At 72.0% G+C, this 50,506-nt stretch carries 47 protein-coding genes and 1 pseudogene; 26 read left to right on the top strand and 22 right to left on the bottom strand.

The window, feature by feature from the left end; all coding sequences use genetic code 11:
- The first annotated feature begins 278 nt into the window (after positions 1-278).
- From ACILSK_RS17920 to ACILSK_RS17910, 3 genes are all read left to right on the top strand, one after another.
- Entirely contained in the window at positions 279-1,853 is a 1,575-nt protein-coding gene (locus ACILSK_RS17920; protein WP_395728539.1) for a hypothetical protein, read from the top strand.
- Between the two features lie 324 nt (positions 1,854-2,177).
- Positions 2,178-3,071: a transporter substrate-binding domain-containing protein gene (locus tag ACILSK_RS17915; RefSeq protein ID WP_395728538.1), complete on the top strand. Its 894-nt coding sequence runs from the start codon at positions 2,178-2,180 to the stop codon at positions 3,069-3,071.
- 125 nt (positions 3,072-3,196) lie between these two features.
- Positions 3,197-3,940, top strand: coding sequence for a phosphatase PAP2 family protein (locus tag ACILSK_RS17910; RefSeq protein WP_395728537.1), 744 nt, complete (start codon positions 3,197-3,199; stop codon positions 3,938-3,940).
- Between the two features lie 111 nt (positions 3,941-4,051).
- Here the strand turns inward: ACILSK_RS17910 and ACILSK_RS17905 are convergent, their stop codons facing one another.
- Positions 4,052-4,675: a response regulator gene (locus ACILSK_RS17905; protein WP_395728536.1), complete on the bottom strand. Its 624-nt coding sequence runs from the start codon at positions 4,673-4,675 to the stop codon at positions 4,052-4,054.
- Positions 4,672-5,844, bottom strand: coding sequence for a sensor histidine kinase (locus ACILSK_RS17900; RefSeq protein WP_395728535.1), 1,173 nt, complete (start codon positions 5,842-5,844; stop codon positions 4,672-4,674). Before ACILSK_RS17900 ends, ACILSK_RS17905 begins: the two co-directional genes overlap by 4 nt.
- 162 nt (positions 5,845-6,006) lie before the next feature.
- On the opposite strand from ACILSK_RS17900, the gene ACILSK_RS17895 reads away from it, so the two are divergent.
- Together ACILSK_RS17895 and ACILSK_RS17890 are read left to right on the top strand one after the other, a co-directional pair.
- Positions 6,007-7,053 carry an FtsX-like permease family protein gene (locus tag ACILSK_RS17895; RefSeq protein ID WP_395728534.1) on the top strand — a complete coding sequence of 349 codons (1,047 nt, stop codon included), beginning with the start codon at positions 6,007-6,009 and terminating at the stop codon, positions 7,051-7,053.
- Complete coding sequence (locus tag ACILSK_RS17890; RefSeq protein ID WP_395728533.1) at positions 7,050-7,739, top strand: ABC transporter ATP-binding protein; 690 nt, start codon at positions 7,050-7,052, stop codon at positions 7,737-7,739. Before ACILSK_RS17895 ends, ACILSK_RS17890 begins: the two co-directional genes overlap by 4 nt.
- Before the next feature lie 6 nt (positions 7,740-7,745).
- On the opposite strand, the pseudogene ACILSK_RS17885 reads toward ACILSK_RS17890, so the two are convergent.
- A pseudogene (locus ACILSK_RS17885) lies at positions 7,746-8,953 on the bottom strand (amidohydrolase family protein).
- Positions 8,954-9,087: 134 nt separating this feature from the next.
- Here ACILSK_RS17885 and ACILSK_RS17880 point away from each other — a divergent pair.
- Together ACILSK_RS17880 and ACILSK_RS17875 are read left to right on the top strand one after the other, a co-directional pair.
- Positions 9,088-9,342 (top strand): type II toxin-antitoxin system Phd/YefM family antitoxin, encoded by a 255-nt coding sequence (locus tag ACILSK_RS17880; RefSeq protein WP_395728532.1) that lies wholly within the window; start codon positions 9,088-9,090, stop codon positions 9,340-9,342.
- Complete coding sequence (locus ACILSK_RS17875; protein ID WP_395728531.1) at positions 9,339-9,713, top strand: type II toxin-antitoxin system VapC family toxin; 375 nt, start codon at positions 9,339-9,341, stop codon at positions 9,711-9,713. The genes ACILSK_RS17880 and ACILSK_RS17875 overlap by 4 nt, the downstream gene beginning before the upstream one ends.
- Here ACILSK_RS17875 and ACILSK_RS17870 read toward each other — a convergent pair.
- Positions 9,686-10,765, bottom strand: a complete 1,080-nt coding sequence (locus ACILSK_RS17870) for a TDT family transporter (protein ID WP_395728530.1) — start codon at positions 10,763-10,765, stop codon at positions 9,686-9,688. The genes ACILSK_RS17875 and ACILSK_RS17870 overlap by 28 nt on opposite strands.
- Before the next feature lie 72 nt (positions 10,766-10,837).
- Between ACILSK_RS17870 and ACILSK_RS17865 the strand changes: the two genes are divergently transcribed.
- From ACILSK_RS17865 to ACILSK_RS17845, 5 genes are read left to right on the top strand one after another with little or no spacing between them, the layout of a single operon-like run.
- Positions 10,838-11,749 (top strand): LysR family transcriptional regulator, encoded by a 912-nt coding sequence (locus ACILSK_RS17865; protein WP_395728529.1) that lies wholly within the window; start codon positions 10,838-10,840, stop codon positions 11,747-11,749.
- Positions 11,750-11,789: 40 nt separating this feature from the next.
- Positions 11,790-14,849, top strand: coding sequence for an SNF2-related protein (locus ACILSK_RS17860; RefSeq protein WP_395728528.1), 3,060 nt, complete (start codon positions 11,790-11,792; stop codon positions 14,847-14,849).
- Entirely contained in the window at positions 14,846-15,742 is an 897-nt protein-coding gene (locus tag ACILSK_RS17855; RefSeq protein WP_395728527.1) for an SWIM zinc finger family protein, read from the top strand. Before ACILSK_RS17860 ends, ACILSK_RS17855 begins: the two co-directional genes overlap by 4 nt.
- Positions 15,743-15,747: 5 nt before the next feature.
- The gene (locus ACILSK_RS17850) at positions 15,748-16,446 is read left to right on the top strand and encodes a DUF2293 domain-containing protein (protein WP_395728526.1); all 699 of its coding nucleotides are present in this window, start codon (positions 15,748-15,750) and stop codon (positions 16,444-16,446) included.
- On the top strand, positions 16,443-16,817 hold the full coding sequence (locus tag ACILSK_RS17845) for a hypothetical protein (RefSeq protein ID WP_395728525.1): 375 nt from the start codon (positions 16,443-16,445) through the stop codon (positions 16,815-16,817). The genes ACILSK_RS17850 and ACILSK_RS17845 overlap by 4 nt, the downstream gene beginning before the upstream one ends.
- Before the next feature lie 47 nt (positions 16,818-16,864).
- Here ACILSK_RS17845 and ACILSK_RS17840 read toward each other — a convergent pair whose 3' ends face one another.
- A complete protein-coding gene (locus ACILSK_RS17840; protein WP_395728524.1) occupies positions 16,865-17,794 on the bottom strand; it encodes an aldo/keto reductase family oxidoreductase in 930 nt (309 codons plus the stop codon).
- Between the two features lie 67 nt (positions 17,795-17,861).
- On the opposite strand from ACILSK_RS17840, the gene ACILSK_RS17835 reads away from it, so the two are divergent.
- Positions 17,862-18,068, top strand: a complete 207-nt coding sequence (locus ACILSK_RS17835; protein WP_395728523.1) for a hypothetical protein — start codon at positions 17,862-17,864, stop codon at positions 18,066-18,068.
- A gap of 244 nt (positions 18,069-18,312) precedes the next feature.
- A complete protein-coding gene (locus ACILSK_RS17830; protein ID WP_395728522.1) occupies positions 18,313-19,104 on the top strand; it encodes an alpha/beta fold hydrolase in 792 nt (263 codons plus the stop codon).
- A 238-nt stretch (positions 19,105-19,342) separates the two neighbouring features.
- Here the strand turns inward: ACILSK_RS17830 and ACILSK_RS17825 are convergent, their stop codons facing one another.
- Positions 19,343-20,116 (bottom strand): hypothetical protein, encoded by a 774-nt coding sequence (locus tag ACILSK_RS17825; RefSeq protein WP_395728521.1) that lies wholly within the window; start codon positions 20,114-20,116, stop codon positions 19,343-19,345.
- An 85-nt stretch (positions 20,117-20,201) separates the two neighbouring features.
- Between ACILSK_RS17825 and ACILSK_RS17820 the strand changes: the two genes are divergently transcribed.
- The gene (locus ACILSK_RS17820; protein ID WP_395728520.1) at positions 20,202-20,609 is read left to right on the top strand and encodes a DUF3224 domain-containing protein; all 408 of its coding nucleotides are present in this window, start codon (positions 20,202-20,204) and stop codon (positions 20,607-20,609) included.
- Positions 20,610-20,720: 111 nt separating this feature from the next.
- Positions 20,721-21,989 carry a threonine/serine exporter ThrE family protein gene (locus ACILSK_RS17815; protein WP_395728519.1) on the top strand — a complete coding sequence of 423 codons (1,269 nt, stop codon included), beginning with the start codon at positions 20,721-20,723 and terminating at the stop codon, positions 21,987-21,989.
- A gap of 12 nt (positions 21,990-22,001) precedes the next feature.
- On the opposite strand, the gene ACILSK_RS17810 is transcribed toward ACILSK_RS17815, so the two are convergent.
- The 5 genes from ACILSK_RS17810 to ACILSK_RS17790 all read right to left on the bottom strand — a co-directional run bounded on the left by ACILSK_RS17810 (position 22,002) and on the right by ACILSK_RS17790 (position 27,315).
- On the bottom strand, positions 22,002-22,274 hold the full coding sequence (locus tag ACILSK_RS17810) for a hypothetical protein (protein WP_395728518.1): 273 nt from the start codon (positions 22,272-22,274) through the stop codon (positions 22,002-22,004).
- A gap of 156 nt (positions 22,275-22,430) precedes the next feature.
- Complete coding sequence (locus ACILSK_RS17805; protein WP_395728517.1) at positions 22,431-22,778, bottom strand: UBP-type zinc finger domain-containing protein; 348 nt, start codon at positions 22,776-22,778, stop codon at positions 22,431-22,433.
- A 138-nt stretch (positions 22,779-22,916) separates the two neighbouring features.
- Entirely contained in the window at positions 22,917-24,113 is a 1,197-nt protein-coding gene (lhgO, locus tag ACILSK_RS17800; protein WP_395728516.1) for an L-2-hydroxyglutarate oxidase, read from the bottom strand.
- On the bottom strand, positions 24,110-25,624 hold the full coding sequence (locus ACILSK_RS17795; RefSeq protein ID WP_395728515.1) for an ATP-binding protein: 1,515 nt from the start codon (positions 25,622-25,624) through the stop codon (positions 24,110-24,112). Before ACILSK_RS17795 ends, lhgO begins: the two co-directional genes overlap by 4 nt.
- Positions 25,624-27,315 (bottom strand): FAD-dependent oxidoreductase, encoded by a 1,692-nt coding sequence (locus ACILSK_RS17790; RefSeq protein WP_395728514.1) that lies wholly within the window; start codon positions 27,313-27,315, stop codon positions 25,624-25,626. Before ACILSK_RS17790 ends, ACILSK_RS17795 begins: the two co-directional genes overlap by 1 nt.
- 133 nt (positions 27,316-27,448) lie before the next feature.
- Between ACILSK_RS17790 and ACILSK_RS17785 the strand changes: the two genes are divergently transcribed.
- On the top strand, positions 27,449-27,832 hold the full coding sequence (locus ACILSK_RS17785; protein WP_395728513.1) for an MmcQ/YjbR family DNA-binding protein: 384 nt from the start codon (positions 27,449-27,451) through the stop codon (positions 27,830-27,832).
- Between the two features lie 40 nt (positions 27,833-27,872).
- On the opposite strand, the gene ACILSK_RS17780 is transcribed toward ACILSK_RS17785, so the two are convergent.
- Positions 27,873-29,420, bottom strand: coding sequence for an ATP-dependent DNA ligase (locus tag ACILSK_RS17780; protein ID WP_395728512.1), 1,548 nt, complete (start codon positions 29,418-29,420; stop codon positions 27,873-27,875).
- Positions 29,421-29,477: 57 nt separating this feature from the next.
- The gene (locus tag ACILSK_RS17775) at positions 29,478-30,854 is read right to left on the bottom strand and encodes an MFS transporter (protein WP_395728511.1); all 1,377 of its coding nucleotides are present in this window, start codon (positions 30,852-30,854) and stop codon (positions 29,478-29,480) included.
- An 8-nt stretch (positions 30,855-30,862) separates the two neighbouring features.
- On the opposite strand from ACILSK_RS17775, the gene ACILSK_RS17770 reads away from it, so the two are divergent.
- Entirely contained in the window at positions 30,863-31,726 is an 864-nt protein-coding gene (locus ACILSK_RS17770) for a septum formation family protein (RefSeq protein ID WP_395728510.1), read from the top strand.
- 39 nt (positions 31,727-31,765) lie between these two features.
- On the opposite strand, the gene ACILSK_RS17765 is transcribed toward ACILSK_RS17770, so the two are convergent.
- Positions 31,766-32,572 (bottom strand): serine hydrolase domain-containing protein, encoded by an 807-nt coding sequence (locus ACILSK_RS17765; RefSeq protein WP_395728509.1) that lies wholly within the window; start codon positions 32,570-32,572, stop codon positions 31,766-31,768.
- A gap of 66 nt (positions 32,573-32,638) precedes the next feature.
- On the opposite strand from ACILSK_RS17765, the gene ACILSK_RS17760 reads away from it, so the two are divergent.
- From ACILSK_RS17760 to ACILSK_RS17750, 3 genes are all read left to right on the top strand, one after another.
- Positions 32,639-33,457: a biotin/lipoate A/B protein ligase family protein gene (locus ACILSK_RS17760; protein ID WP_395728508.1), complete on the top strand. Its 819-nt coding sequence runs from the start codon at positions 32,639-32,641 to the stop codon at positions 33,455-33,457.
- Positions 33,458-33,545: 88 nt separating this feature from the next.
- Positions 33,546-34,658: an LLM class flavin-dependent oxidoreductase gene (locus ACILSK_RS17755; protein ID WP_395728507.1), complete on the top strand. Its 1,113-nt coding sequence runs from the start codon at positions 33,546-33,548 to the stop codon at positions 34,656-34,658.
- A complete protein-coding gene (locus tag ACILSK_RS17750; RefSeq protein WP_395728506.1) occupies positions 34,655-35,407 on the top strand; it encodes a CE1759 family FMN reductase in 753 nt (250 codons plus the stop codon). The genes ACILSK_RS17755 and ACILSK_RS17750 overlap by 4 nt, the downstream gene beginning before the upstream one ends.
- A gap of 225 nt (positions 35,408-35,632) precedes the next feature.
- Here the strand turns inward: ACILSK_RS17750 and ACILSK_RS17745 are convergent, their stop codons facing one another.
- Both ACILSK_RS17745 and ACILSK_RS17740 read right to left on the bottom strand, forming a co-directional pair.
- The gene (locus ACILSK_RS17745; RefSeq protein WP_395728505.1) at positions 35,633-36,871 is read right to left on the bottom strand and encodes an aspartate aminotransferase family protein; all 1,239 of its coding nucleotides are present in this window, start codon (positions 36,869-36,871) and stop codon (positions 35,633-35,635) included.
- Between the two features lie 96 nt (positions 36,872-36,967).
- Complete coding sequence (locus ACILSK_RS17740) at positions 36,968-37,837, bottom strand: SDR family oxidoreductase (protein ID WP_395728504.1); 870 nt, start codon at positions 37,835-37,837, stop codon at positions 36,968-36,970.
- Between the two features lie 123 nt (positions 37,838-37,960).
- Here ACILSK_RS17740 and mmuM point away from each other — a divergent pair, with 123 nt between their 5' ends.
- Positions 37,961-38,932: a homocysteine S-methyltransferase gene (gene mmuM, locus ACILSK_RS17735; RefSeq protein ID WP_395728503.1), complete on the top strand. Its 972-nt coding sequence runs from the start codon at positions 37,961-37,963 to the stop codon at positions 38,930-38,932.
- On the opposite strand, the gene ACILSK_RS17730 is transcribed toward mmuM, so the two are convergent.
- Positions 38,865-39,578, bottom strand: coding sequence for a DUF998 domain-containing protein (locus tag ACILSK_RS17730; RefSeq protein WP_395728502.1), 714 nt, complete (start codon positions 39,576-39,578; stop codon positions 38,865-38,867). The two genes, mmuM and ACILSK_RS17730, sit on opposite strands and share 68 nt — an antisense overlap.
- A gap of 310 nt (positions 39,579-39,888) precedes the next feature.
- On the opposite strand from ACILSK_RS17730, the gene ACILSK_RS17725 reads away from it, so the two are divergent.
- Entirely contained in the window at positions 39,889-41,163 is a 1,275-nt protein-coding gene (locus tag ACILSK_RS17725; RefSeq protein WP_395728501.1) for an Ig-like domain-containing protein, read from the top strand.
- A gap of 72 nt (positions 41,164-41,235) precedes the next feature.
- Here ACILSK_RS17725 and ACILSK_RS17720 read toward each other — a convergent pair whose 3' ends face one another.
- The 4 genes from ACILSK_RS17720 to ACILSK_RS17705 form a co-directional block, all read right to left on the bottom strand.
- Positions 41,236-43,047 carry an AMP-dependent synthetase/ligase gene (locus tag ACILSK_RS17720; protein WP_395728500.1) on the bottom strand — a complete coding sequence of 604 codons (1,812 nt, stop codon included), beginning with the start codon at positions 43,045-43,047 and terminating at the stop codon, positions 41,236-41,238.
- 259 nt (positions 43,048-43,306) lie between these two features.
- Positions 43,307-44,251 carry a transglutaminase N-terminal domain-containing protein gene (locus tag ACILSK_RS17715; protein ID WP_395728499.1) on the bottom strand — a complete coding sequence of 315 codons (945 nt, stop codon included), beginning with the start codon at positions 44,249-44,251 and terminating at the stop codon, positions 43,307-43,309.
- 178 nt (positions 44,252-44,429) lie between these two features.
- Positions 44,430-45,404 (bottom strand): alpha-E domain-containing protein, encoded by a 975-nt coding sequence (locus ACILSK_RS17710; RefSeq protein ID WP_395728498.1) that lies wholly within the window; start codon positions 45,402-45,404, stop codon positions 44,430-44,432.
- A complete protein-coding gene (locus ACILSK_RS17705) occupies positions 45,398-47,053 on the bottom strand; it encodes a circularly permuted type 2 ATP-grasp protein (RefSeq protein WP_395728497.1) in 1,656 nt (551 codons plus the stop codon). Before ACILSK_RS17705 ends, ACILSK_RS17710 begins: the two co-directional genes overlap by 7 nt.
- A 263-nt stretch (positions 47,054-47,316) precedes the next feature.
- Here ACILSK_RS17705 and ACILSK_RS17700 point away from each other — a divergent pair, with 263 nt between their 5' ends.
- The 3 genes from ACILSK_RS17700 to ACILSK_RS17690 all read left to right on the top strand — a co-directional run bounded on the left by ACILSK_RS17700 (position 47,317) and on the right by ACILSK_RS17690 (position 49,577).
- A complete protein-coding gene (locus ACILSK_RS17700; RefSeq protein WP_395728496.1) occupies positions 47,317-48,147 on the top strand; it encodes a hypothetical protein in 831 nt (276 codons plus the stop codon).
- Positions 48,148-48,393: 246 nt separating this feature from the next.
- On the top strand, positions 48,394-48,714 hold the full coding sequence (locus ACILSK_RS17695) for an MTH1187 family thiamine-binding protein (protein WP_395728495.1): 321 nt from the start codon (positions 48,394-48,396) through the stop codon (positions 48,712-48,714).
- On the top strand, positions 48,711-49,577 hold the full coding sequence (locus ACILSK_RS17690; RefSeq protein ID WP_395728494.1) for a DUF72 domain-containing protein: 867 nt from the start codon (positions 48,711-48,713) through the stop codon (positions 49,575-49,577). Before ACILSK_RS17695 ends, ACILSK_RS17690 begins: the two co-directional genes overlap by 4 nt.
- A 248-nt stretch (positions 49,578-49,825) precedes the next feature.
- Here the strand turns inward: ACILSK_RS17690 and ACILSK_RS17685 are convergent, their stop codons facing one another.
- Positions 49,826-50,455 carry a superoxide dismutase gene (locus tag ACILSK_RS17685; RefSeq protein ID WP_395728493.1) on the bottom strand — a complete coding sequence of 210 codons (630 nt, stop codon included), beginning with the start codon at positions 50,453-50,455 and terminating at the stop codon, positions 49,826-49,828.
- Positions 50,456-50,506: the final 51 nt, after the last annotated feature.

The raw sequence follows: 50,506 nt of genomic DNA, 5'->3' as shown, positions 1-50,506 counted from the left end.
CCCGAGCAATCGGGTCACCGGCCGGCCAGGCCGGTCTCGGCGAACGGAGCCAGGGCGACGCCGACGAGCGCTTCCCGCTGTTCGCTGCTCGGACCCGGTCGCGTCGACCAGCGTTTTCCCAGGCGCGCAGGCGCCGCTGGCCAGTGCGGTCTCATGGCGGGTTCCCTGATCCACCGTTGGCTACGATCACGCCAGCGGGTTCGCCTCGGGGTGACCGGCCGGGTCGAGGGGGTCGCATGGTTCGGTTCACACGGCTGGTGCTGGTCACGATCTTGGTCATGGCCACCAGCCTGATTTCGGCGAACTCGGCGTCGGCGGCGACGCCGGCCGAGGCGGTCAACCAAGCGGCCACCTATGCCTCTGCTCGTTCGGTGACGTCGTTCATCAGTGTGGTTGACCGGAGTACCGGTCAAACGCTGGCCCAGACCGGCAACGCGGACAGCCAGGTTGCCTCCGAATCGATCATGAAGCTGTTCCTGGCCAGCTACTACATCGTTTCCTACGGCGGGTACTCGCAGACGCCGTCGTCAACCTTGGACAGGCTGAGCTACATGCTGCGCCTGTCGGACGACGACACGGCGTCCGCGCTGTTCACGCCGAGCGCGGTGCCGACGATCGCCGGGCGCTACGGCCTCGCGCACACCACCAACGCCACCGACCGAGTCGGGCACTGGGGAGCCGTTCGAATCACGGCCGCGGACATGACACGGTTCCTTTTCGCGGCGTCCCAGGATCCCGCGGTCGGTCCCTGGCTCCTCCCGGTGATGAGCCAGACGGCGCAGTTCGGATCCGATGGCTTCAACCAGGGGTTCGGTTTGAACGCCCTGAGTGGCGACCACGGCTCGAAGCAGGGATGGGGGTGCGACAGCTTCTGGACGTATACGCCGTGTGCGATCCATTCGGTGGGCTATACCGACCAGTATTTCGTCGCGGTGCTGCAGTTGAGCACAAATTATCCGGATCCAATGCGGGCAACCGCAACGAACAGTGCCAGTTTGATCCAGCAGGCAGCGGTGCCGCTGAATTGCCCCACTGACCAGGCGACCAACTCCATCCCGAGTGCGGGCGTGGCCGCGACTCGCACGGATTCCGGGACGATCGTCTTCGTGCGCGGCAGCGACGGCGCGGTCTGGTCCCAATCACCCGACGCAGGCCCAGATTTCTCGAGTTTGGGTGGTCAAATCCTGTACGGACCGGCGGTGACGTCGTGGGGCGGGAATCGGCTGGATGTATTCGCGGTGGGCACCGACCGGCACCTGTATCACAACGGAGGGTCCTTTTACGGTCCATGGAACGGGTGGGAGGACCTGGGCGGACGGCTGACGGCGTCCCCGGCCGTGGTGTCCTTCTCCCCGGGAACCCTCGACATCTACGGCCGGGGCGACGACGGGCAGCTGTGGTCCATGGCGTGGACAGGGTCCGGATGGTCCTCGTGGACTCCACGAGGCGGTGGGTTGACGTCGGCCCCGGGTGCCACCGTGGACCCGGACAGCGGTCAGGCAACGGTGGGGGTTCGCGGCTCGGACGGGGCGCTGTGGGAACTCCGTTTCGGCTCGGAGGGGCCGGGTGGCTACAGCGCGGCCGGGTTTTTCGTGGCCTCGGCCCCCGCGTATGCCGCACGTGCACGGGACGGGAACCGACGGGTGGTGGCCTACCGATCGAGCGACGGCGGCCTGGTGGCCGGCTGCGCACCGGTCGGGGGCATCGTCACGTCCGCGCCGGCTCTCGTGCTGGATCCCTCGGGTGCCGGCATCTCGGCCTTCGCTCGCGGGGCGGACGGCGCATTGTGGCTCTTCCGCGGAGTGCCCGGCGTCTCCGGGTCATGGTCGACCCGCGGCGGCCAGATCACATGACCGGTGACGCAGGCGGGTGCTCGTCGTGATGGATGTGCCGCCGACCGAGCCGGTCCCCCGTGGGTGCTCGTCGAATTCCGTACCCGGCGGCGGACCCAGTGTTGCGTGCCGGGCCGGATGTCGGGGCGGTGCCGGCGGTCTCGGAGTCGATACGAGTCGCCTGCTGCCGGCGCCGGGTGCCTGCCGGATTCGGATGTTCCGAGGGCACCCGCGGCGCGAACGTCCCGCATTCAGACGCATTGTGGCAATGGCCGCACCGCCGCGTACCGGGCCGACGAGGAATATAGGCTTGGTGACGGCGTGATCGGTGACCAAGGGGGTTCGGTGGCTCATCGGTGGGGACGGCTGATCGCGGCGGTGGGGGCCGCCGCGCTGCTCGTCGGTTGCGCGACGCCCGGCTCGTCGACATCGTTGACGACGTCGGCGGCCACTCCGGCGGCGCCTCCGACGGCAGCCGGAACGGTGGTCCCGGCGCTGCCGGATTGTGCCAGCGGGGCGCTGCCGACCGTGACCTCCGGCACCCTCACCATCGCCGCGGAGATCCCCGGCGCGAGTCCCTGGTATCTGGGCCAGTCACCCGAATCCGGCCAGGGGTTGGATTCATCGGTGGCGTATGCCCTGGCCGAGACCCTGGGGTACGGCCCCGAACGGGTCGCCTGGGTCGACGTCGACCGCGCACAGGCGGCTGCTGGTGTCGCCGGCGGCTTCGACCTCGCTCTTGACCAGTTCACCGCCCCCGATAGGGGCACCCCGACCGCCGACTACTCGACCGGGTACTTCTCGGTGACCGACGCGCTCGTCATGCGCCAGGGCGGCGCAGCGGCACCCACCTCCGTGGCGGGCGTGGCCGCACTGCGACTGGGTGCGGTGTCCCAGACGCCCGCATTCGCTACGGCGACCCGGGTGACCGGGTCGGATCCGGTTGCGTTCGGTGATCAGCAGCAGGCGTTGGCCGGCCTGGCCGCCGGAGCGGTGGACGGCATGGTGCTCTCGATTCCGTCGGCGCTGGCGGCCGCCCAGGCGGACCCCGGCCTGCGAGTGATCGGTCAGCTGCCGTCCGATCCCATGGAGCAGCCCACGCAGTTCAAGGTTCTGTTGAAGAAGGGTTCCGCGCTGACCGGTTGCGTGTCAGCGGCGGTCGACCGGATGCGCGTCGAGGGCACCCTGGAAAAGTTGGCGCAGACGTGGGTCGATCCGGAGGCACCAGTCCTGCGGTGAACGCGGCGCGGGGGCGCGTGATGAAGCGTCGCCGTAGTCGGCCGGGGGTCTTGACCCGGTCGCTGCCGACGAGCGCGTGAGTCGCCGAGGTCCGAGCGGGGAACTGTGCGGCTGAAGGAGGCGCCGTGGCCATCGACAGCCGCTCGTCGACCGGGGAACGGCCGACCGGGCACGACGTTCGCACGATCGCGCTTCGTGCCGGACTTCCCCTGTTCGCCGCGGCACTCGCGATCATCGGCCTGATGTGGCTGGTCGGCACCCTGCTGGTCACCGGGTCGTTCCCGGGATTGACCCGGCTCGACGCAGCGACCACGCAGCGGGTCGTCGCGCGGCGGACGCCGCTGCTCGACACGCTCACCCACGTCGGGACAACAATGGCCGACACGCTCGCCGCCCTCGTGGTGACGGCGGTCGCCGTGGTGCTGCTGCGCTGGTGGCTGGGCCGGTGGCGGGAGTCGGTGATCGTCGTGGTGGCCGTCATCGGTGAATTGCTGATCTTCCTGGCCATCACCGCGCTGGTGCGCCGCGATCGGCCGCCGGTCGTCCGGCTCGACGAGGCGCCGCCCACCTCGAGTTTCCCGTCGGGGCATACGGGTGCGGCGGTCGCCCTGTACGTGTGCCTGGCCGTGCTCGCCCTGCGGACCGTGCCCCACCGGCCCCTGGCCCGGGTGCTGGCCGCCGTGGGCCTGGCCATCCCGGTGATCGTGGCCGCGTCCCGGGTCTACCGCGGCATGCACTACCTCAGCGACGTCGTTGCCGGGGCTTTCGCCAGCGGCATCTGGCTCGCGGTGGTTTTGGTCGTGTTGCTCCGTCCGGCCCCCGACGAGCGGCCATCAGCGGACGGAGCGTCGTGGCGAGCCGCACCCTGACGGCGGGTACTCGGCCCGGACGGCCGGCTCGACGTGCCGGTTGTCGCCCTCGACCGGCGCCGGCAAGGGCCGAAGGTGGCGACTCGATCGCAGGCCTCCGCGCCCCGCCGGTCAGGATCGGAGGATGCCCCGGTCCCGGGCCAGCGACACCGCCGCCGTGCGGGAGGAGACGCCGAGCTTGGTGTAGATGTGCACCAGGTGCGACTTGACGGTCTGCTCGGTGATGACCAGCTCGCGGGCGATCTCGCCGTTGCTGCGGCCGGCGGCCACCCGGTCCAGGACCTCGATCTCCCGGGTGCTCAGGCTGGTCTGCGGGGTGCGCATCCGTTCCAGCAGGCGGGTGGCGATCGGTGGGGCGAGGGCGCTCTCACCGGCCGCAGCCGACCGGACGGCGAGCAGTAGCTCGTCCGGCGGCGCGCCCTTGAGCAGGTAACCGCTGGCCCCGGCCTCGATGCTGCGGATGATGTCGCCGTCGGTGTCGTAGTTCGTCAGGATCAGCACCGGTGGGGGATCGGGCAGTGAGCGGATGATCTGCGTGACGTCGGCGCCGTTGCCGGCCCGGCCGAGCTGCAGGTCCATCAGCACCAGGTCGGGCCGGAGCCGGCCGACCGCGGCGACCGCCTCGTCCGGGGTGGCCGCCTCACCGACCACCGTCAGGTCGTCCTCCAGGTCGAACAGCGCGCGCAGGCCGAGCCGGACGACGGGATGGTCGTCGACGAGCAGGATGCGGATCATGCCGGTACCCCGGCGATCTCGACGGTGACGGCGGTGCCCCGGCCGGGCGCGGAGTCGAGCCGCAGCGACCCGCCCAGCTGCTCCACCCGGGCCTGCGCGGCGGCCAGCCCGAACGAGTCCGGCCGCCCCGAGCCGGTCAACACCTCGTCCGGGTCGAAACCGGCCCCGTTGTCGACGACCGACAGCCGCACGCACCCGCCGCTGCGCGAGACGCTCACCGTGGCCCGGGTCGCCCCGGAATGCTGCAGCACGTTGGCCATCGTCCCCTGGGCGATCCGCAGCAGCGCGGTCTGCGTCGCCATCGGCAGGTCGACCGTGTCGTCACCGACCACGTCGATAGTGAGATCCGTTCGGCTCCACTGCGTCTGCGCCAGCCGGCGCAACGCCGGGACCAGACCGGTGCCGGCCAGCGGAGGTGGGCTCAGCTCGCGCACCAGCGCCCGCGCCTCGGCCAGATTGTCCGCCGTGGTCTCCCGGGCCAGCCGGACCTGGGCCGCACCCGGACCGGACGGGTCGGCCCGCTCGGCCGCTTGCAGGAGCATCTGAATGCTGGACAGGCCCTGCGCGAGGGTGTCGTGGATCTCGCGGGCCAGCCGCTCCCGCTCCTGCGCGGCGCCGGCCTCCCGTTCCCGGTCGGCCAGCTCCTGCCGGGTCGCGACGAGTTCGGCCATCAGCCGCTCCCGTTCGGCGGACTCGCGCAGCAGCGACCGGTACCCGGCGCCGATCAGCAGGGCCATCGCCGCGCCGACCAGCGGGCCGACCACGCCGCCCACGCTCCAGCCGCCGTGCATGCCACCGCCGACGACCGCGAACACGGTGGCCAGCGCGACGGTGAACGGTCCCCGCCAGCCGGGCATCACCGCCAGATAGAGGAAGAACAGCGGAAACGCCAGGTACGCCGCCGCCGGGGTGAACCAGAGCAGGCCGATCCACAGCACCGACAGCGTGGCAATCCAGATCCGGCTCCAGAACCGGCTCCGGTTTCGATCCGCGCCGGCCGCGAACCCCGCCCCGTACACGGCGAGAAAGCCGGTGGCCACGGCGATCACCGGGCCGCGTGAGTCCCCGGACCAGGCCTGGGCAACGACGAAGACGGTCAGCCCGACGACCACGATGTGCAGCCCGGTGCGCAACCCCACGAAGACCGGGGTGAGCGAGGACGCAGGCATTTCGCCCACGGTATCGGAGCGGCCGGGACCGGCGAATCCATCGAAAGGCGGAGCCCCGGCTCCACCCACCGGCCCGGGGAAGCCGGTCGCCCGGGCGATGCCCCGACGATGCCGGGACGACAGCATGGAGGACATCAACCAGATCACCAAGGAGTCACTCACGTGTTCGTCGCCTGGCGGGACCTGCGTGCCGCGCGCGGCCGGTTCGCCCTCATCGCGGGGGTCGTCGCCCTCATCACCGTCCTGGTCGGTTTCCTGTCCGGCCTCACCGGCGGCCTGGCCGCCCAGAACGTCTCGGCCGTCCTGAATCTCGATGCCACCCGGATCGTCAGCAGCGCCGGGGCGCAATCCTTCGCCGACTCGTCCCTGTCCGCCGACCAGGTCGCGCAGTGGCAGACCGACGCCGATGCCGATCCGCTGGGCATCAGCCAGCTACGGGCCGCGCACGGCGACACGACCGCCGGCGTCGCCCTGTTCGGCGCCCCGGCCACCCTCGACCCCGCCGCGCCCACGGCCTCCGGGACCGTCTCGCTGTCCGCCGACGCGGCCACCGCGCTCGGCGCCGGGGTCGGCGACCCGGTGCAGCTGGCCGGTCGGACCTACGACGTCACCGCGGTGACGCCCAGCGCCTGGTACTCACACACGCCGGTCGTCTGGCTGACTCTGCCGGACTGGCAGCAGATGAACCGCACCACCGGCGCCGGCGACGCGACCGCCACCGTGATGGTGGCCCGCGGGGACGCCGACTGGTCGGCGATCGACGCGGCCGCCGGCACCCAGTCGTCCAGCCCCTTGATGGCGCTGCCCCTGATCGGCGCGTTCAAGTCCGAGATCGGGTCCCTCGGCCTGATCATCGGCCTGCTGTTCGCCATCTCGGCCGTCGTCGTCGGCGCGTTCTTCGTGGTCTGGGGCATGCAGCGGCGCGGCGACGTTGCCATCCTCAAGGCCCTGGGCGCGGCCAACGGTGCGCTGCGGAAGGACAGCCTGGGCCAGGCCGCTGTCGTCCTCGCGGTCGGCGTCGGCCTCGGCACGCTCGTGGTGGTCGCCGCCGGCCTCGCCCTGCCGGGCGCCGTGCCGTTCCTGCTCTCTCCGCTGACCACGCTGCTGCCGGCGGCGCTGCTGATCGCCCTCGGGCTGATCGGCGCCGTGCTGGCCCTGCGCCCGGTCACCTCCGCCGACCCCCTCACCGCCCTCGGGAGCAACCGATGATCACCCTCGACGACGTCACCCTGACCTACCCCGACGGCGACGGCCGGGTCACCGCGCTCGACCACGTCACCGTCACCGGACGGCCGGGCACGGTCACCGGCATCACCGGGCCCAGCGGATCGGGCAAGTCCAGCCTGCTCGCCGTCGCCGCCACCCTGGTCCGGCCGGACTCCGGCCGGGTGAGCATCGACGGCACCGAGGCGGCCGGCCTGTCCCTGGCCGATGCCGCCCACCTGCGGCGCACCCGCATCGGCATCATGTTCCAGCAGGCGAACCTGCTGCCCTCGCTGAACGCGTTGGAGCAGATCCAGGTGATGAACGAGCTGGGCGAGCCCGGGTCGCGCCGGCGCCGGGCGGAGGTCCGGGAGCGGGGCCGCGAACTGCTGGCCGCCGTCGGCCTGGACGGGTTCGCCGCCCGCCGCCCGCACCAGCTCTCCGGCGGCCAGCGGCAGCGGGTCAACCTGGCCCGCGCGCTGGTCAACCGGCCGGCGGTGCTGCTGGTCGACGAGCCGACCAGCGCCCTGGACTCGGCCGCCGGGGCCGCCGTCGTCGAGCTGATCCTGCGGTTGACCGCCGAGCAGGGCACCGCGACCCTGCTGGTCACCCACGATCTGGCGCAGCTGCCCCGGCTGGACGAGGTCGTCGAGCTGGTCGACGGGCGGGTCACCGCGGCCGCCGCGGTGTAGGACCGTCTAGCGGTCAGGCCTGAGGACGCCGTGCACGACGACGCCGTCCTGAAGCACTGCCCGCAGGTGCTCCCCGATGTCGGCGAGCACCGCGACGTCGGCCAACGGGTCGGCGTCGAGCACCAGCACGTCGGCCACCGCGCCGGGCGCCAGGACGCCGAGCGTGCCGGACCGGCCCAGCAGCGCGGCCGCGGTGGTCGTGGCCGACCGGATGACGTCGATGACCGGCTGCACCTGGGCCCGCAGCCGGAACTCCTCGTTCTGGTAAAGACGATCCGCACGCCCGCCCCGTGGGCCCGCTCGACCGCCGCCAGCCCGCGGCCGAGGACGGCCTCGACCTTGGCCCAGCTGGTTGCCGAGAGTCCGTGCTCGCGACCCTCCCGCTGCAGCGCCCAGTAGGTGACCAGGGTCGGCACGAGGAAGGCGTCGCGGGTACGCAGCAGCGTCAGGCTTTCGGCGTCGAGCAGGTTGCCATGCTCGATGCTGCGCACCCCGGCCCGCAGCGCCCGGTTGATCGCCCGCGCGGTGTAGGCGTGCGCGCCGACGTACCGGTTGGCCGCCGCCGCCTCCTCGACCGCCGCAGTGATCTCCGCGATCGAATACTGCGTCGAGTCGACGCGGTCGGTGGGGGAGGCGACGCCGCCGGAGGCCATGATCTTGAGGTGGTCCGCGCCCCGCCGCAGCTCCTCCCGGGCGGCCCGCCGGACGGCGTCCACCCCGTCGGCCACCGTGCTGATCCCCGACCCGAGGCCGCCTCCGGCCGGCGGCCGTCGGTCGCCGGGCGGCCGCATGTCGCCGTGACCGCCGGTCTGGCTCAGCGCGTGCCCGCAGAAGAACAGCCGCGGCCCGGTCAGCAGGCCCTCGGCCTGGGCGCGGGCCAGGCCGTGATCGGCGCCGCCCATGTCGCGCACGGTGGTGAACCCGCGGCCCAGCATCGCCCGCATGGTCCGGGCGGCGTGCGCGGTGACGTAGGAGCCCGCAGTGTCCTCCAGGTCCCGCAGCTCGGCCGAGAAGGCGGTGACGTGCACGTGCCCGTCGATCAAACCCGGCATGAGGTACCGGCCGGTGACGTCCAGCTCGTCGGCGTCAGGCGCGGTCAGATCGGCGCCGACCGCCGTGATCGTTGCGTCGTCCATCCGGACGTCGGCGGTGCGCCACGTCCCGTCGGTCAGATCGAGGACGTGGCCGCCGCGCAGGACCGTCGTGGTGGGCACGGCTTCATCATCGACCCCGGCATCGAGGACGCGAGACCGGGCCTGCGTCGGATGCGGCGGAAGGTATCGGGATCAGGCCTGAGATCGGAAGCCTGCGGGTAGACTAAGGACTTGACTAAGTGAGGATGGTGAGGATGTCGGCGGATCCTGTGCACTTCAACGTGCATGAGGCCAAGACCCACCTGTCGCGCATCATCGAGCGGGTGGAGCGAGGCGAGGAAGTGATCATCGATCGCGCCGGGACGCCCGTCGTCAAGATCGTCCCCCTGGAACGCCGGGTCAACCGCTCGGGAATCGGCTCGCTGGCCGGGCGCCTTCAGCTGGACGACGACTGGGACTCGCCGGGCACCAACGCCGAGATTGCCGAGGATTTCGGCATCCGCGCGTGAGTCTGCTGCTCGACACCCATGTCGCACTCTGGGGGATCACCGCCGATCCGACGCTGGATCCCGTCCTGCTCGACCGGCTCCGGCACGATCCGGACATCTTCCTCAGCCCGGTCTCCCTCTGGGAGATCACGATCAAGCAGGCCGCCGGCAAGCTCACGGGCCCGGCCGACCTGGCCGAGCGGATCCTGGGGCTCGGATTCCGGGAGCTGCCGGTGACGCATCGGCACGCGATCGCCGCCGGCCGGTTGCCTCCCCTTCACCGAGATCCGTTCGATCGGATGCTGATCGCTCAGGCCACACTGGACGGCCTGACCCTGGTGACCCGGGACGCCGATATCCGGCGTTACGAGGTCGACCTGCTCGTCGTCTGAGTCCGACCGAGCACCGCCCGGATGCTGGCCGCGGCACACAGCGTCCAGGTGCCGCAGAGCGTCAGCCAGCAGGCCACCCCGGCGACCAGGAACACCGTCATCCCGGTGCCGACGCCCAACAGGTGGCTGCCCAGGGCCAGGGTGCCGATGGGGAAGGTCAGCGACCACCAGCCGGGGACGAACGGCATGCGGTGGCGGAAGCCGCGGATCGTCATGACGACGGCCCAGCCGGCCAGCGGCACCCCGAGGCTGAGCATCAGCACGCCGTAGTCGTTGGCGACGCTCTGCAGGACGCCGGCCACCGGTGCCGGGGGCAGGGCAGCGGCGGCGACCGCCATGGCCTGCGCGGCGGCAGTGGACTGGCCGACGACGCCCAACGGGATCCAGGCCGTCGTGCTGGCCGCGATCGGCAGCCCGGCGACGCGCCAGTGGTGGTGGTAGGCGATGGCGAAGATGACGCCGCCCAGCGTCAGCGACAGGGCGAAACAGGTCAGACAGGTCAGCAGCATCGCCACCTGGAGGGTCGGCGGCAGGTGGGGCACCAGACCGGCGCCGACGGTCGCCGACACCATCGGCGGCACGACGGCGAGTCCCCAGACCGTGCTCGGGGCGCCTCCCTGCCCGCGCACCAGCACCGTGGTGAAGCCGATCGCGGTGGCCAGCCCGAGCAGGGTCCCGAGGATCCACAGCCCCCCGTCGACCAGCATCCCGGTGGCGGCCAGGTTCGGCATCCAGCCGGGCAGCACGGTCGCGGTCGCGGCGCCGACCGACAGCAACCCCATGGCGACCATGCCCCACAACGGCAGCGGTCCCGGCCGCACACTGGCGGTCAGGGTTCCCGGAGAGCGCACCGAACGGACGAGGAAGGCGCCGGTCAGGCCGAGCAGCAGGGTGCATCCGATGACCAGCAGCACCGGCGCCACCCAGGACCCGGGCGCGAGAGTCTGGGTGAGCGTGGCCAGGATTCCCGTGCCCATCACCGCGCCGTACCAGGCCGGTCCGGCCGGGGGCAGCGCGACGGGCGTGGTCGGGGGGCGCAACGCGGTGGTCATGCACTTCAGGGTGCTGCGTCGGGGCGATCGCCGGTAGCCGTCGATTCGCTACCGGGGAGATATCCTGTGGATATGGCTACCTGGCCCGACCTCGCCGCGATCGAGGCGTTGGTCGCGGTCGCCGACCACGGCAGTCTGGCCGCCGCGGCCCGGGCGACCGGAATGGCGCAGCCGAACGTCAGCCGGTCGATCGCCCGGCTGGAACGACGCTTCGGGCTGTCGCTGATCCACCGGTCGACGACCGGGGCCACCCTCACCCCGCAGGGCCTGGTCGTCGTCGAATGGTCGCGTCAGCTGCTGGACGCGGCCCGCCGGTTGGCCGACGGCGTGACCGCGCTCGGTACGGGACCCGGGTCGCTGGCGGTCGCCGCCAGCCACACCGTGGCCGAGAATCTGGTGCCCGGTTGGATCGGGGCCCTGCGCCGGGAGCACCCCGACCTGCGGATTCGCACGGAGGTCTGCAATTCGACCGAGGTGATCGGCGCGCTGCAGGCGGGCCGGTGCGACGTCGGCTTCATCGAAGGCCCGGACGCGCCGGGCGGGCTCAACCATCGGGTCGTCGGCCACGACGAGTTGGTGCTCGTCGCGCCGCCCGGTCATCCGCTGACCCACCGCACCGAGCCCCTGCCGATCGATGAATTGGCGCACTGGCCGCTGGTCACCCGGGAGGCCGGATCCGGCACCCGGGTCGCGCTGGATCATGCGCTGGAGCAGCGCGGACTGCCGCCGGTCCGACCGGTTCAGGAGGCCGGGAGCAACGCGACGGTCCGCGTCGCCGTGGCCAGCGGCGCCGGCCTGGCGGTGCTGTCGGCCCTCGCCGTCGCGTCGATGATCGACACCGACACGCTGGCCGTGGTGCCGATGAACGTCACACTGCGCCGGGAGTTGCGGGCGGTCTGGCCAGGTCCGGCCCAGCCGCTCGGGTCGGTCGCCGACCTGCTCGCGATCGCCGGCCGCCGGGCCGCGGGCCGGTCGGGGGCGTGACCGGGCGGCTGGCATGCTGGTCGGCGGACTGCCGGCAAGGATGAACGAGGTCGCCGTGTTCGTGGTGCACGCGTTGTGGCGGCCCGACCCTGAGGGTGGACCGGGACGGCTCGCCTTGTGGGCCGAGGATGCCACCATCGAGGTGCCCCGGCGACGACCCGGTCGCGCGCCGAAGGTCCGGCCGCATCCGTTCGCGGCGCCGCACGATCGGCTCATCGACGCGCTGGGACCGGCCAGGGGAAAGTCCACGACGCTGGCCGTGCGGTTGCCCACTCGCGGCGGCCGGCCGGTGGACTCGCCCCAGCTGGTCCGGGACCGGGTGGACGAGTCGTCGGGACCGCTGTCGGCCGGACAGTGGCAGGTGCCGGTCGTTGAGGTCGACGCCGGCGCCGTCGTCGACACCCTGGCCGCCCTGGACCCCGAACGGGCGGTGCTGGCCACCAGCGTCACCCATCTCATCGAGCTCGGCCGGTTCGCCGCCGACCTCGTCGGCCGCGGCCGGCTGCTGCCCGGCGTAGACCTCGACCCGCCCCGCGCGACCTGGCGGCCGGTGCTCACCGGGCCCGACGCGGCGTGGAGCCGGGCGCTGGCCCAGTCGCGGCCGGCGTCGTTGGCGGCGGCCGATCCGGACCGGCCGCTGACGGTGTGGGCCGACGCCCTGGACAGCCTGGTCGATGCCGCCGCCCGCACGGCGGCCGGCCGGATGCGGCTCGGTACGGGACGCGACGGCGACCCGGTGACCCGGGCCTGGCTGGCTGCGCTGACCGGCCACGAGCGTCGCTTCACCGCGACCGCGGCCGACGCGGCCGCTCTGGCCGAGGGACTGGCCGGCTGGCAGGCGGACGTCCTGACCGGCCCGGTCCGGGCCTGCTTCCGGCTCGTCGAGCCGGCCGAAACCGACCGCGATCAGGTCTTTCAGGTGCGGCTGGCCCTGCAGGCGGCCGACGAGCCCAGCCTGGTCGTCGACGCCGCCCAGGTGTGGAAGGCCCGCGGCCCGCTGCCCGCGCTGGCCCGCCACCTGGATTCGCCGCAGGAGACGCTGCTGGCCGAACTGGGCAAGGCCCGCCGCGTCTACCCGGGGCTGGACGCCGCCCTGCGCACCGCCCGGCCGGCCGTGCTGCCGCTGGACACCGCCGCCGCGCACTCGTTCCTGCAGGTTGCGGCGCCCGCGCTGGCCACCGCCGGGTTCGGCGTGCAGCTACCCGGCTGGTGGACGAAACCGGCGTCCCGGCTGGGCGTTCGGATCACCGCCAGCACGCCGGCCCAGCCGGGCGCGGTCGCCGGATCCGGCGTGGCCGTCGGGTTCGCCGCGATCACCGAGTTCCGCCACGACCTGGCCGTCGGCGGGGAGGTGCTCACTGCGGACGAGCTCGCCGAGCTGTCGGCCGCCAAGGCGCCGCTGGTCCGGTTACGCGGCCAGTGGATCGAGTTGGACGCACGGCGATTGGCCGCCGGCCTCCGGGTCGTCGGCCGGACCGGCACGGCCAGTGTGGGTGAACTGCTGCGGCTCGGCCTGGGTGCGGGCCCGGACCGGTCCGGCAGTGGCTTGATCGAGGGCCTGATCGAGGGCCTCCCGGTCGAGAGTGTCGTGGCCGACGGGTGGCTCGGCGACCTGCTGTCCGGGGACACCGAGCTGCGGCTGGCGCCGGTGGACGTGCCCGACTCGTTCGCCGGCCGGTTGCGGCCCTACCAGGCGCGCGGGTTGGCGTGGCTCGACTTCCTGCACCGGGCCGGCCTCGGCGCGTTGCTGGCCGACGACATGGGGCTGGGCAAGACGGTCCAGTTGCTTGCGCTGCTCGCCCGGGACGCGGCCGCCGGCGAATCCGGCCCCAGCCTGCTGATCTGCCCGATGTCGCTGGTCGGCAACTGGCAGCGGGAGGCCGCCCGGTTCACCCCGACCCTGCGGGTGCACGTCCATCACGGCGCGGAACGGGCGCGGGGCAAACAATTCTCGGACGTCGTCGCGGCCGCCGACCTGATCGTCACCACCTATTCGCTGGCCGCCCGGGACGCGGCCGACCTGCGCCGGATCGCCTGGCGCCGGGTCGTCGTCGACGAGGCGCAGGCCATCAAGAACGCCGCGACCAGGCAGGCCACGGCGATCCGGTCGCTGCCGGCCGGCACCCGGATCGCCGTCACCGGCACCCCGGTGGAGAACCGGCTCGCCGACCTCTGGTCCATCTTCGAATTCGTCAACCCCGGGATGCTGGGCACCGCAACGACGTTCAAGCAGCGGTACGCCGAGCCGATCGAGAAGCGCGGTGACGACGACGCCGCGGCCCGCCTGCGCACCTTCACCCAGCCGTTCATCCTGCGCCGGGTCAAGACCGACCGGTCGATCATCTCGGACCTGCCGGACAAGCTGGAGATGGACGTGCTGTGCAACCTGACCGCCGAACAGGCCGGGCTCTACCGGGCGGTGGTCGACGACATGCTGCAGCGCATCGAGTCGTCCGAGGGGATCGAACGGCGCGGCCTGGTGCTGGCGACCATGACCAAGCTCAAGCAGGTCTGCAACCACCCGGCACAGTTCCTGCGCGACGGCGGCGCCGTGGCCGGCCGTTCCGGCAAGCTGCAGCGGCTCGACGAGATCCTCGACGAGGTGCTGGCTCTCGGCGAGAAGGCGTTGCTGTTCACCCAGTACGCCGAGTTCGGGGCCATGCTGCGCGGCCACCTGACCGGCCGGTTCGGGCGGGAGGTGCTGTTCCTGCACGGCGGCGTCGCCAAACCGGCGCGCGACGAGATGGTCGCCCGCTTCCAGCACGAGGACCCCGCCCTGTTCGTCCTGTCCCTCAAGGCGGGCGGCACCGGGCTGACCCTCACCGCGGCCAACCACGTCGTGCACGTCGATCGCTGGTGGAACCCCGCGGTCGAGGACCAGGCGACCGACCGGGCCTACCGGATCGGTCAACGTCGCGCGGTGCAGGTCCGGAAGTTCGTCTGCGCCGGCACGATCGAGGAGAAGATCGCCGGGATGATCCGGGACAAGCGGGGTCTGGCCGCCCGCATCGTCGGCAGCGGTGAGGACTGGTTGACCGAACTGTCCACCGGTCAGCTGCGCGAGCTGTTCGCGCTCGAGGCCGGGGCGGTGGTCGAATGAGTTCCTGGGACCGGTACCCCACGTCGAAGCCCCGCGCGGTCGAGGGCGGGCTCAAGGCCCGCAGCGCCCGCGGCGACATCGGATCGTCATGGTGGTCCAAACGTTTCCTCGCCGTGCTCGAGTCCTTTGCGCTCGGCACCCGGCTGACCCGCGGTCGGGCGTATGCCCGCAAGGGGCAGGTGATCTCGCTGGACGTCGAGCCCGGCGTGGTGCACGCCGCCGTGCAGGGCTCCCGGGTGCGGCCCTACCAGGTGACCATCTCCTTCGCACCGCTGCCCGCTTTGGCGTGGGCGAAGGCCGAGATCGCGCTGTCCGAGCAGGCTCTGCCCAGCGCCCGGCTGCTCGCCGGGGAGGTGCCGCCGGAGCTGGAGCAGATCTTCGCCGACGCCGGCGCGGCCCTGTTCCCGACGACCGTTCGCGATCTGGGTCAGCGGTGCAGCTGTCCGGATCAGCAGGTGCCCTGCAAGCACCTCGCCGCGACCTTCTACCTGCTGGCCGAGGCGTTCGACGCCGACCCTTTCCTCATCCTGCGCTGGCGAGGCCGGGAGCGGGCCGACCTGCTGGCCCGACTGCGTGAGCTCCGGTCCGACGCGGGCGCGACCGACACGGGCGAGACCGGCGCAGGCGCGACCGACACGGGCGTCCCGGCCGGGCGTTCCGACATCCGGGTCACCGCCGGGGCCGCCCTGGCGCTAACCGGAGTGGCTGACCCCCCGGCCGACGTCGATCGGTTCTGGTCGGCGGTGCCGCTGCCGCCGCGGCCGGCCGTGCTGCCCGTCGACGCCGGCCTGCTGCTGCGGCAGTTGCCGCCGCCCGGCGCCCCGCTGGGCGGTGCTGCCCTGGTGCGCCGGCTGCAGGCGGTGTACGAGCGGTTCGCCGCCGAGGCAGAGTAGAGGTCATGCCCACCGAGGACGGGGCGGACAAGCCCAAGGACCTGCTGGTCATCGAATCCACGCGCGATTTCACCTGCGCCGACTGCGGCACCGCGTACGACCGAGGCCGTCTGCTGACCATGGACGACGCCGGCCCGCTGTGCCTGGCCTGCGCGGACCTGGCCCATCTGGAGTTCCTGGCCCGGGGCGACACCGCCCTCACCCGGCGGGCCCGCAAGCACAGCACGCTGTCCGCCGTCGTCGTCCGGTGGAGCAGTCGCCGCCGGCGCTACGAACGACAGGGCATCCTCGCCGAGCCCGACGCCATTGAGAAGGCCGAACAGGAGTGCCTGGCCGACGCGGACGCCCGCGAGCGGCGGCGGATCCGGGAGGCGGTCCGGCGGGACGAGCAGGACACCGCATTCGTCGACGAGCTGGCCGCCGCCATCCGGGCGCAGTTCCCCGCCTGCCCGGCGGACCGGGCCACCCGGATCGCCCGGCACGCGGGGGAACGCAGCAGCGGCCGGATCGGCCGGACCGCGGCCGGCCGCGCGCTCGACCCGGACGCCGTCCGGCTGGCCGTCGTCGCGTCGGTCCGGCACGAGGACACCGACTACGACGAGCTGTTGATGGGCGGCGTTGCGCGGTTCGACGCCCGGGACCGGGTCCGGCCGGCGATCGACGCGGTCCTCGATCGCTGGGAGTCGGGCATCATCGGGCCATGACCTCCGACCCCGACCGGCTGCGGGCGCGGCTGCGCGCCGACCTGACCACCGCGATGAAGGCCCGCGACAAGGAAGCCGTCGCGGCGTTGCGGTCCGTGCTCGCGTCGTTCGACAACGCCGAGGCGGTTCCCGTGCCGGCGCCGGCCACCGGGCCGCCGGCCAGCAGCGAGTACGTCGCCGGCACCAGCGTGGGGCTCGGTTCGGCCGAGGTGGCCCGACGCGAGTTGACCCTCGACGACCTGCGCACCGTGCTGCGCGCGCAGATCGACGAGGGGCTGGCCGAGGCCGACACCTACGCCGCGCACGGCCGGCCCGACGACGCCGACCGGCTCCGCCGGCAGGTCGACGTGCTCCGGACGTACCTGGGCTGAGCCGGCCCGGACCGGGAGCCCGGCGCGGTCCGGGTGGTCGATTCCGGTCAGGGCACCTGGTACCCGGCGGCCCGGAACAGCTCGTACCACTCCGGCCGGGTCAGCGGGAGGTCCGAGCCGAGCGCGGCCCCGGCGACCCGCTCGGCGTTCGTCGTGCCCAGCACGACCTGCATGTTCGCCGGGTGCCGGGTGATCCAGGCGGTGGCAATGGCGATCGGCGGGACGTCGTAGGCGGCGGCCAGCCGGTCGATCACCGCATTCAGCTCCGGGTAGTCCGGTGAGCCGAGGAACACACCGGTGAAGAAGCCGGCCTGGAACGGCGACCAGGCCTGGACGGTGATCCGGTTGATCCGGCAGTAGTCCAGGACGCCGCCGCCGTCGAGGGTGACCGACTGGTCCGACCCGGCCATGTTGGAAGCGACGCCCTGCGCGACGATCGGCGAGTGGGTGATCGACAGCTGCAGCTGGTTGGCCACCAGCGGCTGGCGCACCGCGGTCCGGAGCAGGTCGATCTGGCGCGGCGTGTGGTTGGACACCCCGAACGCCCGCACCTTGCCGGCGGATTCGAGCTCGTCGAACGCCCGGGCCACCTCGTCCGGCTCGACCAGGGCGTCGGGCCGGTGCAGCAGGAACACGTCCAGATAGTCGGTGCGCAACGCCCGCAGCGACCGTTCGGCCGAGGCGAGAAGATGCTCGTAGGAGAAGTCGAAATACGGTCCGTCGGGCACGATCCCGGCCTTGGTCTGCAGGGTGATCGCGGCCCGCTCGGACGGGGTGAGCTGCATCGCCTCGGCGAAGCGCCGCTCGCAGCCGTGCAACTCGGCTCCGTAGACGGCGGCGTGGTCGAAGAAGTCGATTCCTGCGTCGCGCGCGGCGCCGATCAGCGTGCGGACCTCGTCGTCGGTCAGGTCGCCGATCCGCATGAGCCCGAGGACGACGTTCGGGGCCTCGACGTCGCCGAGGGTGATGGTCTTCATGGTCCTAGCCAACCAGGCCGACGGTCGGCCCGCCCGGGACACCGGCGGCCGGTCGTACGCTCGCGGGATGGACGACCTCGCCGTGTCCGTCGACCTCGCCCGGCTGCGCCGCTGGGAGGATGCGGGCGGCACCTGGCAGGTGCTGGCTCGCCGGCCCGAGGAGGTTATCGTCTCGCTCTGCCGGTGCGACGGCGGCGAGGAGGCCGACCGGTTCGGCACCGCCGACCCGCAGGTGCTCGACTACCTCGCCGGTCGGGACCGCAGCGACGGCTGACGTCTCCCGCCCCGGGTTCGGCGTAGGTGTGACACAGCGCAAACCCACCGTGACGATGACCACCGAGTCCACCGGGCACCGGACCGTCTGTGCAGGTCAGGTCACTCTTTCGGCGGATGCCGGCCAGCTGGTCCGATCGGCATCGGAGCTGCAGGCGCGACGGAGTGTGACAATGCGCTGGTCACTCGAACACGACGTGGCTCGCCCGGCCCACCGGCCCGCGCGCCGGACTGGAGCAGCCGCCTTGAAGATCGGCGACTTGGAGCTGAACGTGCACGTCCGACCCGGGAACGGGTCGGGGCGGCCGCTGCTCATGTGCAACGGGATCGGTGCGAGCCTGCACATCCTGGATCCGTTGGTCGACGCGCTGGACCCGACCATCGAGGTGATCCGGTTCGATCCGCCCGGCGTCGGTGATTCGCCGGCGGTGGCGCTTCCTTACGGCCTGCCGCAGATGGCGGCGGTGCTGGACGAGCTGCTGGACGAACTCGGCTACGACGAGGTCGACCTCATGGGCTACTCGTGGGGTGGCGCGCTGGCTCAGCAGTTCGCCCTGCAACGCGGCTCCCGCTGTCGCAACCTGATCCTGGTCAGCACCAGCACCGGGGCCTGGTCGGTGCCGGGCACGCCGCACGCCTTCCGCGAGATGCTCATCCCGCGCGAGCTGGCCGACGCGGCCGACGCCGCCGTCATCGCCGAATTCATCTCGGCCAATCCGGGCGCGGACCGCAAACGATCCGCCTTCACCGCCGCGCATCAGCCCACCGACCTGCGGGGCTGGCTGTACCAGCTGTCCGCGGTCATGTGGTGGACCAGTCTGCCGTTCCTGCCGCTGATCAAGCAGCGCACCCTGGTGGTCGGTGGGACGGACGACCCGATCGTGCCGCCGGCGAACGCGATGATCCTGGCCGGGCTGATTCCGCATTCGACCCTGGCCCTGGTGCCGGGCGGGCACCTGGAGATCGTGACCTCGGCCAGCGACCTGGGGTCCCGGATCACGACCTTCCTGTCGGCCGGCCGGCCGGCGGCCGCCTGACCCGGGAACGCCGTCAGTCGAACGGAACGGGGCAACGGTCGTCGCCGGCGCACGCCGCCAGGTCTGCGCAACCTGCGTCGAGGCAACGGCCCAGGAGTACCGCAGGGTTGGCACGGTCACCCGGCCGCCTGCGCGACCTGGCCCGACCGCAGTCCGCGCGGGTGCTCATCCGGTTCCACGATCCGACGGTCAGCCCGTGCCGGGGTACCGATGTCACGACCGGCGCACTGTCCATCGCTCAACAGACCGTCGACGTCGGGGCGCCGCCGGTGACCAGTTCGAAGATGTAGCTCGCGTAGGCATCTGGTTCAGCGACCAGATCCTCAGCCGGTTCCTTCGCGAAACCGCTGGCATCGCAGTACGTCTCGAAGATCTGGTTGACCGACGGCCCGTGCTTGTGGGCCCATTCGTGCAGCAGCACGAACGCGCGGTCGTCGATCGACGTCAGCGACCACCACTTCGGGCACAGGTGGATGTTCAGGATCGTGACCGCGAACGAGCCGGGCGTGCACAGGCCGTCCTTCCAGGTCTGCCGCGGCTCGCATTCGTAGGTGGTGGAGTCCTGCCCCGTCGACATGCCGGACAGCACCTGGCGGACCCGGCCGAACCACAGGATCTTCTCCCGGTTGGTCACCGGCGGGACGGTCAGCTTGAAGTACTTGCGGGCCAGGGCCTGCACCGTCGGATTGCTCGAATCGGCGCTCTCCATCGCCGCGATGGACAGCATCGTGCGGGCCCGGCCGTGCGCGGCGTCCACCTGGCTGCGCGGGTGCGCTCCGCCGGATCCGCAGTCCTGCACCTCGTACCGCTGCGCCACGGACCGCTGCTCCTCGTACCGCTGCGCCACCGGGGCCCGAGCGGCCAGCAGGCCGGCGACCGCCCGGTTGCCGGCGGTGCGCTGCAGACCGAGCACGGCCTGAGCCGGTGAACCGGGCATCGTCGGCCGCTCCCGGCGGGTGGTCGGATCGAGCCGGTCGTCCGCGTCCGCCCGGTGCCGCGCCAGTGTGGGCATGAGCACCGCTCCCCTCACCCGCGGGTTTCCTCCAGGGTAGGACGACGCAGTCGCGGTGTCAGGAGGGTGCGGCAGACTCGGCGGCATGAAAATTGCGCTCGCCCTCCCGTTCACCATCACCACCTGGGACGGCGAGGCCGATCCGGCCCCGTCGGAGGCGGGCGCCCCCGACCTGGCGGCGGTCCGGCTGGCCAAGACCTACGCAGGACCGGACGTGGCGGCGACGGCCACCGGGCATGCGGTGACCACCCGCGGCGATCGGGGCGCGTCCTACGTCGCGCAGGAGCGGATCGTCGGCACCCTGCACGGGCGGACCGGCAGCTTCGTGCTCGAACACGGTGCCTCCATGGGCGAGGGCATCCCGACCGAATTGTGGGCCCGGGTCGTCGTCGGGTCGGGGACGGGTGACTTCGTCGGGCTGACCGGGAGCGGGCTGGTGGAACACGAACTGGTCACCCTGCAGGTCGAGTTGCCGGACGATTCGGCGGGCTGACGCGGTCCGGCGGGCTGACGCGGTCCGGCGGGCGAAGCGGCGCCGGGGGAGCGGCGCACGTCACGCCGCTTCGTGCGGTCCACCCGTCGGTGCCTCCGCGAGGATCGAAGAGTGCCTGCGCAACCGGACGACGACGAACTTCTCCTGATCCAGCAGTCGGGGGTGGTGCTGCGGGCCGGCCTGCTCTCGCTGTCGGCCGGCACCGGCAGCTACCGGGTGAAGGAGACGATGCGCAAGATCGCGGGGGCGTTGGGCATCGACCGGCATCATGCCCAGGTCACGCTGACCGAGATCACCTCGACGTCGCATCGGGGTCGCAGTTTTAGGACCGAGGTCGCCGAGGTGCATGGCGTGGGGGTCAACGCGGCCCGGATCGCCGCGCTGGAGGAACTGGCCACCTGGGTCCGGTCGACGGACCGGCCGGTCGGCGTGCCGGAGCTGACCGCGGCCCTGGACATGATCGAGCGGGAGCCGCCGCGATTCGGCACGGTCCTGAACGGGTGGTGGGCGGGCGTGGCCTGCGCGGCGTTCGCCTTCCTGATCGGCGGCGGACCGTTCGAGGTCGTCGGGGCCTTGGCCGGCGGCTGGACCGGGCAGATCGCCCGGCGCCTGCTGGTGAGCCGGCACGGCAATCAGTTCGGCGCGACCACGGTGGCCGCGGCGACGGCCTGCGCGACCTACCTGCTGGCCGTCGAGGCCGGCCGGCTGATCGGCGAGCCGGTGGCCGCTCATCAGGCCGGGTACGTCGCCGCCGTGCTGTTCCTGATTCCCGGCTTCCCGCTGGTGACCGCGGGGCTGGACCTGGCCAAGCTGGACCTGTCGGCGGGCGTGGCCCGGCTGGTCTATGCGGCCCTGATCGCCGTGTCCGCCGGCCTGGCGGTGTGGGCGGTCGCACTGGTGCTCGGCCTGTCACCCGACCCGTTGCCCAGCCGGGACCTTCCACTGGCCGCGCTCGTGGCGCTGCAGGCCGTGGCCAGCTTCGTCGGGGTGGCCGGCTTTGCGTTGATGTTCAACGGAACCGGTCGGATGGCCGCCGCGGCCGGCACGATCGGCATGATCGCGAACCTGCTGCGCCTGGAGCTGATCCGGGTGGACCTGCCGCCCCAGGCGGCCGCCGCCATCAGCGCCCTGCTGGTCGGGCTGCTGGCCGCGATCGCCGGCCCCTGGTTGCGGGTACCGCGGATCACCCTGACCGTGCCCGCGGTGCTGGTGATGGTGCCCGGCGTCCTGCTCTACCGGGCCATCTTTGCCGTCTCGGAGGGCGATGCCGGGGCCGCCGTGGGCACGATCGCCCAGGCGGCCCTGGTCACCATGGCCCTGCCGATCGGCCTGGCGGTCTCCCGAATGCTCACCGATCGACGGTGGACCTTCGACCGCTGACGGGCGGCCGGCTCAGTCGTTGAACTGCTTCGCCTTCTCCGCCACCTGGTCGACGACCGTGTCGATGTTCTCGGGCGTCCGGTCCTTGATCGCCCCGGCGACCTGGTCGATGCGTTCGTCGGTGAGCAGCTCCTTGGCCTTGTCGATCAGGCCGGCCGCGGTGCCGGCATCCGCGGCGGCGGCCGCGTTGTCGCCCGCGGCGGCCTCGCCGGCCGCGTCCTGGGCCTTCTTCTCGCCCTGCCCGAGCAGGTCTTTCGCCTGATTGACCAGATCGTCCAGCCCCATGATTTGGCTCCCTCTGTCGGTTCCGCCGGTGCGCGTGCGCTGACCGGCGGGCGGACCCGCAGGCTATGTCGGGGTTGCGGCACCGGGCAACCGGCCCATCGGTCACCGGCGAGCGCCACCGGTGAGCGCCACCGATCACCGCCGCCGGCGGCGCGGTCAGTGCAGCCGGCGGCGCCAGTCGGCGGGCACGTGCCCGGCCGGGCCCGGCACCGGCTGGTCGGCCGGGTGGCTGCGCGGCGGGGACAGGTTGGGGCCGTTGTAGAACTGCCCGTCCGGGTAACTCCAGAACCAGTCCTCGCCCGGTTCGAAGCTCTGGATCAGCGGATGGCCGGACTGTCGCGAATGGGCGCTGGCGTGCTGCTCGGGCGAGCTGTCGCAGCAGCCGATGTGCCCGCACTGGGCGCAGCGGCGCAGGTGGAACCACCACCCGCCGGCGTCCAGGCATTCGGCGCAGCCCGTCCCGCTGGGCGCCACGGTCGGGTCGATGCCAGGGGTCTCGGTCATGGTTCTCGGCTTCCTCCGTCGGTCGGGGTGGCGGCGTTGATCATGGCCTGCCGGCCGTTCCGGGTCATTCAGACCGGCCGGCAGGCCATGATCAACACACGAGGGGGGTGGGTTCGCCGGGTCCGGTGGGTGGGTTCGTCACAGCGGCGCCTGCACCTCGTCGGCGATGCGCCGGCCGATCTCCAGCGACGCCGTCGCCGCCGGCGACGGCGCGTTGAGCACATGCACCTGACGGATGCCGCGCTCGTAGTAGAAGTCGTCGACCAACCGGCCGTCCCGGTGCAACGCCTGCGCCCGGACCCCGGCGTGCGAGGGTCGCAAGCACCCGTCGGGCAGCTCGGGCACCAGTTCGCGCAGCGAGGCCAGGAACCGCTTCTGCGACACCGACCGGGCGACCTCGCTGACCCCGGTGCGCCAGTAGCGCTTGCCCAGCTGCCACAGGCCCGGCCAGGCCAGGCTGTCGGTGACGTCCCGGCGACGCACGTCACCCCAGGTGTAGCCCTCCCGGGCCAGGGCGAGCACCGCGTTCGGCCCGGCGTGCACGCCACCGCGGATCATCCGGGTCAGGTGGACGCCGAGGAACGGCAGGGTCGGGTCCGGCACCGGGTAGATCAGCCCGCGCACCAGGTGCTCCTGCTCCGTGGCCAGCTCGAAGTACTCCCCGCGGAAGGGGATGATCCGCACCGCCGGATCGAGCCCGGCCAGCCGGGCGATCCGGTCCGAATGCAGGCCGGCGCAGTTGACGAACTGCTCGGCCCTGATCTCGCCGGCCCCGTCGGGCCCCTGCGTCGACACCGTGACGCCGTCGAACCGGCCGTCCACGCCGACGATCTCGGTGCCCAGCCGGACCCGGCCGCCGCCCTGCTCGATCAGCGCGACGAGGACCTGGCAGACCCCGACGAAGTCGACGATGCCGGTGGTCTCGACCCGGAGCGCGGCCACGCAGCGGACGTGCGGCTCGTACTCACCCGCCTGCTCGGGCGAGATCAGGGTGACCGGCACCCCGTTGCGCCGGCCGCGGTCCAGCAACCGCAGCAGCGCCGGCACCTGGGCCTGGGTGGTCGCCACCACGAGCTTGCCGCAGATATCGACGGCCACCCCGTGCTTCGTGGCGAAGTCGCGCATGGACGACGCCCCGGCCACGCCCAGCGTCGCCTTGAGGCTGCCCGGCGCGTAGTACAGGCCGGAGTGGATGACACCGGAGTTGTGCCCGGTCTGATGCGCGGCGACCGTGGTTTCCTTGTCCAGCACCGTCACCGCGTGCCCGCGCCGGGCCAGCTCGTGGGCCGTGGCCAGCCCGACGATGCCGGCACCGGCCACCACCACGTCCGTCACGAAGTCGCTGCCCGGTCGGCCGCACTGTCGATAGTGACCTCTTCCGCCGAGCCGGCCGCCATCGCGGCCAGCTGGTCGGGCCCGGCCAGCGGCAGCCGCACCCGGAACCGGGTGTCGCCGGGCGCGGACAGCACGGTCAGGTCGCCGTGGTGCTTGTTCACCACGATCCGCCATGAGATGTCCAGGCCCAGCCCGGTGCCCTCGCCGACCGGTTTGGTGGTGAAGAACTGTTCGAAGATCCGGCCCTGGATCTCGGCCGGGATGCCGGGCCCGGAGTCGGCGATCTCCACGGTCAGGCAGTCGTCGTCGGCCGAGGTGCGGATGGTCAGCGTGCCGCGGCCGTCCATGGCGTCCAGCGCGTTGTCGATCAAATTGGTCCAGACCTGGTTCAGCTCCGCCGGGTAACCGGGGATCTTGGGCACGGTGCGGTCGTACTCCTTGACCACCGTCACCCCGCTGAACTTGGCGCCGAGCATGGTGAGCGTGCTGTCCAGCAGTTCGTGCACGTCGACGGTCTGGAACGGGGCCCGGTCCAGTTGGGAGTACTGCTTGGCCGCGCCGACCAGGGTGGAGATCCGGGTGGTCGCATCGCTGATCTCGTTCATCAGCAGCTCGGTCTCGACCGTGTAGTACAGCCACTTGAGCGCCCCGTCCAGCGTGCCGTCCGGCACCGTGTCGGCGACCTTCTCCAGCCAGGCGACGTCGATGCCGGCCTGCACGTAGGTGGGCGCGATGTCCCAGGCGTAGGGGATCTCGTGCTCGTCCAGCCACTCGCCGATGACGTCCTCGGCGTCACTTGCCTCGATCGGGGTCAGCGTGGGCGCCTTGGCGACCAGCGCCGCGGCCTCCTCCTGCAGGGCGACCAGCGGTTCGAAGACGATCGGATGTTTCTTGCCGGACGCGATGAGCGACAACTTGTGCCGCATGCCGGCGACCCGCTCGCGCAGGGCGGCGGTCGCCCGGACGGCCGCCGACGCCGGGTTGTTCAGTTCGTGGGTGAGGCCGGCGGACAGCGAACCCAACGCCAGCAGGCGTTCCCGCTGGTTGACCGCGTCGTTGGTGCTCTTGATGCCGTAGAACAGGCCCTCCAGCAGATGGACGGCCATCGGGAACCAGTCCCGCATCGCCTGCGCGAACAGGGGCGCGTCGAGCACGAAGAACCGGCTGGTGGTGACGGCCCGCATCGAGTTGTTGTACGTCTCCGGGGCGTTGGGCCCGAGGTAGGAGCGCCACGCGCCGGCGTACACCCCGGCCTGCGACGTACGGGTGGTTTCCACGTCGTCCGGGCCGACCCGGCGGTAGAGCGCCACGGTGCCCTCGATCAGCACGTAGAAGCAGGTGGCCGGGTCGCCCTCGGTGTAGACCGGGCCCGGCTCGAAGATCTTGATCCAGCCGTTCTCGCAGAGCCAGCCGAGCTGGTCGTCGGCGAGCTTCTCGAACAGGAACAGGGTCCGGAGCTCGTCCGGGCTGCAGCGCAGCGGCGCCTCGACGGGGGTGAGGTGATCAGTCATCAGCGCGTCTCCAGATAGCGGTGGACCAGGGTGACCGCCAGCGCGCCCTCGCCGACCGCCGAGGCGACGCGCTTGACCGAATTGGCCCGCACATCGCCGGCGACGAACACTCCGGGCACGCTGGACTCGAGGAGGTAGGGATCCCGGTCGGGTTCCCAGTTGGTCGGGCGCTCGCCGCCGATCACCAGGTCGGTGCCGGCCAGGACGAAACCGCGGGCGTCGCGAACGGCGACCCCGTCCAGCCAGTCGGTGCGTGGCGCGGCCCCGATGAACACGAACAGCGAACCGGTCAGGACCTCCTCGGTCTCGCCGGTCCGGTTGTCGAGCAGGGTCAGGCTCTCCAGGTGGTCGGTGCCGTGACCGGCGACCACCTCGGTGCGGGTGCGCACCGTGATGTTCTCGATGTCCTCGATCTGCTTGATCAGGTAGTGCGACATCGAGGCGGTCAGCGATTCCCCCCGGATCAGCATGGTGACCGTCCGGGCGTACCGGGCGAAATACACCGCGGCCTGTCCGGCCGAGTTGGCCCCGCCGACGATGTACACGTCCTGACCCTTGCAGCCGGGCGCCTCGGACAGCGCGGAACCGTAGTACACGCCGCGTCCGGTGAACTCGTCCAACCCGGGCGCCGCCAGCTTCCGGTACGACACCCCGGTGGCCAGGATGACGGTGTGCGCGTCGACGCTGCCGCCGTCGGCGAACCGCACGGTGCGGGCCGACCCGTTGACCTCGACCGCGCAGGCGTCCCGGGTGGTGATCATCTCGGCACCGAACTTGAGGGCCTGCCGCCGGGCCCGCTCGGTCAGCTGCGCCCCGGTCACCCCGTCCGGGAAGCCCAGGTAGTTCTCGATGCGCGAGCTCTGCCCGGCCTGGCCGCCGGTGGCCAGCCGCTCGATCAGCACCGTGCGCAGACCCTCCGACGCCCCGTAGACCGCGGCGCCCAGGCCGGCCGGGCCGGCGCCGACGACGATGATGTCGTAGAACTCCTCCGCCGGCGTGGTGGTCAGGCCGACCTGCTGCGCCAGCTCCGAATCGGTCGGCTCGACCAGCACCTGCCCGTCGGCGGTGATCACCACCGGCAGCTGGTCGGCGGTGACGCCGGCCGCGGCCAGCAGCCGCTCGCCCTCGGCGTCGTCGCTCAGGTAGGTGCGGAACGGTATCTGGTTGCGGGCCAGGAAGTCCTTCACCTCGCTGCACCGCGCCGACCAGCGGGTCGTGACCAGCTTGGTCTGCGGTCGCGGGGTGTGGTCACTGCGCTTCCACTGGTCCAGCTCGTTGTCGATGACCGGGTAGAACTTCTCCTCCGGCGGATCCCACGGCTTGAGCAGGTAGTAGTCCAGGTCCACGACGTTGATGGCGGTGATCGCGGCCTGGGTGTCGGCGTAGGCGGTGAGCAGCACGCGCCGGGCCTTGGGGTAGATGTCCATGGCCTTTTCCAGGAACTGGATGCCGTCCATCTGCGGCATCCGGTGGTCCGCCAGCAGCGCGGCCACCTGGTCGCCGCGCAGCTTCATCTCCTTGAGCGTGTCCAACGCCTGCTGCCCGGACTCGGCGCGGACGATCCGGTAGTCCTTGCCGTAGCGGCGGCGCAGGTCGCGGGCGACCGCGCGGGACACGCTCGGGTCGTCGTCGACGGTGAGGATCGCGACTCGCGCCGACGGGGTGGTGGTGCTGGGTTGAGCTGACGTCATCGACGTCCTTCCGGCCTGCGGTTCGTGATCGGCGATCGGGCATCCCCGGCCGCCGGGTCGGGACAGCATCGAGGTTGCCACACTCGGCCCGAGCGCTGTTCTGTCGAGAGCGAACGCCGGTAGCGTCCGGGATATGCCCGATGTCCCCGCGGAGCCGGCCGCTGAGGCGCTCGATCGGCTGCGGGCCCTGTGCCTGGCCTTGCCCGGGGTGACCGAACGGGTTTCGCACGGCGAGCCGGCCTGGTTCGCCGGCCGGTCGAGCCGACCCCGCCAGTTCCTGACCCTCGCCGATCACCACCACGATGACCGGTTCGCTTTCTGGGCGGCCGCGCCGGAGGGCGCGCAGGCCCGCTGGCTCGCCATGGGCGAGGAGCGCTTCTTCCGGCCGCCCTACGTGGGCGGCCGCGGGTGGATCGGGGTGTACCTGGACGTCGACCCGGACGAGGACACCTGGGCGGACATCGCCGAGATCGTCGCCGACGCGCATGCAATGGCCACGCCGCCGCCGCGTGGGTAGTACGGTCCGCAGGTCGCCGCGGTCCGGTGGTCACGGCCGGTCAGTCCGTTCCAGCGGCCGTCCCCAGCGCGACGACCGCGTCGAGGGAGTCCACCTCGTCGACCGTCTTGTCCTCCCGGTAGCGCAGCACCCGGGCGAACCGCAGCGCGACGCCGCCCGGGTAGCGGGTGGAGGCCTGCACCCCGTCGATCGCGATCTCGGCGACCAGGGGCGGGTCGACGAACACCGTGGTCTTCGTACGTCGGGATTCGCGGGCCAGGAACTGTTCGGTCTGCCAGCTGAGCATCGCATCGGTCAGCCCCTTGAACGTCTTGCCCAGCATCACCAGCTCGCCGGTCCGCGGGTTGCGGGCGGCCAGGTGCAGGTTGGACAGCCAACCGGTGCGGCGGCCGTACCCCCACTCGGCCGCGATGACCGCGAGGTCGAACGTGTGCCGGGGCTTGAGCTTGATCCACCCCGAATCACGTCGCCCGGCCGCGTACGGCGCGGCCAGTTTCTTCACCACCGCGCCCTCGAACCCGGCCTGCACGGCCCCGGCGAAGGCCGCCTCCACCGCGGCCACGTCGGCCGCGACGGTGCGCGGCACGATCAGCGACCCGGGCAGCACGGCCGCCATCACCGCGACCCGCTCGGACAGCGGCTCGTCGAGCAGGTCCCGGCCGTCGACGTGCAGCAGATCGAAACAGAACAGGGTCAGCGGCAGCGGTGGGCCCGCACCGGGGACCTCGGACCCCGCCCTGGTGGCGGTCCGCGACGCGATCTGCTGGAAGGGCACCGGCCGGCCCGCCTCGTCCACCGCCAGGACCTCGCCGTCCACCACCAGCCGGCGGGCGGGTAACGAGGCGACCACGGAGACGATATCGGGCAGCCGGTCCGTGATGTCGTCCAGACTCCGGGTGTACAGCCGGATCTGCTCGCCGTCCCGGTGCACCTGGACCCGGATCCCGTCCAGCTTGGTGTCGACCAGGGCGGGCAGCCCGGACTTCTGCACCGCGGCCGTCGGGTCGGCTGCCGCCGCGGCCAGCATCGGCCGCACGGGCACGCCGACCTGCAGGCCGACCCTCTGCAACCCGGCCAGGCCATCGTCGGCCAGCAGCCGGGCGGCCGCGGCGGTGGAGCCCAGCAGCATCGATGCCCGTTGCACCGCGCCGGCGGGGACGTCGAAGGCCTCGGCCAGCCCGTCCTGCACGAGCGAATCGAGCGCGCCCTGCCGGATCTCGTCGAACACCAGACCCCGCAGCAGGCGCTGCTCGGCCTCGGTCGCTCGGGCGAAGAGGGCCTCGACGGCCGCCGCCCGGAGCGCGGCCGACCCGGCCCCGCCGATCGCCGCGATCGCCTCGAAGGCGGCGTCGACCTCGGGCACGGTCAACGTCGGTTCGGCGGCGGCGGCGGACGGAAGCGACGACAGTGACGCCCACCCGACGCCGGTGCGCCGCTGGCGCAGCGTCCCGGACAGGTAGGTGACGACCAGCCCGATCTCGTCCGGTTCGGCGGCCCGGATCGCGGTCGCCAGCAGGGCGCGTTTGGCCAGCCGGGACCGGGTGGCGCCGACGGCGGCGGAGGTGGTGGCGAGTTCGACGAACAACACGACCCCATCGTGGCGCAGGGGTCCGACACTCACCCGTCCCGGACGAGCGGGGCGAGCTCAGCCGGCGCGCAGCAGGCGGGCCGACCCCAGCACCCCGGCCGCCGCCCCCACTGCGAGCAGCGGGATGACCAGGAAGGCGGCCTGGACGCCGACGGTGTCGGACAACGTGGCCACCCCGAACGGGCCCAGACCCGAGGCCAGGCCGACGCCGACGGACAGCACCGCCACCGCCCGGTCCGGGTGCCCGCCGGACGCGGTGATCGCCATCGACGCCCCGAGCGGGTACTGACCGCCCAGGCCCAGCCCGAGAATCAACAACCCGACCACCGACAGCGCCGCCGAGGCCGACAACCAGGCCACCGACCAGCCGGCCGCCGTCACCGCGACCCCGATCAGGAACAGGGACAGTGGGGACCATCGGCGGGCCAGCGGGGCCAGGATCAACCGCCCCACGGCCATCCCGCCGACCACCGCCGTCACCATCCCCGACGCCAGTCCGGGTGACATCCCGGTGCGCCGGACGAGCAGGTCCGGGGTCCAGGTGATCAGGCAGAACTCCACCGCCACCGCGCACACCACGGCCAGCACCGCCGGCCAGTACGCGCGCGGGAAGCCGCGGGCCGAGAACCGGCCGGCGCCGACCGGACGGGCCGCGTAGGCCGGTACCGCCCGTTGCCGGCCGATCAGCACGAACGCGGCCGCCGCGAACGGCACCACCAGGATCAGGGCGGCCCGCCAGGTCAGACCTGTCGCCGTGGCAGCGGCCACCGCGAGCGGCGTGATCAGGCCGACGCCGGCCGCCGCGGCGTTGGCCAGGGTCAGCACGGCCGGGCCGGACCGGCCGTGATGCTCCTGCAGGACCGTGGTCGACACGTTCAACGCCAGCCCCCCGGCCAGGCCGATGACCAGCATGGTCGGCAGGGTGATCGGCAGTTCCGCGCCCTTGACCAGCGAGCCGGCGCACAGCACGGCGATCCCGGCGGCCACCGCCACGACGGCCCGCCGGGCCAGGCCGAACCGGGCCCACCGGCGGACCAGGCCGACCCCGAGGAATCCGGCCAGCACGACGCCGGCGGCCAGCATCAGCGAGTGCAGGCCCGCGACCGAGCTGGACACCCCCAGCTCGTCCCGGAACAGCGGAATCGAGGGGCCGATGCCGTACAGGAACCAGGTGTAGGTGCACAGGGTGACGATCGCCGCGCCCGACGTCGCGTCGGGGCGGTCGGGATCGGCCGTCGGCGCGGCGGGAGCGGGTCGGTCGCTGATCGGGCTGTCCTCGGTCGTGGGGTCGTGGGGTCGTGGGGTCGTGGGGTCGTGGGGTCGTGGGGTCGTGGGGTCGTGGGGTCGTGGGGTCGTGGGGTCGTGGGGTCGATTGAGGGTGGCGGTCGGTGCCGGTCGAGCGGGTTGCCGGGACCGGGCGCCTGCCGCCACCATGGTGCGTGATGACGCGGCGGGCCTGGGGTGTCGTGGTGCTGGCCGTCGTCATCATTGCGGCGGTCGTCGGGCCGCCCGCACTGGGGTTCGGGCCCGGGGTCGCCGGATCGGCCGTGCGGGTGCCGATCGCCGGGCCGCCCGCACCCGGTGACTGCCTGACGTCCCCGCCGACGCCGGCCGGCTCGCCGATCGACGGCCGCATCGCCATCGCCGCGGCCCGCACCGGGACCTGCGCCGACGGGATGCACGCCGGCGAGATCGTGTCGGTGGACGACGGTCCGACGACGGTGCCGACCGGGGTCACGGTCCGCCCGCCGGTCCCCGACCCGAACGCGTGCGGCGTACCCGTTCGGCAGTACCTGGGCTGGACGGCGCAGCCGTGGAATCCGGTGCTGCTGGACGCGGTCATCCTGCTCGGTCCGGACGCCGGTCAGGTCGCCGACGGTCAGCGCTGGATCGCGTGCGCCCTCAGCACCGGTGCGGACCGTTACGCCGGCTCGGTGCGGGACGGGTTCGGTCCGGCCGCGGACCGGTACGGGCACTGCCAGGACAGCCGGGTGGGCGCCCGGTCCCGGGTCTCCTGCGCCGACCCGCACGACGTCGAGGTGTTCGGGACCGCGGTGATCGGCGCCGACGACCAGGCGGGTCTCGACGCCTCGTGCACGGAGCTGATCACCGCCGGGTCGGGGATGGCCGACCCCACCGCCGGTGGGCGGCTTGCGGTGCGCGTGGCCCCGGACGACCCCAATACCGTGCCGCCGGATGTCAGCGCCGGCGGACAGGTCATGACCTGCGCGCTCCGGGTCGTCGGCGACTCCCAGCTGGTGGCCAGCGTGGTCGGGGTGGGGGACCGGCCGTTGCCCTGGCGCTGACCCCATGTGCGCGGTCGACCCGGTTCGGGGGCCGCAGCCTCAGGCGTAGGCGTCCAGGACCCGGCCGGACAACCGGGGCCAGACCTGCACCGCCCACGGCCCGAACGGGGTGTCGGACAGCGAGACGCAGGCCAGGTCCGCCGACCGGTCGACCCAGATGAACGACCCGGACTGGCCGAAGTGGCCGAACGTGCCGGGGGAGTTGCCCGCCGCGGTCCAGTGCGGGGACTTGTGGTCGCGGATCTCGCAGCCCAGACCCCAGTCGTTGGCCGGCTGCTTGCCGAAGCCGGGGAGTACCCCGGGCAGCCCGGGAAAGCTCAGCGTCGAGGCCAGGCGGACCACCTCGGGCATCAGCAACCGGGGGCGCAGCAGTTCCCAGGCGAGGGTGGCCAGGTCCTCGATCGACCCGCGGGCCCCGTGGGCCGGCGGTCCCACGAGCGTGGTGTCGGACATGTCGAGCAGGCTCAGCACCCGCTCCTCCAGGTGGTCGTGGAACCGCTGGTCGCCGGCCTGTTCCAGATGGTGCGCGGCGACGTCGATGCCGTGGTTGGAGTAGATCCGCCGGGTGCCGGGCGCCGCCATCACCCGATCACCGTCCGGGGACAGCCCGGACGCGTGGGAGAGCAGGTGGCGCAGGCGTGACCCGGGCGGGCCGACCTCGTCGTCCAGGCCGACCACCCCCTCCAGGCTGGCGTCCAGGATCGTCAGGGCCGTCAGGATCTTGGTCACCGACGCCCACGGGTGGGCCTGCCCGTCGTCGACCACGTCGATCACGCCCTGCGGCCCGATCACCGCCACCGAGGCCGACCCGACCGGCCAGTCGGCGATCTCCGCCTGCAGATCCATCGCGTGCCATCCCTTCCGGCCCCGGGCGGGGGTCGAACCCGGGCTGAGTGTGCCAGCATCGCATCCGTGGTCGACGACGGTGACGCCAAGCGGATCGTCCTGCTGGACGACACGGCGATCGAACGGGATCCGGTGCTGGATGCGGCGATCGGGCCGGCGCTGCTGGCCACGATCGGCCGGGACGGCGGCCCGGACCGGCTTCGGCTGTATCGGCCCGGCCCGACCGTGGCGTTCAGCGGTCGCGACTGCGCCACCTCGGGCATCGGCGAGGCCGCCGCCGCGGCGGCCGCGGCCGGCTTCACACCGGTGCGCCGCGGACCCGGTGGGCGGGCCGCGGCGTATCACCGCGGCGCGCTGTGCCTGGACCATGTCAGTGCCGACGTGGATGCGCGGAGCGATATCCGGGCCCGGTTCATCGGCTTCGGCGAGCTGCTGGTCGACGCGCTGCGGGCGGTGGGCACCGACGCCCGGCTGGGCCCGATGCCGGGGGAGTACTGCCCCGGCGAGTTCAGCATCAACGACGGGCACGGCCGCAAGCTGGTCGGCACCGCGCAGCGGTTGGTCCGGGGGGCCTGGCTGTTCGGCACGGTCATCATGGTGACCGGCGCCGAGCCTGTCCGGTCGGTGCTGGTCGATGCCTACCGGGCGCTGGGCCTGGACTGGAATCCGGGAACGGTCGGGTCGGTCGAGGACACCGTGCCCGGCGTGACGGTCGCCGACGTCCAACGGGCCGTGCTGGAGGGGTACGCGCGGCTCGGTGAGCTGACTCCGGGCGGTCTGTCCGCGGAGGTGCTGCAGGCGGCCGACGACCGCCGCGACCACCATCAGGTGCTGCCCACAGGGCCACCACCTGCGGTCATTCCCCCGATCCATGCGGTGGAATAGAACCGGGGGGTCGGTGGTTGACCTCGGCAGGATCTAGTTGATACTTCAACTACGGGGTCCGCAGAAGAGTCAATTGAAGGAGCGGGTCATGCAGTTCGGCATCTTCACCGTCGGCGACGTCACCACCGATCCCACCAACGGGCGCACGCCCACCGAGCACGAGCGCATCAAGGCGATGGTGGCCATCGCCAAGAAGGCCGAGGACGTCGGGCTCGACGTCTTCGCCACCGGCGAGCATCACAACCCGCCCTTCGTGCCGTCGTCGCCGACGACCATGCTCGGCTACATCGCGGCGCAGACCTCCACGATCATCCTGTCCACCTCGACCACGCTGATCACCACGAACGACCCGGTCAAGATCGCCGAGGACTTCGCGATGCTGCAACACCTGGCCGACGGCCGGGTCGACCTGATGATGGGTCGCGGCAACACCGGCCCGGTCTACCCGTGGTTCGGGCAGGACATCACCAAGGGCATTGAGCTCGCCGTGGAGAACTACGACCTGCTGCGCCGGCTGTGGCGCGAGGACGTCGTGGACTGGAAGGGTCAGTTCCGCACCCCGCTGCGCGGCTTCACCTCCACCCCGCGTCCGCTGGACGACGTGCCGCCGTTCGTGTGGCACGGGTCGATCCGCAGCCCGGAGATCGCCGAGCAGGCCGCCTATTACGGTGACGGCTTCTTCGCCAACCACATCTTCTGGCCGACCAACCACTTCCAGCGGCTGATCCAGCTCTACCGGACCCGGTTCGAGCACTACGGGCACGGCACCGCCGATCAGGCGGTCGTCGGGCTGGGTGGGCAGGTGTTCATGGCCCGCAACTCGCAGGACGCGATCCGTCGGTTCCGGCCGTACTTCGACAACGCCCCGGTCTACGGGCACGGGCCGTCGCTGGAGGACTTCATGGAGATGACCCCGCTGACCGTCGGCAGCCCGCAGCAGGTGATCGACCGGACCCTGACGTTCCGCGAGTCGTTCGGCGACTACCAGCGCCAACTGTTCCTGATGGACCACGCCGGTCTGCCGCTGTCCACCGTGCTCGAGCAGCTCGACCTGCTCGGCGAGATCGTGCCGACGCTGCGCGCCGAGTTCGACTCGCGCCGCCCGGCCCACGTGCCGGACGGCCCGACCCACGCCGCGCTGGTTGGTGCCCGGGACGCGGCTGCGCTCGCTGCAGCAGCGGGGGAGAAGGTGTCCGCATGACCACCTACACCGTCGCGGTGGTCTCGGCCGGTCTGAGCGAGCCGTCGTCGACCAAGTTGTTGGCGGACCGCCTGGCCCAGGCGGTCCGCCGGGACGCCGCCCGCCGCGGCGTGCGCGTCGAGATCGTCGACGTGCCGCTGCGCGGCCTGGCCCGGCCGATCGCGGACACGTTCGTCACCGGCTTCGCGCCCCCGGCGTTGCAGGCGGCGCTGGAGTCGGTGTACGCCGCCGACGCCCTGATCGCGGTCAGCCCGGTGTTCAGCGCGTCCTACAGCGGGTTGTTCAAGTCGTTCTTCGACGCCGCGGATCCGCAGGGCTTCTCCGGCAAGCCGGTGCTGCTGGCCGCGACCGGGGGCTCGGCCCGGCATTCGCTGGTGTTGGACTACGCCATGCGGCCGCTGTTCGCCTACCTCAAGGCGGAGCCGGTGGCCACCGGCGTGTTCGCGGCGACCGCCGATTTCGGATCCGATTCCGACTCGGCGGCGGGCGGCGATCTGGACCGCCGGATCGAGCAGGCCGGCCGTCAGCTGGTCGCCGCGCTGGCCGAAGCAGTGCCGGCAGTGGCCCCGCCGGCGTCCACCGGGGCCGATGCGTTCGACGTCGAGGACGAGATCGCGGCCGACGCCGTCGACCGGGCGGCCCGGGTGCACCTCGGCCCCGAGCCTTCCCAGCTGGAGGCCCGGCGCCGCCGCGACGCCGACCCGTTCGACAACCTCATCCCCTTCGAGCGGTTGCTGCACCACTCCTGATCCCGCCCTGCGGTCGCCCAGCGCAGCGCTCCGCCTGGTTCGCTGATCAAACCCGCGTCGGGTGCCCGGTTTGTCCGTCCTGCGCCCGGCTTTGATCAGCGATCGGGCGGGCCGAGCCGGGGTGGGCTGATCAAACCCGCGCGGAACGCCCGATTTGTCCGACCGTGGCCCGGCTTTGATCAGCGAACCAATGCGGGGTGCTGGTCCAGCGGCCGGCGGGATGCGTCAGGCGAGGGTGGCCAGGGCGCCCCGGAAGCCGGCGACGAGGTCGTCGACCTGGTCGTCGGTCATCACGAACGTGGGCGAGACCTGGACGGCACCGGCGCCGACGGCCCGGGTGGCCACGCCGTGCGCCCGGAGCTCACGGGCCAGGCCGAGCGCCGCACCGGCGTCGACCAGCTGCACCGCGGTGACCGCGCCGAGACCGCTGCGCACCTCGGCCACCGCCGGATGCTCTGCCAGGGGCGCGAACCGCTCGTGCAGCGTCTGCTCCAGGCGGCTCGCCTCGTCGAGCAGCCCCTCCCGCTCGATGATGTCCAGGTTGGCCATCGACGCGGCGGCCGCGGCGGCGTGGCCCATGTAGGTGTAGCCGTGCCGCCACCACGCCTCGCCGGCCGGGTCGAAAAAGGGCTCGGCGACGCGCGGGGCGACGAACACCGCACCCATCGGCACGTACCCGGAGGTCAGGCCCTTCGCCGTGGTCATCATGTCGGGCTGCAGGTCGAAGCGGGTCGAGGCGAACCAGTCGCCGCCGATCCGGCCGAACCCGGTGATCACCTCGTCGGCGACGAACAGGATGTCGTGGTCGCGGCAGATCTGCCGGACCTCGGCCAGGTAGCCGTCCGGCGGCAGGTAGATCCCGCCGGCGCCGATGATCGGCTCACAGAAGAAGGCGGCGATCCGCTCCGCGCCGACCCGTTCGATGAGCTCGAGCAGCGCCTTTCCTGAGTCCCACTCGATCGTCGCCACGTCCGGCATGAGATCGCCGTAACCGTCGTGGTTGCCGGGGATGCCGGCCAGCGCGGTGCCGGCCACGTGCATGCCGTGGTAGGCCTTCTGCCGGGCCACCACGATCTCCTTGGCCGGTGCGCCGACCTCCCGCCAGTACCGGCGGGCCAGCTTCACCGCGGTGTCGACCGAGTCCGATCCACCGGAGGTGAAGAAGATCTTGCTGCCCTCGACCGGGGCGATGGCGGCGAGCCGCTCGGCCAGTGCGACGGTGGTGTCGACCGCGTAGTCGCCGAACGTCGAGTAGGCCGCGACCCGGCCGATCTGGTCCGCGACGGCGGCGGCGATCTCCGCGCGGCCGTGCCCGACGTTGGTGAACCAGAGCCCGGCGGTGGCGTCGAGGTAGCGGGTGCCGGCGCTGTCCCACACGTAGGCGCCGTCACCGCGGGCGACGACGAACGCGCCACTCTTCTCGACCGCGCCCATGTTCGCGAACCCGTGCCACAGCGCACCCATTGTCTGATCCTTCGTGCCGACGTTCCGGGCTGCCCCGCGCGCCCGTCGAGCAAGGACGGTACAACCCCGGTTGGCGGACCCGGCCGGCCGAGGCTCTCAGCCGCCGGCGAGCAGCTGCGCCAGGCTGGTCGCCGGATGCCCGCTGACACGTTCCACGTCGCCGCTGACCGTGCACAACTCGCCCGCCGCGATGGCGGTGTAGGTGCTGACCCAGGCGTCCACCTGCCAGTCCGGGGCGCCGAACGCGGCCCGGGACAGGTAGGCCTGCGCCACCGTCTCGGGCTGGTACCGGACCGGGCGGCCGGTGACCTCGGTGATGGTCCGCGCCACCTCGGCCAGGCTCAGCGCCTCGGGTCCGGTCAGGTCGTAGGTGCGACCGTCGTGGGGCGATCCGGCCGGTGCGGCGGTCACGGCCGCCAGCAGGACGGCGACGGCGACATCGGCGACGTCCCGGCGAGCCACCGCCGAGACCCGGCCGTCGGCCCCCGGACCGAGCAGCAGCCCGTCCGCCCCGGCGAACAGCACGAACTGGTCGGCGTACAGGTTGTCCCGCAGGAAGGTGAAGCGCAGGCCGGACGCCCGGATGTGCTGCTCGGTGTGCCAGTGGTCCCGGGCGAGGGTGAACGTCGCGTCGGGTGTCGCCGCCAGGAACGAGGTGTAGATGATGCGGGTCACCCCCGCGCCGGCCGCGGCGTCGATGAAGGTTCGGTGGGCGGCGAGCCGCTCCGGCTCCTCGGCGCCGGAGACCATGAAGACGGTGTCCACGCCGCGCAGCGCCGCGCGGACGGCGTCGCCGTCCGCGTAGTCGGCGGTGACGACCTCGACTCCGGGCAGCCGGGGAGCCCGCGCCCGGGACCGCACCAGGAGTCGCTGGGCCAGGCCGGCCGCGGAGAGCGACGAGGCGACCGCGCCGCCCAGCTGGCCGGTCGCTCCGGTGACCGCGACCCGCCCACTCACCAGGTCCATCCGGGTGCTTCACCGAGGTGGTCCATCGCCGTGATCACGCCGAGCAGTTTGGCATCCCGAAGCGATGGCCGCGCAGGCCCCGGGGCCCGCACCGAGGAACGGGATCACCCTTACCATCAGCTGATGAGCGGGACAGAGCCGACGACCGGCGCGACCACGCTGGCCCGGGCGATCGCGGCCGGGCCCGTGGTGCTCGACGGTGGCCTGGCCACCCTGCTCGAATCGCACGGTCACGACCTGTCGTCCGCCCTCTGGTCGGCCCGCCTGCTCCTCGAGGATCCCGAGGCGATCGGGGCCGCCCATCGGGAGTACTTCGAGGCGGGCGCCCAGATCGCCATCACGGCCAGCTATCAGGCATCGCTGCCCGGCTTCGCGGCCATCGGGGTCGGGCCCGCCGCCGCCGAACAGGCCTTGCGCCGATCGGTCGAGGTGGCCCGCGCGGCGGCCCACCAGGCCGGCGGCCCCCGCCACCCGGCGGGGCGCTGGGTCGCCGCATCGGTCGGGCCGTACGGAGCGGCGCTGGCCGACGGCTCCGAGTACCGCGGCGACTACGGACTGACCGAGCGTCAGCTGCGGGATTGGCACCGGCCCCGCCTGGAGATCCTCGCCGACTCCGGTGCCGACCTGCTCGCGGTGGAGACGATCCCCTGCCTGGCCGAGGTGGCGGCCCTGCTGGCCGAGATCGAGCGGCTCGACGTCCCCGCGTGGCTTTCCCTGACCTGCGACCGCGGGCGGACCCGGGCGGGAGAACCGGCCGGCGAGGCGTTCGCGATGGCTGCCGAGGTCGATCAGGTGCTGGCGGTCGGCATCAACTGTGTGGAGTCGGCGCAGGCCGCCGATCTGGTGGCGCAGGCCGCCGAGTCCTCGGGCAAGCCCGCCGTCGTGTACCCCAACAGCGGGGAAGAATGGGACGCCGCCGGCCGGCGTTGGGGCGGCCGGTCGACCTTCGGCCCGGAGCACGCCGCGGTGTGGGTGGCCTCCGGCGCGCGCCTGGTCGGCGGGTGCTGCCGCGTCGGTCCGGACGCGATCAGCCAACTGGCGCGGTCCGCCCGGGGTTGGCCGACCGGGGAACCCGGGTCCGTCTCGTCACGGTGATCACCCAGACGCCCAGTGCGACCACGGCGGCGACCTCGCAGAGCACCAGCCCCCGTTCGACGAGGCCGATCGGCAACGCCCGGTACCACGGGACGCCGGTGATCGGGCTGAGCGCCCAGGCGCCGATCAGCGTCCCGAACCAGGCCAGCGACGCGACGCTCGACCAGAACGCCCACCGCGGCGCCGCCGACGAACCCGCGGCTCGCCGCCGGGTGAGCAGCAGGATCGCCAGGGGCAGGCAGATGAACGCGACCAGGCTGGCCACCCGGTGGATCTGACCGTTCGTGCTCGGTCCGACCGCCCAATTGTGTTTGGGGAACACGACCACGACGAGCAGCGCGACCACCCAGGCCACGCCCAGCCCGAATCCGATCGATGACGCCCGGGCCGCCCCGGCCGCCACCGCGGCGACCAGGATCGCCAACGAGCCGAGCGCCAGCGCGACCACACCCGAGTTGAACGCCCAGGCCTCGTCGGACAGGCCGTACTCGCTGATCGTGCGGTTGACCGGCGAGATTCCCGCCGTCTCGGGCAGCACGTGCAGCGCGCCGACCAGCGTCGCCGCGACCACGGGGCCGATCAGCCCGAGAGCGGCCAGCCGGGCCGCCGTCCGGTCGTCGGCCGGGACGGTCACCTGAACGCTCACCGTGCTGACACCCCTCCGGCCCGGGACTCGACTCAGGCCCCGGGGTATCGACCACCCTACGGACGCCTCCTGGGAGATGACCTGTGTCGGCTGTGCCCGGCCCCACCTCGGGCCGGCCCGGTCGGTCCCGGTCGAGAGCAGTTCGGGGCGAGTGTCCGGGTGAGGTCACGGATGGGTGACTTTCGTGATGACGCGCGCTCAGATGTCGCGGGGCCCTCGTCCGCAATGGGCAGAATTGACAGATGGGGGTGGCGTCATGGGTCGGCTCGGGAAGAGTACTCGGCAGTCGCACGGAGGATCGGTGAACAGGATGCGGATACGGCGGCTCCGGACGGCCGGAGCGGCGCTGGCCGTCCTGACGGTGATCCTGTCGGCGTGTTCGGCGGCCGGCCCGTCCGGGTCCTCGGTGCTCGGCACGCTCGCCGACCCGGCGGTCTCGAACGGTACCGCTCCGGCGACCGGCGCCCCGGCGGCCACCGCGTCGGCGGCGGTCACCGCGCCGTCGACGACCTCGTCGTCCCAACCCCCGCCGCCACCGCCACCCGCGGAGGTGACGGCCAGTCCGGCCGACGGGGCCCAGGGTGTCGACCCGCTGGCCCCGGTGACGGTCACGGTCGCCAAGGGCACCCTCGAGTCGGTGCGGATGACCAATCCGGACGGCGAGGAGATCCTCGGCACGCTCGCCGCGGACAAGCTGTCCTGGACGGCGCAGACCGAACTCGGCTACGGACGGACCTACACCCTGACGAGCTCCGCCCGCTCGGCGTCGGTCGGCGCGGTGAACGAGTCGACGTCCAGCTTCACCACCGTCGTGCCGAACAACAAGACCAAGGCCTACACGTTCCCGTCGAACGGGATGACGGTCGGCGTCGCCCAGCCCATCGCGATCCACTTCGACGAGCCGGTGCCGGACCGGGCGGCTGCCCTGCGGACGATCTCCGTCACCACGACCCCGGCGCAGAACGGCGGCTTCCGCTGGATCGACGACCAGGAGGTCCGCTGGCGGCCGGCGGACTTCTGGCAGCCGGGCACGACCGTCGCCGTCGCCGTCGACGTCTACGGCAAGGACCTCGGTGACGGGCTGTACGGCCAGGAGGACACGGCGGTCACCTTCACCATCGGCCGGTCGCTGATCGCCGAGATCGACGACAACAGCCACACGATGGTGGTCAAGGAGAACGGCTCGGTCATCAACGAGATCCCGGTGTCGCTCGGCAGCAACAGGTACCCCACGTACAACGGCATCCACGTGGTCGCCGAGAAGTACGACTGGAAACTGATGGACTCGAGCACCTGGGGGCTGACCGGCGCCGGGGCCTACCGGACGAACGTGCAATGGGCGACCCGGATCTCCTCGTCCGGCGAGTTCGTGCACGCCGCACCCTGGTCGGTCGGCTCGCAGGGCTACGAGAACGTCTCGCACGGCTGTGTGAACGTGTCGACCGAGGCCGCCAGGTGGTTCTACGACACCTTCATCCCCGGCGACCCGGTGATCATCAGCAACACCGTCGGGCCCGACCTGGAGATCTGGGACGGCTACGGAGACTTTCAGCTGCCGTTCGACCAGTACGTCCAGCAGGCCTGAGCGGCCGACCGGACCGAGCAACGAGAAGGGCGGCCCGGGAACCCCGGGCCGCCCTTCGTCGAATCCTTCCGGCTACTTGTAGAGCGAATCCAGCTCGGACAGGTACTTCTGCTCGACAATCTTGCGCCGGACCTTCATGGACGGGGTCAGCTCACCGTCCTCGATGGTCAGGTCCCGCGGCAGGATGATGAACTTCTTGATCGTCTCCCAGCGCTCGAGCTGGGAGTTCAACTTCTGCACGTACTCGTCGATCAGCGCATACACCTGTGGGTCGTTCGCCAACTCGGCGGTGCTCTTGCCACCGAGTCCGTTCTTGGCCGCCCACTCCTGGATCATCTCGTCGTCCAGGGTGATCAGCGCGGAGGCGAAGTGCCGGCCGTCGCCGTGCACCACGATGTGCCCGGAGTACGGACACTCCGCACTGAAGATGACCTCGATCTTCTGCGGGGCGACGTACTTGCCGCCCGAGGTCTTGATCAGGTCCTTCTTCCGGTCGGTGATCTTGATGTACCCGTCGACCAGTTCGCCGATGTCGCCGGAGTGGAACCAGCCGTCGGTGAAGACCTCATCGGTGGCATCCGGCCGGTTGTGGTATCCGCGCATCACGCCGGGGCCCTTGAGCATGATCTCGCCGTCCTCGGCGATCTTCACCTGGGATCCGGGCAACGGCGGGCCGACGGTCGCGATCCGGGAATCGCCGGGCAGGTTCACCGAGAAGGCCGCACTCGTCTCGGTGAGGCCGTAACCCTCCAGGATCGTCATGCCGACCGCGTCGAACCATTCGTAGACCTCTTGGGACAGCGCGGCCGAACCGGAGATGAAGAAGCGGATGCGGCCGCCCATCCGCTCGCGCACCTTGCTGAGCACCAGCTTGTCGGCGATCTTGAGCTGCAGCCGGAGCAGGAAGCCGGGCTGCTTGCCCTGTTGGCGCAGCCGGGACGCCTTGATGCCGACCCCGATCGCCCAGTCGTAAATCTTGGCCTTGAGCCCGCCCTCACCCTGGGCGGTGAGCGTGACCTTGGCCCGGACCTTCTCGAAGATGCGCGGAGCACCGCCCATGAACGTCGGTTTGATGGTGCCCAGGTTCTCCACGATCCGGGTGAGATCGCCGTCGACCGCCGTGCTGAATCCGAACTCCAACTGGACTGCGGACAGGATCTTGCCCAGCACGTGGGACATCGGCAGCCACAGATACTGCACGTCGTCCGGACCAAGGATGTTGAGGGCAGCCACCGCTTTGCCCTCGTAGGTCCAGTTGTCGTGCACCAGCCGCACGCCCTTCGGCTTGCCGGTCGTGCCGGATGTGTACACCAGGGTGGCCAGGTCCTCGGGCCCGCAGCCCGCGATGCGGTCGTCGATGACGGTCGGTTGCTCGGCCAGCAGCGCGGCGCCCCGCTGTTCCAACTCGGCCAGGGTGACGACCTCGACACCCTCGTGCCGGTGGACGTCGGCCTCGGTGCCGTCGAACAGCACGATGGCCTTCAGGTCCGGCAGATCGGAGTCGAGTGCCTTGTTGGCCTGGTTGGCGTTCTCGGCGATCAGCACCACCGAATCGGAATCGCCCAAGATGTAGGCGACGTCCTCCCGAGCGGTGGTCGGGTACACCGTGGTGGTCGCCGCGCCCGCGCACAGCACGCCCAGGTCGGCCAGGATCCACTCGATGCGGGTGGTCGCGGCGATGGCCACCCGCTGCTGCGGTTGCACCCCGAGGCCGACCAGGCCGGCCGCGATGTTGAACACCCGGACCTTGGTCTGGGCCCAGGACATCGACCGCCAGGCGCCGCCGTCCAGGTACCGGAAGGCCTCGCGGTTCGGGGTCTGCTCGATCCGGTCGACGAACAGGTGGCCGAACGACTGTGCTCGATCGGTCAGGGCTGCGGTCATCTGGGGGTCGTCCTCCTTGACGGGGCCTGATGGGGGCAACCGGCGGTGGCACGCCACATCAGCACGGTTGGACTTCCGACCCTACGTGGCGCACGTCACGAATGTCCCCTGGGTGAGCGATATCAATCGGGCAAATCTTCCCGAATGTGAACCACACTTCACATGGAGCGCACACGCGACCCGGCTCCTCGGACGCCGCATCGCCACGGCCCGCCTGCTCTGCTCAATGGTGGCCCCGCAGGCTCGACCGACCGGGATGTCACCGCAGCCGGGTGATCCGGACCGTCACCTCGTTGCCCGTCGCCTCCGGGCCCGCGTACACGCCCTTGACCGGCGGCACATCGCGATAGTCGCGGCCGCGCCCGACCACGACATGGGCCTGCCCGGGCGCGGTCAGGTTGGTCGGGTCGAAGCGGTTCCAGGACCCGTCGAACCACTCGATCCAGGCATGGGATTCGCCGACGACGGCCTTGCCGATCTCCACGGTGCCGCCCGGATGCAGGTAGCCGGAGACGTACCGGGTTGGCACACCCATCGACCGCAGCATGCCGATGGCCAGGTGCGACAGGTCCTGGCAGACGCCGCGGCGGGCCAGGTAGGCCTCCACCGCGGAGGTGTGCACGCCGGTGGCGCCGGCCTCGTAGGCCAGGGTCCGGTGCACCCATTCGCAGACGGTCCGGGCGGCCGTCCGCGGGTCGGCGGAGGCGTCCTTGATCTCCGCGGCGATCCCGAAGAGCTCGTCGTCCAGCTCGGTCAGCGGGGTGGGGGACAGGAACTCCTCGAACCGGTCCTCGCAGTTCGCATCACCCAACTCGGCCCAGCTCATGCTGCCTTCCGCGGCGGGAGCGACGTTCCACCCGGCGGCCTCCGCCCCGGGCCAGCTGCCTGCCGGCGGGAACGTCTCCACCGTGGTGGTGGCGGTCACCGCGAGGTGCCGGTGCGGCCGGTGGATGTCGAACGCCGAGACCCGGGTGCCGAAATAGTCCACATAGGACAGGACACCCTCGAACGGGTCGATCTCCAGGCGGGCCGACAGCACGGCCTGCCCGGGTTCGTCGTTCGGCTGCATCCGGACCTCGTTGTACGACGTCGTCACGGTGTCCGGATAGGTCAGCACCGTGCGGTGCACGATCAGCAGCCGCCAGATCTCCGGCATCGGAGCCGACTGCGTCTGGTATTGGGCCAACGAATCCACTGTGTCCACGGTATCCACTGTGTCCGTGATGTTCGCTGTGTTCCCGGCGTTCTCGACACCGTCGTCCACGTGCTCGGTCATGCCATCGCTCCCAACGGGGCGCTCGCAGGCTCCGCGCCCCGGCTGGGAGCCATGCCTCGGTGTCCAGGATTCGCTCGGCTGCGTCGGGCCCGCCCGCCCACCCTGCTCATGCGGCACCCCCTTCTGCGCCGATGTTCGCCCAGGTCACCGCGTCCTCCCGGCGGAAGAACGAGTTGGTGACGGCGGTGTGCGCGCTGTAGACGGTTCGTTGCAGCGTCGCCAGGATCTGTTCGCGGTCGGCGGCCAGCTCCGCTCCGGTGCGGTAGTCCAGGCCGGTCCGGGTGCGACCGACGATCCGGCGGGCCGACGACGGGTCGCGTCGCGGGTCCATGTAGCGGGTCGCGCCGATCGCCTCCAGCTCAGCCAGGCAGGCCTCCGCAGTGTTCAGCGTCCGGATCACCGACCGCGGGAACTGCCGGTTCAGCAGCACGAACTCGTAGGCGGTGAGCTGCCCGATGCTGCCGCCGTGGCTGCGCACATACGGCTCCCAGCCGCCGCAGGCGCTGACCAGGGCGCGCCAGGGGGGGACCGAGCCGGTCTCGGACTCGGCCGCGGCGAGCAGCCGGATCGTCATGTCGGCGCGCTCGAGCGACCGGCCGATGACCAGGAACTGCCAGCCCTCGTCGTGGGTCATCACCTCGGACACCAGGCCGTTGGCGATGGCACACCGCTCGCCGACCCAGCGCAGGAACATGTGCGGGCCGGCGCCCCCGGCCTCGCGGGTGCGCAGCCCGTGCCAGGTGACGTTCAGGCACTCCCAGACGTCCAGCGGAATCGCATCGCGCACCCCGCGGGCGTTGTCCCGGGCCGCGGTCAGCGCGCCGGCCACCGAGGAGGCCCGGTCGCTGTCGAACACCAGCGCGCGGACCAGCTGCCCGGAGTCGGCCCGGCTGCCCGCTCCGACCGTCTCGTCGTCGGACAGGCCCATCGAGTCCAGCAGCGATCGGATGACCTGGTGGTCGGCCTGCCAGGATCCGGCCGGCAGCAGGTGCAGGTAGGTGTCCAGGATGCGGGCGGTGCAGTCGGCCCGTTCGACGTGGCGGCCGAGCCAGTACAACGACTCGGCGATCCGGCTCAGCACCGACCCTGCTCCTGTCCGCTCGACCCGCCCGGCAGTGTTTGGCACTGGACCATCTCGCCCATCCGCTGGAGCTGCGTCCCGTTCTGCTGCTGTTGTTCGTGCTGGCTCCGGAAGCCGAAGGTCTCCTCCGGCGGGTTGACCGCCGGCGGGAAGGACAGGTCCAGCGCGCTCATCACCTGCGTCTGGTCGGCCGTCGGTTCCGGCGCGGTGATCTCCACCCCGCCGCCCAGCACCCAGGTGTCCTTGGAGCCGCCGCCCTGCGAGGAGTTCACCACGAGCTCGCCCTCGGGCAGCGCGACCCGGGTCAGGCCGCCGGGGAGCACCCAGACGTTCCGACCGTTGTTCACGGCGAACGGCCGCAGGTCCACGTGCCGGGGCCGCATCTTCTCGCCGATCAGCGTGGGCACGGTGGACAGGGCGATCTCCCGCTGGGCGATCCAGCCGCGCGGGTTCTCCAGCACCGTTTCCCGGGCCTTGCGCAGCGTCGCCCGGTCGGCCCGCGATCCGATGACGATGCCCTTGCCTCCGGAGCCGTCGACGGGCTTGAGCACCAGCTCGGCCAGATGCTCCAGGGCGTACTCGCGGTGGTCGGGCACCTCCATCCGGTAGGTGTCCACGTTCTTCAGGATCGGTTCCTCGCGGAGGTAGTACCGGATGATGTCCGGCAGGTAGGTGTAGACCAGCTTGTCGTCGGCGACACCGTTGCCGACCGCGTTGGCGAACGTCAGGTTGCCGGCGCGGGCGGCGTTGACCAGACCCGGCGAGCCCAGCAACGAGTCGGCCCGGAACTGCATCGGATCCAGGAAGTCGTCGTCGACCCGGCGGTAGATCACGTGCACCGGCATCTCGGAGGACGTGGTGCGCAGGAACACCCGGTTGTTGCGACAGATCAGGTCGCGACCCTCGACCAGCTCGACCCCCATCTCCCGGGCCAGCAGGGTGTGCTCGAAATAAGCCGAGTTGTAGACACCCGGAGTGAGCACCACCACATTCGGATCGGTCACATTCCACGGGGCGACGGCGCGCAGCGCGGCCAGCAACTGGCCGGGGTACTCGGAAACCGGGCGGACCAACTGGTCGGCCCCGGCCTCGGAGAGCACCTGGGTGACCGCCTGCCGGTTCTCCAGCACGTAGGACACCCCGGACGGGATCCGGACGTTGTCCTCCAGCACCCGGAACTCGCCGTTCTCGTCCCGGATCAGGTCGACCCCGGAGATGACGATGCGGGCGCCGTCCTGGGCGTTCATGCCCATCACCTGACGGTGGAAGTGCGGGGAGGTCGTCACCAGTCGCCGCGGGACCACCCCGTCGGCGAAGATCCGGCCCTGGCCGTAGCAGTCGGCCAGGAACGCCTCCAGTGCGCGGATGCGCTGCGGGACGCCGTTCTCGACCGTCTGCCACTCGGCCGCGGTGACGATCCGCGGGATTAGGTCGAGCGGGAACGGGCGCTCCACCCCGCCGAGGGCAAAGGTGATGCCCTGGTCCAGAAAGGTGCGACCCATGATGTCGGCGCGAGCCTTGAGATCGGCCGCGTCCATCGTCTGGAGCGCGGCGAACACCGAGTCGTAGGCCGGCCGGATCTCACCCGGCGCGGCGAACATCTCATCCCAGGCCCGAGCGAACGGGTAATCCTCGAACAGATCCGCCATGCCAGGGACCGTAGGACCGCCATGTTGCGAGGGCATGAACAGAGATTGTGTCGGACCGCAATCGACCCGGCCTCCGGTGGGGTCGGCGAACCCGCCGGCAGGGCCCCCATCCTCCGTCCGGCTGGTCGCCCGGGGGGCGACGGATCGCGACCGGGTGGTGGCGGTCGTCCGGCACGTCCACCTGGCCGGGGACCGGTGGATGTGATGAGGTGCCAGGAACGGCTTCGGCTGCGTGAGCCGGCCCGCGCGCGTCAGGAGGGACCGTGGCCAAGAAGAAGAAGTCCGCGACCAAGGACAAGGCGGGCAAGGCCAAGAAGCGGGAGCTGTCCAAGAAGTCGGCCAAGAAGCAGGCCCGGGCGGCGGAGAAGCTCGCCCGCAAGCAGGCGCAGGCCCGGAAGAAGGCCGCCCGGCAGAAGGCGGAGAAGGCCGAACGGGCCGCCAAGCAGAAGGCGGCCAAACGCCGGGCCGCCGAGCGGTCGGCCAAGGCCGGCAAGACCGAGCCGGCCGGCAAGGCGGGCAGGACCGGGAAGGCGGGTGGGTCCGGCACGGCGAAGTCCGCGAAGGCCGGCGCGGCAACGGCCCGTGTGGCAACGGCCCGTGTGGCAACGAAGGCGGCCGACCGGTCGGCGGTGCCGATTTCGGCGCCGGCCGCGGTTCCCGCCCAACCGGTGTCGCCGACCCGGATCGCGGCCCGTGCGCCCGAGCCGGCCCCGGACGTCGACGCCTCGCCGCTGACCCGGACGCCGGCCGCCGGCGCATCCCCGGCCGCGGCGGTGGATCATCCGGCCGCCGAGAGCACGGCCCCGATCTCCGCGCCGGCGCCGGTGCCGGCCGCGCCGATCGAACCCTCCGGCATCGCCGAACCGGCCACCGGGCCGGCCTCGGCCGCGAACCGGGCGCCCCGGCGCACCCCGCGGCCCCGCCCGGCGCCACGCCGCAGTTCCACCCCGGACAACTCCACGGAGGCTGCGCCGGCCGCGCCGGTGGCGACCCGGGCCGCGCTGTACCGCCGCGCCCAGGAGCTCGACCTGCCCGGCCGGTCCACGATGACCCGGGACGAGCTGGCCGCAGCCGTCGCGAAGGCGGGCGGCTGAGCCTGCGCCCACGGGGCGCGCCCCTCCCCGGAACGAGCGCACCGCTTTCCGGGAACGACGTGCGGTTTCGGCCCTCGACGCGCCGGCGACCGGGCCGACGGTGGAAAGTCGGCGTGGGTGAACCGCCGACGGCCGAGTGCGGCGACCCGTGCGGCGGCCTCGGTGCGGCGGTTGGCCCACCGGCTCGGGGGTTTGCCGCCCGGCTCGGGGGTTTGCCGCCCGGCTCGGGGGGATACCGTGACCGGCATGTTGGTTGCGTTCTCCGTCGCCCCGACGGGTGTGGGTGAGTGCGGCGGTGTCGACGGCTCCGGGTCGGTGTCCGCGGCCGTGGCCGAGGCCATTCGGGTGGTTCGTGAGTCCGGCCTGCCCAACCGCACGGATTCGATGTTCACCACCCTGGAGGGTGAGTGGGACGAATGCCTGGCGGTGGTCAAGCAGTGCTGCGAGGTCGTCGGCCGGTACGGCAGCCGGGTCAGCCTGGTCCTCAAGGCCGACATCCGGCCCGGTCACACCGGCGAACTGACCGGGAAGGTCGCGCGGCTCGAATCGGCGCTCGACCAGGCGTGACGGGTGCCGGTCCGGGTCGGGCGGCGATCCGGATCGGGCTGTCCGGCTGGCGGTACCCGCACTGGCGGGGCGGCGCCTACTACCCGGTGGGCCTGGTGCAGCGCCGCGAGCTGGAATACGTCGCCGACGCGTTCGACACCCTGGAGCTGAACGGGCCGTTCTACTCGCTGCAACGGCCGTCGTCGTACGCGCGCTGGCGCGATCGCACCCCCGACGGGTTCGAGTTCGCCGTCAAGGGCAGCCGATTCATCACCCACCTCAAGAAGCTGGCCGGGGTGGACGACGCGCTGGCCGCCTTCTTCGCCTCCGGTGTGTTGGACCTGGGGGACAAGCTCGGGCCGGTGCTCTGGCAGCTGCCGCCGCAGTTGGGGTTCCGGCCGGAGCGCATCGCGGCGTTCTTCGATCGGCTGCCCCGGACCCTGCGGGCGGCGACGGCGCTGGCCGAGCGCGGCGTGCCGCGGATCCTCGACCGGTTCGCCGAGGAACCGTCGCTGACGGTCGCAGATCCGGCGGCACCGGTGCGGCACGCCGTCGAGGTGCGGCACGACTCGTTCGCCCGGCCGGAGTTCTACGACCTGTGCCGGCAATTCGGGGTCGCGTTGGTCGTCGCCGACACCGCCGGCCGGTACCCCTGGGTCGACCAGGTGACCGCGGACCTGGTGTACGTGCGGCTGCACGGCGACCAGGAGATGTACCGCAGCGGTTATTCGGACCAGGGCATCGGCTGGTGGGCCGACCGGGTCCGCGGTTGGGCGGCCACCCCCGGGGTGCGGCAGGTGTCGGTCTATTTCGACAACGACGGCGACGCGCACGCCCCGCACGACGCGCTCCGGCTCGCTGCCCGCTTGGCCGACGTGCGCTGACCCCCGGCCCCGGCTCCACGGAACTGCCGCCCCGGCTGACCTGCGCGCTCGCTCCGGTCGGCTTCGCTGATCCAAGTCTCAGTTCTGCGCCGGTTTTGCCCGGTTAGGTGGGTCTTGGATCAGCGGACCGCCCTCGGTGCACCGCCGCCCGGCGCACCCGCGGCGACGCCGGCGGCGACCCCCGCGCCAGAACGCGAAACGGGCCGGTCCCCGTCGAGGGAACCGGCCCGTTTCGTCGTCGCCGAAGGTCAGGACGGCAGGATGATCAGCCCGCCGGTGTTCTCCCGGGCGGCATTGAACCGGGCGGTGGCGTCGGCCCAGTTGACGATGTTCCACCAGGCCTTGACGTAGTCGGCCTTGACGTTGCGGTACTGCAGGTAGAACGCGTGCTCCCACATGTCCAGCAGCACGATCGGCACCTGCGCGGCCGGCAGATTTCCCTGCTGGTCGAACAGCTGCATGATGTTCAGCCGCTGGCCCAGGGTGTCCCAGACCAGCATCGACCAGCCGGACCCCTGGATCGCGTTGGCGTTGGCGGTGAACTGCCGGCGGAAGCCGTCGAACGAGCCGAAGAACTCGTCGATCGCCGCGCCCAGTTCGCCGTCCGGCTTGTCGCCACCGTCCGGCGACAGGTTCGGCCAGAACACCGAGTGGTTGATGTGCCCACCCAGATGGAAGGCCAGGCTCTTCTCCAGGCCGTTCAGCGGGCCGAAGGCGTCCTTGTCCCGGGCCTCGGCCAACTGGTCGAGGGTGGTGTTGGCGCCGGCGACGTACGCGGCATGGTGCTTGCTGTGGTGCAGCTCCATGATCGTGCCCGAGATATGAGGCTCGAGTGCCCCGTAGTCGTACGGCAGATCCGGCAGCGTGTACACACCCATTGGTTCTCCTCCGACTGGTCAAATGTCCAGACTCGGCCACACCGGTCGTGG

The organism is Nakamurella sp. (assembly GCF_044224575.1).
Lineage (GTDB): Bacteria > Actinomycetota > Actinomycetes > Mycobacteriales > Nakamurellaceae > Nakamurella.
The sequence above is the reverse complement of the archived record's forward strand: the minus strand, read 5'-3'. Positions and strand labels throughout refer to the sequence as shown.

Bases quoted from the DNA above. Each gene is read 5' to 3' on its own strand.
- ACILSK_RS17720 (WP_395728500.1), bottom strand. From the start codon at position 43,047: ATGACCGCAGCCCTGACCGATCGAGCACAGTCGTTCGGCCACCTGTTC.
- ACILSK_RS17755 (WP_395728507.1), top strand. From the start codon at position 33,546: ATGCAGTTCGGCATCTTCACCGTCGGCGACGTCACCACCGATCCCACC.
- ACILSK_RS17870 (WP_395728530.1), bottom strand. From the start codon at position 10,765: ATGACCACCGCGTTGCGCCCCCCGACCACGCCCGTCGCGCTGCCCCCG.
- ACILSK_RS17860 (WP_395728528.1), top strand. From the start codon at position 11,790: ATGAACGAGGTCGCCGTGTTCGTGGTGCACGCGTTGTGGCGGCCCGAC.
- ACILSK_RS17805 (WP_395728517.1), bottom strand. From the start codon at position 22,778: ATGACCGAGACCCCTGGCATCGACCCGACCGTGGCGCCCAGCGGGACG.
- ACILSK_RS17725 (WP_395728501.1), top strand. From the start codon at position 39,889: ATGCGGATACGGCGGCTCCGGACGGCCGGAGCGGCGCTGGCCGTCCTG.
- ACILSK_RS17705 (WP_395728497.1), bottom strand. From the start codon at position 47,053: ATGGCGGATCTGTTCGAGGATTACCCGTTCGCTCGGGCCTGGGATGAG.
- ACILSK_RS17750 (WP_395728506.1), top strand. From the start codon at position 34,655: ATGACCACCTACACCGTCGCGGTGGTCTCGGCCGGTCTGAGCGAGCCG.
- ACILSK_RS17840 (WP_395728524.1), bottom strand. From the start codon at position 17,794: ATGAAGACCATCACCCTCGGCGACGTCGAGGCCCCGAACGTCGTCCTC.
- mmuM (WP_395728503.1), top strand. From the start codon at position 37,961: ATGAGCGGGACAGAGCCGACGACCGGCGCGACCACGCTGGCCCGGGCG.
- ACILSK_RS17920 (WP_395728539.1), top strand. From the start codon at position 279: ATGGCCACCAGCCTGATTTCGGCGAACTCGGCGTCGGCGGCGACGCCG.
- ACILSK_RS17845 (WP_395728525.1), top strand. From the start codon at position 16,443: ATGACCTCCGACCCCGACCGGCTGCGGGCGCGGCTGCGCGCCGACCTG.
- ACILSK_RS17890 (WP_395728533.1), top strand. From the start codon at position 7,050: ATGATCACCCTCGACGACGTCACCCTGACCTACCCCGACGGCGACGGC.
- ACILSK_RS17790 (WP_395728514.1), bottom strand. From the start codon at position 27,315: ATGACGTCAGCTCAACCCAGCACCACCACCCCGTCGGCGCGAGTCGCG.
- ACILSK_RS17835 (WP_395728523.1), top strand. From the start codon at position 17,862: ATGGACGACCTCGCCGTGTCCGTCGACCTCGCCCGGCTGCGCCGCTGG.
- ACILSK_RS17765 (WP_395728509.1), bottom strand. From the start codon at position 32,572: ATGGATCTGCAGGCGGAGATCGCCGACTGGCCGGTCGGGTCGGCCTCG.
- ACILSK_RS17825 (WP_395728521.1), bottom strand. From the start codon at position 20,116: ATGCCCACACTGGCGCGGCACCGGGCGGACGCGGACGACCGGCTCGAT.
- ACILSK_RS17745 (WP_395728505.1), bottom strand. From the start codon at position 36,871: ATGGGTGCGCTGTGGCACGGGTTCGCGAACATGGGCGCGGTCGAGAAG.
- ACILSK_RS17855 (WP_395728527.1), top strand. From the start codon at position 14,846: ATGAGTTCCTGGGACCGGTACCCCACGTCGAAGCCCCGCGCGGTCGAG.
- ACILSK_RS17880 (WP_395728532.1), top strand. From the start codon at position 9,088: ATGTCGGCGGATCCTGTGCACTTCAACGTGCATGAGGCCAAGACCCAC.
- ACILSK_RS17785 (WP_395728513.1), top strand. From the start codon at position 27,449: ATGCCCGATGTCCCCGCGGAGCCGGCCGCTGAGGCGCTCGATCGGCTG.
- ACILSK_RS17775 (WP_395728511.1), bottom strand. From the start codon at position 30,854: ATGGTGGCGGCAGGCGCCCGGTCCCGGCAACCCGCTCGACCGGCACCG.
- ACILSK_RS17820 (WP_395728520.1), top strand. From the start codon at position 20,202: ATGAAAATTGCGCTCGCCCTCCCGTTCACCATCACCACCTGGGACGGC.
- ACILSK_RS17905 (WP_395728536.1), bottom strand. From the start codon at position 4,675: ATGATCCGCATCCTGCTCGTCGACGACCATCCCGTCGTCCGGCTCGGC.
- ACILSK_RS17685 (WP_395728493.1), bottom strand. From the start codon at position 50,455: ATGGGTGTGTACACGCTGCCGGATCTGCCGTACGACTACGGGGCACTC.
- ACILSK_RS17865 (WP_395728529.1), top strand. From the start codon at position 10,838: ATGGCTACCTGGCCCGACCTCGCCGCGATCGAGGCGTTGGTCGCGGTC.
- ACILSK_RS17795 (WP_395728515.1), bottom strand. From the start codon at position 25,624: ATGACTGATCACCTCACCCCCGTCGAGGCGCCGCTGCGCTGCAGCCCG.
- ACILSK_RS17810 (WP_395728518.1), bottom strand. From the start codon at position 22,274: ATGGGGCTGGACGATCTGGTCAATCAGGCGAAAGACCTGCTCGGGCAG.
- ACILSK_RS17900 (WP_395728535.1), bottom strand. From the start codon at position 5,844: ATGCCTGCGTCCTCGCTCACCCCGGTCTTCGTGGGGTTGCGCACCGGG.
- ACILSK_RS17740 (WP_395728504.1), bottom strand. From the start codon at position 37,837: ATGGACCTGGTGAGTGGGCGGGTCGCGGTCACCGGAGCGACCGGCCAG.
- ACILSK_RS17695 (WP_395728495.1), top strand. From the start codon at position 48,394: ATGTTGGTTGCGTTCTCCGTCGCCCCGACGGGTGTGGGTGAGTGCGGC.
- ACILSK_RS17770 (WP_395728510.1), top strand. From the start codon at position 30,863: ATGACGCGGCGGGCCTGGGGTGTCGTGGTGCTGGCCGTCGTCATCATT.
- ACILSK_RS17850 (WP_395728526.1), top strand. From the start codon at position 15,748: ATGCCCACCGAGGACGGGGCGGACAAGCCCAAGGACCTGCTGGTCATC.